This window comes from Amycolatopsis taiwanensis DSM 45107 (assembly GCF_000519205.1).
Lineage (GTDB): Bacteria > Actinomycetota > Actinomycetes > Mycobacteriales > Pseudonocardiaceae > Amycolatopsis_E > Amycolatopsis_E taiwanensis.
In genome coordinates this window covers 1-56115 of record NZ_JAFB01000046.1, presented here as the reverse complement: position 1 = coordinate 56115, position 56115 = coordinate 1, and the positions used below count along the sequence as shown (strand labels likewise).

Sequence of the window (56115 nt, the reverse complement as noted above, 5' to 3'; positions counted from 1 at the left end):
CGCTCCAGCGCGCCGCTCACCGCGGTGGACACCGCGGGCAAGGTGGTGATCGCCGACGACACGACGAGCGTGCTCCTCGGCGTCCCGGCTTCGACGCCGGCGGTCGATCCCACGGTGCGCTGGAACCCGGGGCTGCCGCAGTTGATCGGCGCCGCCCGGTATGCCAGCAAGCAGGCGGCCCGCAATCCTGACTGGGTCGGCTCGACGCAGATTTTCACGCACCTCGCCGACGAGCCGACTTCGATCAGCATTCGACCCGTTTTCCTGTGCGGTCACCTGGTCGGGCACCTGGTCTCGTTCGGTACCTCCGAGGGAGAGCAGTTGCCGCAGGCTGAGCGACCCGCGCAACCTCGAGTTCAGCCGCGCCGGGTGGTCGCGACGCGCGACAATCGGATGGTGCTGCTGCGGCTGTCGGAGGTCTCCTTCGCTGAATCGGAGGGCAACGATGTGTGGCTGGCCACCGATCAGGGTTCATTGCGAGCCGCCTCTCCGGGCCTGGACAAGCTCGACAGTGAGCTCGCGGGTGCCGGCTTTCTGCGGGTGCACCGCCGGTACGTGGTCAACCTCAGCCGCATCCGTGAGGTCGAGCGCCGGGCCAAGGGCGAGCTGTTCCTGATCATGGATGACCAGATGAACAAGGTGGTGCCGGTTTCCCGCCGGAACGCGCCGGCCGTGCGCCGTGCACTGGACATCTGAGGCCCGACCGATAAGGAGCCCCGTGCCGGAGAGCCCTGACGCCGTCGTCGGCAAGACATACGACCAGAGCGCGGGCGCGCGCCGGGTGATCCGGCGCCGCAACCATCCGGCCGCGGGCGGGTCCAATCGCGACTGGTGGCCCGGCCGGCTCAACCTCGAAATCCTGCGGAAGCAGCAGGCCATGGCCAACCCCTTGGGAGAGGATTTCGACTACGCCGCGGAATTCCGGACCATCGACCTCGACGCGCTGGCGAACGACGTCGACGAGGTGCTGACGACTTCGCAGGACTGGTGGCCTGCCGACTTCGGCCACTACGGGCCGCTCGTGATCCGGATGGCGTGGCACTGCGCCGGGACGTACCGCATCGGCGACGGGCGGGGCGGTCCGAGCGCGGGTATGCAGCGCTTCGCGCCACAGAACAGCTGGCCGGACAATCGCAACCTCGACAAGGCGCGCCGACTGCTGTGGCCGGTGAAACGGAAGTATGGCCGCAAGATCTCCTGGGCCGATTTGATGGTCTTCGCGGGCAACCGCGCCCTGGAGACGATGGGCCTGGAAACCTTCGGCTTCGCCGGAGGCCGCGAGGACGCCTGGGGACCCGATGAGGACGCCTACTGGGGGCCGGAGCGCACCTGGCTCGGCGACGAGCGCCACACCGGCGTCCGTGAGTTGGAGAAACCGTTGGCGGCCGCCGAGATGGGGCTCATCTACGTCGACCCGCAGGGCCCGAGCACCGTGCCGGACCCGCTCGCCGCGGCCCGGGACATCCGCGAGACGTTCCGGCGCATGGCGATGAACGACGAGGAAACCGTCGCACTGATCGCCGGTGGGCACACGTTCGGCAAGACCCATGGCGCGGCCAAAGTGGACCAGAATCTCGGCCCCGAGCCCGAGGGCGCTCCGCTGCAGGAGCAAGGCCTTGGCTGGAAGAACGGCTACCGCACCGGCAAGGGCGAAGACGCCATCACCAGCGGGCTCGAGGGAATCTGGACACCGACCCCGATCAGGTGGGACAACAGCTTTCTCGAGACCCTGTTCGGCTATGAGTGGGACGTGGTGCTCAGTCCCGCCGGCCTATGGCAGTGGATTCCGAGCGAGGGCGCCGGGGCCGGCAGCGTGCCGGACCCCCACCACCCGTCGAAGAGACGCACTCCGACGATGCTCACGACGGACCTTGCGCTGCAGGCCGACCCGGTCTATGAGTCGATCTCGCGGCACTTCCTGGAAAACCCGGACCGGTTGGCGGACACGTTCGCCAGGGCCTGGTTCAAGCTGACGCACCTCGATATGGGGCCGATCCAGCGTTACCTCGGGCCGCTGGTCCCCGCCGAGGCGCTGATCTGGCAGGATCCGGTCCCCGCCGTGGATCACGAGCTGGTCGGCGTGGCGGACCTCGCCGCGCTCAAGAGCCGGATTCTCGCCTCAGGGCTGTCGGTTTCCCAACTCGTGTCGACCGCGTGGGCTTCGGCATCGACGTTCCGCAACAGCGATAAGCGCGGCGGGGCGAACGGGGCGCGTATCCGCCTGGAGCCCCAGCGGAACTGGGAGGTCAACGACCCCGGCACGCTGGCGAAGGTACTGAGCACCATGGAGCGGATTCAGGCGTGGTTCAACGACTCACAATGTCAAGGCAAGAGGATCTCGTTCGCCGACCTCGTCGTGCTCGGCGGGTGCGCCGCCGTCGAACAGGCCGCCAAGAATGCCGGCCACGATATAGCGGTCCCCTTCACCCCGGGACGCACGGACGCGTCGCAGGAGTGGACCGACGTGGAATCCTTCGCCGCGCTCGAGCCGACCGCCGACGGGTTCCGCAACTATCGCGGAAAGGGTAACCGGCTGCCGTCGGAGTACCTTCTCGTTGACCGCGCGAGCCTGCTGACCCTGAGCCCACCCGAGATGACCGTCCTCGTGGGTGGGCTGCGGGTGCTGGGTGCCAACCACAAGCGGTCTCCGCTGGGCGCGTTCACTTCGAGGCCGGGTTCGTTGACCAACGACTTCTTCGTGAACCTGCTCGACATGGGCACGGAATGGGCTGCGACGGCACGTAACGGCAGAAACAGTGCTGTCCCGGAGGTTTTCGAGGGCCGCGATCGGATCAGCGGCGAGGTCAGGTGGATCGGTAGTCGCGTCGACCTCGTTTTCGGCTCGAACTCTGAGCTGCGCGCACTCGCGGAGGTTTACGCGAGCGCCGACGCCGGGGAGAAGTTCGTACGTGATTTCGTGGCCGCGTGGGACAAGGTCATGAACCTCGACCGGTACGACCTCGCCTGATCGTCCGGCGGGAGCTCGAGGCCCGGGAGCCATGCCTTGGCCGGTATCGGCGCCGTGCCTGGTACGAACGGTAGCTCGTGGCCCACGAACGGCACGGCCGCCCCGGGATCGCGATCGTCCTTGTCGGTGCGGATTCATGCGACGTAGAATACTGCTTCGTTACGTGTCGACTCGAAAATCTCGCTCTCAATTAGAATAATTAATGAGCAGATACAGCTTCGCTGCGGCGAAGTTGAACTCGTAGCCGTCTTGCGGATTGACGCATTCGATTTTTCCACTGGAGCCATGGCGAATCGGGATCCGATGACAACCAGATGCGTCTAGTAGCCGAGTGCCGCGAGCCGAGCGATGCGACAAGTTGAGACAGGGATCGATGATGAGGAGGTGAAGTCCGGTGACGACAAGCGCGCAGGAGCGAGCCGACCTGTTGAGTGAGCTCGGGCTGGACGGGCAGAACAAGGCGGCGATCGGTCGAATGCTGGGGACCGGGAGCATTGGCCGGGCCACGGAGCGGGCCGATGGCCGGATGGCGGCGACGATCCGGATCCGGCCCGATGAAATCGGCTGGGATCCCGGGATCCTGGTCCTGCCGCACGGCGGTGACCTCGAACTCGAACTCATTAATGACGATCTGAACACGCACTGCGCGCTGCTGCCGAGCAATGGCGACCGGAAATTCATCTGGCTGGTGAACCATTCCCGGGGAAGGGCGACCCTCAACCTGGACGGGCCGGGCTGCTACTGGTATTCCTCGCCCACCGGAAACGACGAAGGACGCGGGCTGACCGGAGCCATCGTCGTGCTGGGCGACGTTCCGCCGGAGGCCCGCCTCGATCGCCCCGACCAGCCACGGCCGTAGACTCGCGCGACTGGCGCCGCGTTTGAAGTGATCAGAGGTACTGAGCGCGGTTCGAGCCCGTCGGCGTGTGAGACATCAGAAGGGAGCAGTCAATGACCGTCGAATACGTCGATGCCGGCGAGGCCATCGACCAGGGAACACTGAGCCGCAAGGTCGGGACAGCGCCGGCGGTGGTGTCGAACGTCACCTACGAGCGGATTCTCGATGCCCGATCGGAACCGCAGAACTGGCTCACCTACTACGGCACCTACAACGGTCACCGGTACAGCCCGCTGGACCAGATCAATACAGAGAACGTCAAGCGCATCGGGCCCGCTTGGATGTTCCAGGCCGGTACCAGCGGCATGATCGCGGGCGCGTCGACGTACGCGTTCGAGGCCACCCCGATCGTCGTCGACGGGGTCATGTACGTCTCCGGGTGGGACGGCTGGCTCTGGGCACTCGACGCGACCAACGGTCAGGAATTCTGGCGGTACAAGCACGCGGTTCCCTACGACGTGTCGTTGTGCTGCGGAAACGTGAACCGTGGCGTCGCCGTGGCCAAGGGCAAGGTCTTCATGGTCACCGCGAACGCCCACCTGCTCGCGCTCGACGCCACCACCGGCAAGCGCGTGTGGGACAAGACCACCGGAGATGTCCGGGCCGGGGAGAGCGCTACGCAAGCCCCGCTGGTCATCAAGAACCTGGTCATCGTCGGGAGCGCCGGCGGAGAGTTCGGCGTGCGTGGTCACCTGGACGCGTTCGAAATCGACTCCGGAGAGCACGTCTGGCGCTGCTACATGGTGCCCAAGCCGGGGGAGCCCGGCTCCGAGACCTGGCCCGCCGACGGCGACGCCTGGGCGCGGGGTGGTGCGAACCCATGGCTCACCGGCACCTTCGACCCGGAGACCAACCTGCTGTACGTGGGCACCGGCAACCCGGCGCCCGACTTCGACGGAGGAGTCCGCGAGGGCGACAATCTCTTCACCGACAGCATCGTCGCGGTGGACGTCGACACCGGCCGGATTCGCTGGCACTACCAGTGCACACCGCACGACGTCTGGGACTACGACAGCATTTCGGAGTGCATTCTGTTCGAGTCGGACGGCCGCAAGTTGCTCGGGCACTTCGACAAGAACGGCTACTTCTTCGTCGTGGATCGCACGAACGGCGAGCTGGTGCAGGTCACCCCGTTCGTGGACCGGATCGACTGGGGTGCGATCACGAGGGACGGCAAGGTGACACCCAGGAAGTATCCCGACAAGGAGGGAGAACCGGTCCACTTCTACCCGGGGCCGGCCGGCGCCAAGGAATGGACACACGCCGCGTACAGCCCGGCGACCGAGCTGTTCTACGTGCCGGTGCAGGATACCGGCGCCACCGCCACCCGGAGGCGCCGTGAATTCAAGGAAAGCATTCCGTACTGGGGCGCGGGCGTTCAGGTCGATGCCGACGACATGACCGGATGCATCAGCGCATTCGATGCCAATGGCGAGGAGAAGTGGCGGTGGCGCGCCGACCTGCCGATGTGCGCGTCGGTGCTGGCCACGGGCGGCGACCTGGTGTTCGCCGGTGAGCCGTCCGGGGAGTTCAACGCGCTCGACGCCCGCACCGGGGAGCATCTCTGGAAGTTCCAGTGCGGAAGCGGTCACCACAGCAGCCCGATTACCTACCAGGTCGATGGCAAGCAGTACATCGCCGTGCCGGTCGGCTGGGGCGGCTGGATCGAGGGATTCCTCCCCGGCATGCTCGGGGCCGGCCACGGGAGCGCGCTGATCGTCTTCGCCCTCCCGGACTAGAGTGCGTTCAAAGTCCGTGTTCAGTGGTTGGCCGGGTTGGAACCCGGCCAACCACTCACGATGTGCACCAGCGGCAGCGCCACTCCCGCGAACCGTTGATGCGGTCCGGAACGGCTTTTCGACGAAGGTGCGTGACCTTAACCCCGGTGCGGCCGAAGATCCAGTAGGGCTTCGCCGGCACACGTTGTCTCGTTGGCCGCCCGCACGGCGTCGGTGACGATATGGTGGTCCGGCGAGAGGTGGCAGACCGGATCCGCGCGGGACGCGTCGCCGGTGAGCTGGAATGCCTGGCACCGGCAGCCGCCGAAGTCGATGTCGCGGCGGTCACAGTTCCGGCAGAGATCCGGCATCCAGCCGTTCCCTCGAAAACGTTGGAACACCGGTGAGCCGGCCCAGATCGACGCCAGCGACTCCTCGTGCACGCTCGCGCGGGGAAGCCCGAGTGAGTGGGCGGCGAGGCAGGGCAGGACATCGCCGTTGGGCGTCACGATGAGCTGACGCTTTCCCCAACCGCCCATACAGGGCTTCGGGTATTGGCTGTAATAGTCGGGAAGTACGTAGAGGACGTCCATCCTGCCGGCCAGGCGGGCGCGGGTGGCGCGTACCACCTCCTCGGCACGTTCCAATTGCGCCCTGTTCGGCAGCAACGCGGCGCGATTGCGCCAGGCCCAGCCGTAGTACTGGGTGTTGGCCAACTCGAGGCGGTCGGCACCCAGCAGCTCGGCACAACGCACAACCTCGGCGATGCGGTCGATGTTCCGCCGGTGCAGTACGACGTTCAGGGTGAGCGGCCAACCCAGCTCTTTCACGATCCGAGCCGCCTCGATCTTCCGCTGGAACGACGGCGTACCCGCGATCTGGTCAGATAACGCGGCCTCGTGGGCTTGGATGCTGATCTGGACGTGATCGAGGCCGGCGGCACGCAACTGTTCCGCCCGGGGCCGGGACAGGCCAATCGCGCTGGTGACAAGATTCGTGTAGAGGCCAAGGTCGTTCGCACTCGCCACGAGGTCAGCGAGGTCGCGGCGGAGAAGGGGTTCGCCCCCGGACAGATGGCATTGCAGGACACCGAGTTCGTGGGCTTCGGCCAGCACCCGCCGCCATTGAGCCGTATTCAGCTCATCCGTGTAGTCGGACAGGTTGACCGGGTTGGAGCAGTAGGCGCAGGCGAGCGGACACCGGTAGGTGAGCTCCGCCACGAAGCCGAAGGGGCTATCCATTACTGAGCTCCAGACAGCGTCGAGCGGCCAGACGCGCCAGGAACCGCAGCACATCCTCGTCGACGACCTGGTGGTAGCGACCACGTAGTTCGGCGACGATCTCGGCCGCCGTACGAGCACCGTCGCACAAGCCGACGATGTCCGCCCCTGTCCCGTTGAGCACCACGACGGTCTCCGGCCCCAACAGCACGTGCCGGTCGCGCGTGCGGTCGAACCGGAATCGCACATGCCTGCTGAGCTTGGGCCGGCTGGTTGCGTCGACCGCGGTGATCGCCGTCCCCATCGTCACTCCACGTAGGCTCGATCGATCGCGTCCATCATGCTCCACAGCACGTCGCATTTGAACGACAGCGCCGCAACCGCCCGGGCCTGGTCCTCGGCGGACCGACAGTGCTCGGTCACCACCTGAAGGGCGTGTTCGGAGTCACGGGGCGCCTGCTGCAGCCGGGCACGGAAGTACGCCAGTCCGCCGCGGTCGATCCAGGTGTAGTACCGCTCGAACGCGGCGAGCCGCTCGGCCATCAGGTCCGGCGCGAAGAGCTCGGTCAGCGACGAGGCCACCGCTTCGACCCACGGCCGGGTCCGTGCGAAAGTCACATAGGCATCGACGGCGAACCGTACCCCGGGCACCACATGCCGGCCGTCTTCCACTTCCTCGCGGGTCAGGCCGACCGCCTCGCTCAGGCGCAGCCACGCTTCGATGCCGCCCTCACCGCCGGCGGTGCCGTCGTGGTCGATGATGCGCTGGATCCACCGGCGCCGTACCGCACGGTCAGGACAGTTGGCCAGGATCGCGGCGTCCTTTCGGGGGATGTTCTGCTGGTAGTAGAAGCGGTTCGCCACCCAGCCCCGAATCTGCCGCGCACTGAGCCGTCCCGCGTTCATCGCGACGTGGAAAGGATGATGGTCGTGGTACTGCCGTGCGTGCGAGCGCAGCGTATCGATCAAGCCGTCCGTCGCCGGGATTGCGGCGGTCATAATCGCACCTCTCAGACCTCGATTGACGAAGGCCGGCGGGGCGCCGAATCTCGGTCCTGCGCCCCCGCCAACTCGCTAATCCTCCAGACTGCCGAGGTACATCGTCACTTCAGGCGCGACCGCGACCTCGTCGAACTCCGGGGCCTCCCACATCGGGGAGGGAGCGGCAACAGACTCCATAGCTCTCACCTCCTCTCTGCCGTTCGTGGGAAGGGGCTACCTCAGCCGGCCGGTACCTGTCGAAAGCGACGAATCCTCGGGGAAGCCGCAGAACACGGGAGCACCGGCGACGGCCAGGCACAACAGCCTTTCGCTCGCCCGGGCTGCGTCGCCACGTTACCTGCGAGTGGACATCCTGGACCGGGACATAGCGGGTTTTCGCTCGAGGATTGCTGGCCGCCGCGGCATTCCTCGGCTTGACACCGTGTCCGCTTTCAGCCTGGCGGAGTCGTTGTTCTGTCTTATTGGTCCGGTCGTTGGTCTGAACGGAATCCGTGATCCGAGCTAGAGCGTATGAGGCGCTTCAGTGGCTGGCAAGAGACGGCCAGCCAGGCGGAACCGGGCAGCCGCTCGTTCGCCGCGAGGTACCGCTCGTACCTCGGGTAAAGCCGTCTGTAACGGACGCCTGGCACTGACTGCGTGTCCTTCCCGTCGCGACGCAGCCGGGTGGGCGGACAGGACTGTGATGGGACATGCTGCGATCAGGCTCCTATGAGGTCACTGGCCACTCGGAATAGGGGAGTGTTGGTCCGGGTTTTGCAGTAACTCACTGGCGGCAGAGCGGAAGTCAGCGAAGCGCTGGACATCCTGAACCGGCCGTCACGGCCCGCCATCGGCGAAGTGTCGATCCAGGTGCCAAAGCGCATCACGTCACGGAAGGCGCAGGTCGGTGCCGTGTACGAGGTTGGGGATTTGGTTCAGCTCGGTCCTCGGACACAGAGCCTGCCCCGGACCAACCCCTTGACCTGGGTTTTTGGTGCGGAAGTAGTCGACCACCCAACACTTCAGTTCTCTGGCCTGCGCCTTTACCCGTGGGGGTGCAAATCCCTTTCGGATACGCACCTCCCCGCTGGTCGTCTCGGCCGTACGTGTCTCACGACCCACCTTCGCCTGCCGCAATAACCACAGCGCCATCAACTTGACCGGTAGCCCTTGCGAACGCGGGCCATTTGCGCGACCGATGCGGTCGGCTGCCTCTTCGGGATCTTCGTGCTCCCACACCCGAACGACGAGCCAGCCGGCCGTCGTCAGCTCAAGATCGGTATCCCCGATCCCTCCGCACGATGCCCTCCAACTTGCGCCGCCACCACTCGTGGTTACTCCTCGGCAGGTCGGCGTGCTCCGGGCACAAGTGCCAGTAGCAGCCATCCATGAACACGGCGATCCGCGCCCTTCGAAGCAGGACATCGTCACGTTGACGCCTGTTCGTGTCCGGCGGCGAGGAGTCCACGAGGAACTTCAACTCGCGTCCCCTTTATGATCTTGGACCTGTCGATACCGACGGAGGTGGAAAACGGCTGGTGGAAGGAGCTCTCACAAGACCGCCTGAACCTCAACGCCCCGTCGCACGGGCCGGCCTGCGCCACATCACCGTGGACTAACCGAGATCCTCGACCCACATCACTCGTTTCGCGGAAGCGCGCGTGTGATTGAAAACGTAACGTTGTACGTCGGTGTCGATCACGAAGTACCGAATGCAGTCCGCGTAGTGGGCCCGTAGGGGGAATGGTGCTGAAGCCGGCAGAAAAGGTGCTGGAGGAGCTCGCCCAATGCTCGAACATCTCGCTTCGCTCGGATTCCGGGCTGGTTGGCGCGGTGGCCGACGCCGCGGCAGCGGCGGACAACGAGAAGCGTAAGAAGCAGGCCGAGGAGAAAAAATCGAAGGACGAGGACTACGTCCTACGGCGGAAGCCCGGACTCCAGCCCATACCCGGGCCCGGGTGGGGAGAGCGATCTGTTCAGCTGACGCCGTGGGACGTGCTGCATGTACTCGGCCGAGCCATCGCGTTGTCGAGAAGAGGAGCCGCGCGCGGATTCGCCGAGCACTGGGGCGCGCTGAAGTACAGTCAGGCGCTGACCGGCGACGCCGGTTCCTTCATGAAGCTGTCCGCTGAGGGCAAGGTGACGGCTGACCACTACAAGGCCCTCCAGTCGAGCGAGCTCGGCATTGGCTTCGCGCTGGCGCTGGCCCGGCGGGTTCTGGCGCGGCGCCATCCGGACCGGGTCGTCTCGATCGTGCCCGCGGACACGGCGTTGCGCGCCGGCTGGGCTCTGACCAGCAGAGATAAGGGCCCACGAAATAGCTACGGCTACCGCCCGCAGTTCTTTGCCGAGCTGTGGAAGCCGGGAGAGCCTTCCCTGGCACTTCCGATTGCCTGCAAGGGCAACCACAGCAACGCCAGCAACGCCACGTATTCCCACACCCAACTCGCCTCGGCATCGGCTCACGTGGAAGGGGTGCACATCGGGACCTGGAACGAGACCCCTGCGCTGATCTTCAGCACCGAGCTGCCCCTGGAAGGCTATGTCACCGTGCACGCCCTTCGCGCCGAAGGAAGTGGTGGCTGGCTGGGCCGGACCTACGCCGAGGGTGGTGGTCTGGACGTCGAGCTCAAGGACGAGAACCACTTCCCGCAAATCCAACTGCCCGCCGAGGGCAACGACACCCCTGCCTCGGTTCCCGGCTTTCACGTCACGCCGGAGCTGTATGGCTGGTTTGCAAAGGTGCTCGCGCGCACGGCTGCCGCTGGAGTGACGGCCTTCGCCGGCGACGGCGGAGCGACCGCTCAGTACTTGACCGAGCGTCAAGGGAAGAAGCACTTCACCGGCTTCGCGCACGCGGCCGTCGATAGCGTGCAGGATGCCGCCCACACCATCCTCGGCACTTGTTTCACGGGCACCGACCACGTCTTCCGGCTGAACGGGACCCGCGTTGAGGCCTTCTCCGGCGTAGAGAAGGACCTGTTCGACCTTTTGGCTGAAGGACAAGTGGAGCAGTACCGCCGCGAGATCTACGAGCGCCGCTCCGCTTGGCCCAGCAAGTCCTGGGACGGCCCGTGGGGCGGCCCGGTGTCGGTTCACCAGGATGGAACCGTGCTCGCCATGCGCCTCCTCCGCCAACGGGACGATTCGATCTGAAGCCGCATACCTAAACCGCTGACCTGCAAGCACAGCAATCTTCCCCTCCAGAAAATCTGTAACCAGCATGTTGCAATCAGTAACTGGAGGGCTGTGGTCGCACCGGGGGAGTTCCGCACGTTGGTCGCGCTCCGCGCGAAGCAAGGCGAATTCATGGCGATTAACGCCGTTGATGACGTGGAGCACGGGACCCTTCAGCCGCTGTTCGAACTGAAGGCAGCGGGTATGGTCCAGGCGAAGCAGTTCGATGAGATCGAGGCAGTCGTGCGAAAGCTCTACAAACTTGGTCGCCACGTCATCGTCGATGCCTCCAACGTTGGTCATCTGGTTGTTACATACATTTATGCTTCGGCTCACGCCCTTGGTCGGTGTCGGGTCTCCGATAGATCTAATTCCCCATCTTTACCTCGATACTGTGCTACCCGACGTTATGTCGGGCCGCCAGCGGAGTGTTGGGACGGTTCGGGCACCGGCTCATGTTTCCGGCAGGCCGTGCAGTACCACGACCACGCGGTTGACCGGCCGCTCGCGCGCCTGACCTCGCATGGTTTCCCGCATCGCTCACATAAGTGCAGCGTGCCGAGGTCGCGTACCCGTAGCTCTTCGAGCAATCGGTGGGCGAATTCGCTGCCTTCCAGCGTGAGCATACTTTCTCGGGTAACGTTCTTCGTACTGCTTGACAAAGCATTCAGGCTTCCGAACAGTACGACCTCTTCATCGATGACCACGATTTTCCGGTGTTCGTGGTGCGATCGGATGACCGTTGCCCCGGAAGCGTGCAACGCGGGTAGTTCATCTTGGGCCCAGCCCTTGGCCATGTTGCGGTCCTCGTCCGGCCGGATGAACACACGCACGTCCACGCCCCTCGCGACGGTGCCGGCTATTAGGGGAACAACCTGTTTGGCGCGGGTGGAGATCCACGGCGACCACATCCATACTTGGCGGGTCGCCGACCGAAGCCGCCCTTCCAGTTCGATGTAGAAGGTCTTTTCGTCGCTGATGTCGCTCGCCGTGACCAGCTGCCGAAGCATCTCACTGACCTCGGTGAACGCGTTGTCCACGAACTGCGGTAGCGGTTCCTCCATGCCGAGCAGCGCAGCGGCGCTCCACAGCCGCACCCGTCCTCGGCGTCGCGCAGCGGTCAGGGCGGCAAGCGGCCCATGGGCCGCCCGTTGTACTGCGCCAAGGTCGGCGATCAGGTAGAGGCGGTGTTGTGCTCTGGTGATCCCGACACCGAAAAGCCGGACGCCGTCATCCTCCCAGGTACCCGCATCTCGCCGTGACTTGGCCACCCAGCCGTTGCCGTCCTCAACCAGGTCGAACACGACGGTGGGAAACTCCCGACCTTGGAATGCATGCACGGTGCCGACCGAAACACCGGCGACGAGGCCGCGATCTCTCAGGCCGGCCAGGGTCGCGTCCCGTTGGAGGGTGTACGGCGTGACGATGCCGACCTCGTTGTCCTCGGGCAGATGATGCTCGGCCAACGCCCTGGACAGTACCAGTCCCGCTGGCCACCAGCCGCGTTTTCCGCCTGGTCGGCGAACCTCACCCATCTCACCGAGGCTGCTCGTATCGACAAACACGATCTCGGTGTCCTGCCGGGCGGGTACCCCGGGCAGATCGCTTGCGTCACGAAGGACCTCGTAGATCACGTCATTAGCCAGCTGCCGCAGACCTGGGCCGAAGCGGAACTGGTGTAGCAGGGTCACGCATCCCGGATGTTGCAGCGCATCGTTCGGCGTGCGGATGCCCGCATGCGTGAACGGGTTCGGCAACACCCAGCGCCGCAGCTGTTCATGGGTGCTGTTTGCGAGATTCCTGTCCTGCACCGGGGGAAGCTGGAGGAAATCGCCGAACAGGACGGCGGTTTTCGTCGCCCGGCACAGGGCAAGCAGCACCTCGGCGAGGACGGCCGCGCCAGCCTCGTCGACCAGTACGACATCGAAATCCGCCTTGGCCAGGGCTGGGTGCATCCGCGAGCGGGCGAGGGTAGTAGCCACCAAGCCGGCTTCCTCGACCAACAGCTTCTCTGCATCCCGGCGTAGTTTGCGGGACCTGTTCACCAGCAGGCGATGCGCTTCTTCCAGCTTGCCGCGCTGGGAAGCGGCATTTCGCTGCTGTCCCCTGACCCGCTCCAGCCGCTCGAACTTGCCGGGCAGATCGGCCGAGCGAGCTTGGCGCACATACTCGTGGTCGACATCGGTGGGCAGGCCGCGGTCCTGTCTGGCCTGGCGAAGGTCGCGCAATTCCCGCAGTCGTGACAGCGCGGCGGCTTCGGATTGATCGGCTTGGTCGACAGCCTTGCGCGCCTTCCCGAGATCGGTGTCCACCTTGGCCACGTAGTCCCCGGTGATCGGCTGAGCGCTCGCACGGTGCGCGCCAATCAATTCGGACAATTGGCGATGTCGCACCGCGGCAAGCTGCTCAAACGCGTGTAGCTCCTCGGCGGCCTTGTCGCGAGCACGCTTGGCTTTTCTGGTCGCCAGCCAACCGTCTGCCGCTGTCAACCGGAGTTCAGCCGCGGTCACCTCCGCTTGCTTACTCTTGTGCTGGACGACGAGACGGTTGAGTTGAGCGGTCAGCTCCTGAGCGTTGTTCAGCGCCTCGCGTGCGCCTGCAATACGATTCCATTCGTTCTGGGCCTGCTGTGCGGCGGCTCGCTTGGCAGTGGCTTTTCTGTCGGCTGCTTCCCATAGCGCTTCGGCATCACGAATCAGCAGGGCGAGTTTGTCAAATTCTCGTCCATTCTCGATCCGCTCTAACGCCGCCCGGTAGGTGGTGGGGGCGAAATCACCGACCTGCTCGGACAATGTGGCGATTTCGGTATCCAGGCCGTCAAGCTCGGCGAGTTGCCGTTCAATCGTGCGCAGTTCGCGGTCGACCTCGTTGGAGGCAGCAGCGGCGAGTTGCTGCAGATGTACATCCGGATTGTTCGCCACCTCAGCCAGCTGTGCCGGGCCGACCCGAATCGCGGCCCCTCGTTTGGGTCGCATGGCCTTGACCACGGCGTGCAGGGCGTTGTCCACAGCCACGTTTGCGGTGGACACCAGCAGCACACGCTTGCTGCCGTTGACCAGATCCTCGATCGCGCGGGCGAGTACCCTCGTTTTGCCGGCCCCCGGCGGTCCCCACACCAGCCGAACGCCTTCGCTCAAACACGCGCGATAGGCATCGGCCTGCGCCCCGACCAAGCCGGGAGGCGCCGGAATTCCGCGCATTGGGTGGGGCGCCAGACGGTCGGTCGCGAACGCATCCGCTATGTGTGCATTGCCGGATTCGCGCAATCCGCTGATCAATTTCTCGGTGAGCAACCGGACGGACATGCTCCTGCTCCACACTGTCCGGCTCCGCTTGGGCAAGGCGGCCGGCTCCTTGAGTAGCAGCACCCCGTCGACCTGCCGAAATGTTTCGATTGGATACGCCGTATCCACGTCCGGGCCACCGTTCCCGGCGAAACACAGGTCATTGAGCGTGTCGAGCTTGACCGGGTCGCCCCGTTTGTCCAGTAGAAGCCAGCCAGGTTCGTTGCCTTCTTTGGCACTACCGATGGGTTTCCACCGTTGCTGCGCCGATGGCCCGGGTTGCAGAGTGAGCCAATGCTCTACCGCACTGATGGCCTCGGATTTCCACTCGGCTAGCGACACCGATCTGTCCCCCCGTGATGATCGATCACCTCTGGGTTACCGAGTAAACCAGGGATCGGTGCGCTACCACAGAGAGATAACAAGGATGGAGCAAGATCCGATGAAGGCATGACCTCGCGGTCCAGACGAACTTCATCCTGCCTGAGGCCAGTCGGTGGTGGAGCGTTCACTTGGATGACTTCCAGCACAGTGACAGCGCTGTCAACCAACCAACTGTAGGCGGGTGGTTAGTGTGCAACTCCGTCCACGGACACGGGATGCGCCGGTGCCGCTACCGGGGACAGCCGAAGGCCCACCTGCAACATGTCTTCACGGCTATCGCCGTGAGTATCGAGCGCCTCAGCGGTATGCCGCCGACCGGCGAAGCAGTCCCTCCCTGGCTACCGACCGCCTTCCAGGATGGACCAGCACGGGATCCCTCGACTGAAGTCCTTACGGCCCGTCAGCAGCTGACCCCGACGCTTCCAAGATCACCGACAAGGTCAAGCTAGGGCTCGACGACCCAGCCGGGCGCCGATCGCCCCGTCCAGCGCGCCACCCGATCCCAGCACCGATCCACGCTGGCGCAGGAGCGACGCACCGTGATGGTTCGACAAAACGAACATATTTTGCGGTCGCCTATACCCACTGAGCAGGCGGTTCGTAAGGTTCGTGGAGGTCGCCCTCGAGTACGAACGCTGCCCGGACTGGGCGCGCATGCATCTGCGCCTTGCCGAGGCAATCACCGCCGGAGCGGGGCTGGTCGCCGCCCACCGCCAGCTGCTCGCCCATGACGTGCGGCTGCACGACAGCTACCTCAGCTACGAAACCCGCCAGTGGACCGAGTTTCTCCAGATCCACCACGACCACCCCGGGAGGACGGCATGACGACCCACTCGTCGGAAACCGACACCGGGCCGCTGCAGCGGCGCTGCCCGGATTGCGGGGTCGGGACCGGCCAAGCCCACCTCGACGGCTGCGACGTGGCCCGCTGTCCAGCCACTGGGCTTCAGCGCCTCGGCCACTCGCCCTCGTGCCGCTGCCCGCAGGACGTGGGGACCGGACGCTGGCCCGGGGAGGCCGAATGCATCGAGTTCGGCTGGATGCTCGGCCCCGGCATGCCCGACCTCAACCGCCTCCTCACCACAGCCACGTGGGACCCGGCCACGTACCGCTGGACTCACCCCGGCACCCCGACACCGAACACCGAAGGAGAACAGCGATGAGCACGCTCACCACCGACACGACCTTGTCCACAGGCACCGACCTCACCGCCGGCGAGTACTGGATCGACCTCGTGCCCGCCGAGGCCGCCGAGCCGCACCAGGTCAGCGTTCCCGCCGTGATCGAACCCCGCCGCCACCACGGGCTGTGGGTGCGGCCCCGCCTGCGGCGGGAGGTCGCCGAGGCCCTGTGCGACTGGCTCAACCTGTTCTACCCGCACGATCCGGACTGGTACCCGCTGGCCCGCTTCGAGGAGGAACTGCTGGTGATTTTCACCAAGAAAGCCGCTCATCAGCGCCACGAGATCGCTCTCGGCGAGGACGGACGCTACCCGCTCGGGGACCTCGGCCGCTGGTTTCTCTCCGCCCCGACCCGCATCCCCGCCCGGTCCGACCACCACCTCAGCGTGCTGCGCGACGCCGAACGCCACCACCTGCGCCCAGGTGAAGCCCTGGTGACCTGCGACCCCGCAAACCTGCCCATGAGCGGCTTCCCCACTCGGGTCGAAACCCGCCCCGGCATCCACCCGTGCATCCCAGTGTTCCGGCCCGAGATCGCCGAAGCCGTGGCGGTCTGGTCCACCACGCGCCACGAGCGCGTTCCCGACAACCACCCGCAGGTGTACTTCGATGGCGACACCCTGGTCCATGGCCACCAGCATCTGCGGGCCCTCGACGGCTACCTGCCGTGGCGCATCGACCCCGATGCGGACGGGAATACCGGATCGATGGCGACGAGTGGACCTTCCAGACGGTGCCGGCGAAATCCGAGGGAACCGGGCACGGGTAGCCGAGTCGACTGGGGAGCCCAGGGTGAACGCGGTCCGTTGCGTCAACAAGCGGGTCACCGCCAACCAACGGCGAGCACCACTTTCCACAATCACATTTGCCATCACAGCGCCAGGCTGACCGCAAATGTGTGGTGGCCCGTCAGGGCTTGTGGGCGATTCCTGCGACGATCTGCGACTGGTAGGCGTCGATGTCGCCAACGATGGTGTCGTTCTCGATGCCGTCGACGGTCCATTCTGGGGTCCATACGATTCCCGGCGGTTCCAGCAGCGGCCACTCGCCGAAGAACTCCCGGATCTCGGGGCGGGTGCGCGACAACGCGCGCGCCGTGGTCCGGTCGTAGTCGTTCAGAACCGCCAGCAGCGCGTCGATTGCCTCTTGTGGCATGCCATCGACGCTGGCGTGTGAGATGGCGAGGTGAGAGCCGGCGGGCACCTGGTCGCGGTAGAACGCGACCGCCTGGTGCGGGTTGAGGTCGTTGGGGAGGAAATGCAGGACCGCGACCAGAAGCAGTCCGACTGGTTCGGTGGGGTCGATCAGACCGGTGTCGTTGATGGTTTCCCACAACTGCTCGTACCGAAGGAGGTCGCCGTTGATCGGCCGATTCCGGTCGAGTTGGTCGGCACCTTCGAGCAGGAGGTAGCTGTGCGCGCTGGCGACGGGGTCGTGATCGACGTAGACCACACGGCATTCGCCGGGGGCGAAGCGCTGCGCGACCTGGTGCACGTTGCCCTCGGTGGGCAGCCCCGAGCCGATGTCGATGAACTGCCGGATGCCCTGGTTGATCATGTGCTGGACCGCGCGTCCGAGAAACCGGCGGTTTTGCCGCGCGGCCCATGGCAGGTCGGGCACCCGCGCGATTTGTTCCTTGGCGAACTCGCGGTCGGCGGCGTAATTAGAGGTTCCGCTGAGGTAGAAGTCGTAGACCCTGCCTTCATGCGCCTTGTTCATCGACTCGCTCAGCAGCCGCTCGGCAACGTCCTTCGACATCGCCCGCACGGGACCATCAACCGGGATCATCACTTACCCCATCTCGCTCAGCGGAGTGATCATGGACAGTTGCTACCAGTGTGCCCTGTCGGCCCCGCAGATGATCGCGACGGTGTCCATCGGACACACGCGACCCCTTTTACCGGTTCGCCCGGGTCCGCTCGGGCTTCTATGGCGCCCGCTTGCGTTCACCGGCGACGCGCATGATCCGGCAGGCGTGGCTGACCCACCAGATCACCGCCACTCACCAAGGCGCCTGGACTGAACCGGTGGACTACATGGGGTTGTGCTGCGGTTGGGTGGATAGCGTGGCGATGCGGGCTTGGACGTCGGTGACCCGGGGGTCGTCGAGTTCGGCGAGGATGTTCGCGGCTTCGCGGTAGTTGGCGCGGGCGGCGGTGGGCTGGCCAAGGGCGGTGAGGGTTTCCGCACGGGCGATGAGAGTTTCGGCTTCCCCCCAGCGTTCTCGGCTGCCGCGGCGGAGTGTGAGAGCGGTGTCGAGATGGTCCAGGGCTGCCCGGGGCTGCTGCTGGGACAGCAGCATCAGCCCGTACTGGTGGTGCGTGCGGCTCAGCAGCGGGGGCGAGGGGATCGGGCGGGCGAAGTCCAGCGCGTCGCTGGCGGCTCGGCGGGCGGCGGCGGGGTCGCCCTCAGCTTGGTGGAAGTGGGCGAGAGCAGAGCGTGTGAACGCGAGGCCGAAGGCGAATCCGAGGCCCGTGAAGATCGCGTCGGCCTCGTCGATGCAGACGTCGCCGCGGTCGAACGGCCGACCCGGCCGCTATTGCCAGCTCGGCGGTGGTGGAACCAGGTTTGCCAGCCAGCGCGGCGCGTACCTTGTCCTCGGCGGTCGGTTCGTCCTGCGGGACAGGCGCGGCCGCGGTGTGGTTCTTGCGGTTACTACGGGACATGACGAACTCCGTCTGTGTTGGTGCGGAATGGGATGGTCATGCCCCGGCCGGGGCGTGGCCCGCCGGTGCGCATCCGGTAGTGCGGGCTATAAGACTATGGACGCTTCGTCGCCGCCTCCATGTCAAGCGATTCGTCAAACAAGACACACGTGTCTGGTGTGGACACGCTGTGACTGTCAGCGATATTTGGCCGTTGTCATTGGTATTTGGCAGTTGTCCGCGATCGGTGCGTCGATCGATGCGACTCCCAGCTATAGACGGCGGCTGCGGGCGGGCCGACCGGCGGGGTAGCCCGGTTTCCCAGGTTCCATCTCAGGCGGCGGGGATTCCCAGGTCTTCTTGGCGGCTCCGTGACATCCGGCCACGGAGCCGCCGCGAAAACTCGACTGCGGCCACTGCTACTTTGCCGGAGGCCGTGCGAGAGAACGAGGAGGTGGTAGCCGTGAACGTATCGACATGGGTGCTCCCCTCGAGGGTCACGGTCGGACGATAGGTCGTCCGGGAGCGCCGTTCACGAGCACTCCCGAAAGGCACGACCATGCGATTCACTGCCTCCTTTCGCTGGCCCGAGGTCGGCGGCCCGGTCGGCTACGCGGGAGGGGTGATCGCCATCGGCCTCCGGCTGGCGGTGGTCGAGCCGCGCATCTCGGCCGCTCTTCTGTTCGCCGGGAGTTTCGTGCCCCGCGCCCTGTTCGAGGAGGCCCGGCAGGTCACCATTCCGCTGCAGGTCCTGCTGCAGTGGGACGACGAAGGAAACGACCGGCAACTGGCCATGGGCCTGTTCGACGCCTTCGGCTCCAAGGAGAAGACGCTGCACGCCAATATGGGCGGGCATACCGGCGTCCCGCAGTTCGAGGGGGACGACGGGAGCCGGTTCTTCGCCCGGCACCTGAAGTGAAACCGGGCCGACAGGCCGGCAGCAGACGATAGGAGCTGCCGGTCAGGATGCCGCTCATCGAGGACAGGTCCCGGCCTTCCTCTATGGCGGTGGCCAGTTTCTCGCCGCAGTAGCCGTGTCTAGATGGGCCTGTGTCCTGGTAGAGGGATGCGCTGCAGGTTTGCATCTGATCCGAAATGGACGATCACGTGTCTCGGTTCCTACTGCTCGCTTATGGCGTGGATCATACCGAGCTTGAGCGTCGCGTTAACCGGGAGCGAGAGGGCCGACAGGCCATCCGCGGTGGAGGGGACGTCGCTAGCTTCCGTTTCCCACCATCAGATGATTGATGCGGTGAAGTTGGTATCCAGTGATCGAACGCGATCATCGACCGTTTCACCTGGTACAACACCGAGCGCTACCACTCCGGCATCGGCTACCACCACCCCATCGACGTCCACTATGGACACGCACAGAGCGTCTGCGGTGTGGGGGTGTTGTGGCTGTGGCGGAGCGCCGCTGAGTCGGGGCGGGGCGGCGGCAGACATTGCCCGCCGCCCTGCCATCGACTCAAGAGGCCCTCTGTTCAAGCCGGTTCAAGTTCCCTACGCGATCACCCGGCGGCGATCGTCTCGGCGGCCTCGGCCTCGTCCACCGCCGCGGGGGCGGGGTTCTTCGGGCCGCGCAGGGCGATGTAGAGAAACAGCGCGCCCATGACGGCGACGCCTGCCCACATGGCCTGCTGCCAGCCGTCGATGAAGGACTGCTGGGCGGCATGGACGATCTGCTGGGTGTGCGAGCCGGTGCTGCCCGAGACCTCGACGGCGTTGGCGATGCCTTCGCGGGCGGTGTCCGCGGCCCCCTGGGGGACGCCGTGCAGCCGGTTGTCAATCGCGCTGCGGTAGCCGGCGGACAGGAGCGCACCCAACATGGCGACGCCCAGCGCGGTGCCGAACTCGCGGGTGATGTCGTTGAGTGCGGAGGCCACGCCCTGCTTGTCACGCGGCAGCGAGCTGGTGATGGCCTCGGTGGAAGGCGTCATGGACAGGCCCATGCCGATGCCCATGGCGAGCATGCCCGGCAGGATGGTCAGGTAGCCGCCTTCCAGGGAAACGAACAGCGCCATCAGCGCCAGGCCCACACCGGCCAGGGCGATGCCCACGGCCATGGTCGAGCGGGAGCCGATGCGGGCGGCCATCTTGGGGGCCAGCCCGGAGGTCGTCATCATCATGACGGCCATCGGCATCATGGCCACCGTCGACAGCAGTCCAGACCAGCCGAGCACCGCCTGGAAGAATGGAAACAGGACCACGGCGATGCCTGCCTGGACACCGAAGACCACCAGTAGCGTGAGCGAACCGCCGGCCAGGCCGCGCTCCCGGAACAGGCGTACTTCCAGCAGTGATGCGTCTCGGCGGTGCAGCTCCCAGGCCACGAAGCCGATGCCGGCGATGAGGCCGACGGCGAGGCTGATCAGCGTCGCGGGGGCGGCCCAGCCGCGTTCGGGCCCTTCCTGCAGGACGAAGATGAGGCCGATGACGGCGACGGTGGAGACCAGCGCGCCCATGGTGTCGAAGGAATGGGCCGAGCGCTCACGGGAGTTGGGCACCGACTTCAGTGTCATGCCCAGGGCCACGATGACCAGGGCCACCGGCAGCACGAACAGCCAGCGCCAGTCCGCGACATCGACCAGCAGGGCGGAGAGGAACATGCCCAGGACGCCGCCGCCTCCGGCGACGCCGGTCCACACGCCGATCGCCTTGCCGCGCTGCTCCTCGGGGAAGGTGGAGGTGATGACGGCAAGGGTGATCGGCATGATCATCGCGGCGCCGATACCGCTGGCCACACGGGCCGCGATCATGACCTCGGTGGTCGGGGCCAGGCCCGCCACGACGTTTGCGACACCGAAGATGCCAAGCCCGGCGATCAGCATGGGCTTGCGGCCCAGGCGATCACCGATCGCGCCGAGCGGCAGCAGTAGCGCGGCCAGAGCCAGGGTGTAGACGTTGATGATCCACAGAACCGTGCTCTGTGAGGCCCCGAACTCGACGGCCATGTGGGTCTGGGCGACGTTCAGCCCGGACACCGACGCGATGACGGCCATCAGCGCCATGGAGACGGCGATCAGGATGGTGCGCAGCTGACGCGCGTCCGGCGCGCCGCCCTCGCCGCTGGCTACGGCGGCGGGCTCCTGTGCGGGCTGGTTCGTACTCATGGATTCCTCTCCAAAAGGGCATGGGGGAGCTCGGCGTCGGACCCTGCCCGGACGCAGGATTGCGGATGGAAGGAGCGGCAGTGCGCGCCGCGGATGTCAGGCGGTGGTGGTACCGCTCTGGGCTGCGGCGAGGGCCGCGTCGGCCTCGGCCGTGGCCAGCAGGGCGTTGATGTGGGCTGCGGCCAGGGCGCCGGCCGCAGCGGAGGCGCCGACCTGGGCGGTCAGGTCGGTGGCGTTGCCGGCCACCCACACCCCGGGCACCTCGGTGGTGCCGGCCATGCCGGAGGCGAAGCGGCGGCCCATGTCATCGGGCAGGTCCTCCATCGGCAGCTTCAGCCCCTCCAGGCCCTCGGTGCGGGCCTGCATCCGGGTGGCGACCGCGAGAACGCGGCGGGCCATGAACGCGCCGTCGGCCAGGCGCACGCCCGCGACACCGCCGTCGTCGGCCTTCACGACCTCTTCCACGGGGGTGTCGACGATACGGATGCCCCTGGCGGCGAAGCGCGCGCGGGTGTTCTCGTCGAGTGTGGTGTCGCGGGTGAAGTAGACGAGGTCGTCGGTCAACTGGCGGAACAGCAGGGCGTGGTGGATGGATGCGGCACTGGTGGCGAGGACGCCGATGGGCTCGTCGCGTACCTCCCAGCCGTGGCAGTACGGGCAGTGCACGACGCTGTGTCCCCAGTGCTCCGCGAGCCCGGGAATATCGGGTAGCACGTCTCGCAGGCCGGTGGCCACCAGCACACGGCGTGCCGTGATGGTCCGGCCGTTGGCCAGGGTGATGGTGAAACGCAGATCCCCGTCGGCCGACGAGGCGGCAGGTTCAGCCGAGGCCACCTCGCCGGAGACGACCCGGCCGCCGTACTGGCGCACCTGCTCCCGGCCGCGCTTCAGGATCTCGGTGGGCGGCGTACCGTCCAGCACGATGAAGCCGTGCACGGCCTCGGCCGGCGCGTTGCGGGGCGTGCCGTTGTCGATCACGACAACGGAGCGGCGGGAGCGGGCGAGCATCAGCGCACCGTTCAGGCCCGCGGCGCCGCCGCCGATCACCACGGCGTCCACGGTCTCACCGGGCAGTGCGTCGCTGTCGTACGCGGAAGTCGGCACGGACATCTCCTCGCGCCCTTTCTGTAGTGTGCGGCCCCAGCCGATCCGGGCTGTCTGCGTTCGAGTTAACCCCGAATTGCATCTAAGGCATAGAATGTTGCCTATGACGCAAGAAGATGACTCGCTGGACAGCCTCGTACGCAAACGCATCCGCGCCCTGCGGGTCGCGCAGGGCTTGTCCCTGGAGGAGTTGGCCACCCGCGCCCACCTCAGCCAGTCCTCGCTGAGCCGCATCGAGAGCGGCCAGCGCCGCCTGGCGCTGGACCAGCTCGTCACCCTGGCCCGTGCCCTGGACACCACCCTCGATCAGCTCGTCGAGAACGCCGCCGACGACGTGGTCATCAGCCCCATGATCCACGGTGCCCACGGTTTGAGCTGGCCGATGAAGGGCGACCCGGCCATGAGCATCATGCGTCGGCGGCTGACCGAGCCGCCGCCCGACAATCCCGCCACGATGCGCGCCCACCCGGGCCGGGAATGGCTCGTCGTGCTATCAGGCACCGCGATCCTGATGCTGGGCCACCGCCGCTTCCGCATCGAGACCAACCAGGCCGCCGAGTTCCCGACCATGATGCCGCACGCCATCGGCGCCGAGGGCCGCCCTTGCGAGGTCATGTTCATCTTCGACCGCGACGCCCGCCGCGGACATCGCGAGACCGACGATCAGCGCGAGAACGGCGACAGCGACGCGCAAAGCGCCAGCCCGTAACCACACCGGCCGACCCGCCCTCGTACGGGTGCACCGTGCGCGCCCGGCAGCACACAGCGCCATCGTCTTGCGTAATCCGCAAGAGGATGTGCCGAAAGCGCATGGCGCGCTTAATGTGGCGGTATGACGCAAACACACGCCGCTCACGAGGGCCACCACGAACACGGCCACCACCAGCAATGCGGCGCCGACAGCGGGCAGGCGGAGATCCTCGACCTGGACGCGGAAGTCCTCGCCGAGCACATCGCCGCCATCATCAAGTGGCTGCCCCTGAAGAGCGACCCGCGCCAGATCGTGGATCTGGCCTCCGGTACGGGAGCGGGCACCTTCGCGCTCCTCGAGCGCTTCCCCGAGGCGCACGTCCTAGCCGTCGACGCCTCGCCCGGGCACCTGCAACGGCTGCGGGAGAAGGCGTGCGCCCGCGGGGTGGACGAGCACGTGCGCACCGTGCTGGCCGACCTCGACGACGCCACCTGGCCCGACCTCGGAACACCCGACCTCGTGTGGGCGTCGGGCTCCATGCACCACATGGCCGACCCCGACCACACCCTGCGCACCGTCCGCGACCTGCTCGCGCCCAACGGCCTGTTCGCCATCGTCGAAATGGCCGGCCTCCCCCGCTTCCTGCCCGAGAACGCCCCCGCCGACCGGCCCGGCCTGGAAGACCGCGTCCACGCCGCGACCGACCGCTTCCACGCCCAGCGCCTGCCCCACCGCGGCGCCGACTGGGGACCCATGCTGAACACCGCCGGATTCGCTGTCGCAGGCGAACTCACCGTCGCCATCGACATCGACGGGTCCCACAACGCGGCGATCGGCCGCTACGCCCTGGGCGCGCTGCAGCGCATCCGCGCCGCCGCCACGGAGCTTGCGACGGAAGACCTCACCGCACTCGACCGACTGCTCGACACCAGCAGCCCGCACAGCATCCTGCGCCGTGACGACCTCGCGGTACGCACCGAGCACACCGTCTGGGCCGCGCGCCGCAACTGACGCCCCATCCCGGCGCGGGGATTGCCCGCGCGACAGCCCCAGCACCCAATGTATTGGCCCCGGAGTCCTATCTCTGACCCACGGTGCAAAGTAGCAGCGGGCGGCTACTTGCTCCCTTCCAACTGCCGTGAGACTCGCGAGTTCCGCAGCCCCTCGAGGTCCGGGATGCAGTTGTACAGCGTGCCGACGGAGACGCTCTGGATCTTGGCGATTGCTGGCCAGCTCCCGGACCCGGGCACGCTGGCACAAGTCCTCGGCCAGGACTGCGGCAGACCTGATGAGCACACCAGCAACCACGATCGGTGCCGAAGCCCCACTTCGTGCCGCCGTGCGCAGCCTCGCCAGCGCCCAGCTCCGTCAACTGTGCGTCGGGGATCGCATCCACCGGCTAGTCGGCGTACTCGCCCTCCTCGACGCCCTGCGTCTGTTCCTGCACGGCGACGCCGCCTTCGAGAGGACACCGAGGAACTCGTCGTCGGCACCCACCCCGGAGCCGCCGAGGTAACCGTCCAGGTCAGTGCTGGAAACGTCACCCTCAACGGCGCCCTCAGACCAATCCGGACACGGCAGCAAAGCAGTCAGAAGCCAGCAGATGCACAACCGCCCCGACCACGGCGGTACCGGCCATCGGCCGTACCGGCCATCGGCGGTACCGGCCGGTCGGGGCGGCGCTTGGCCACCAGCGCCTCCATCAACTGGATCGCGGTCACCGACGCCACCACAACCACCCTGACCGCGCCAGCTTCGCCATCGCCCTGAACACCGCCCGAAACCAACTCATCCGAGCCGCCGCCGTCCTGGCCGAGGAGGCCATTGACCTGATCGGCAGCATCGGCCGTGGACCGTTCCCGGTCTGGTGGACAGGGGCCGCGGCATCGTGCGGGTGGCGGCACGGCACGGGCACCGCGCGACGCCCGAAAGAAGCTGGCTGTCGACCGGTGCCCAAGACCGGGCAGTTCGCTGCGACCAACCCGCGGGACGCATCCGTTTGGCCGTGTCCCGAACATTCCGGGTGCGCGACGATATCGAGTGTGTACGGCCCGCTATCCACGCCAGGTCCGCTAGCCCAGATAACCATCGCGAAGGGGAGGGAAGAAGACCGAACCAGGCTGGTCAATACCCGTGGCTGTACCCCACGATGTTCGGCGCGATGACGGGTTCGCTCACCTGGATCTTCACTCACACCGAATTTGGTGTCGTCGATATGGACGAGGTACGCGGCGAGGCCGAACGGGCCTTGCGGAGCTGGCAGACCGCGGTGCTGGACGAGGGCGTCCTTCCGTTCCTGCGTTGGTTGATCAACGAGGGGCTGGACGAGGACCGGCTGACCTCCGAGCGGCCGACGGTCGAGCGGCAGGCAGAGATCTCTGAACCGCCGTGGAATACGGTCACTCTGGCGGATGCGCCCGGACTGAACTGGACACGCATGTACGCGTTCGTTCCAACCAGTTCCACGGAGCGGTTCGACGAGATTGTGCGGCAGATCCCGGTCGGCGCGATATTGGGCTGCGGTGGCGGCGGGTGGCGCGAAGTTCGCTTATATGAAGGCGAGTGAGGGCACGGCGTATCTGAACCCGATGTTTGACACGAACTATGCGGGTTCGGCGAACGCGGGGCTTGTGCGGGGTGGTTATCATTTTGCGTTGCCCGATGAGTCTTCGGGCGCGGCGCAGGCGATGTTCTTCCTCTCCCATGGGGCGGGTTGGGTGGCGGATGGGCGTACGTTGCCGCCGGTGTTGGATATCGAGTACAACCCGTATGGTTCGACAGACTGGACCGGCTGGTGCTATGGGTTGAGCCCGGCGCGGATGACGGCGTGGATTGCTGATTTCGCGGGTACGGTTCATGATCGGACGAATCGGTGGCCGGTGATTTATACGACCAACGGCTGGTGGAGCAACTGCACGGGCAACGACGCCGGCTTCGGTGACGATCCGCTGTGGATCGCCCCGTCCAATTCGGACACGGGTGGTGCGCCGACTATCCCGCCCAGTTGGAGCGTGTACACGTTCTTCCAGTACGCGAGCTCGGGCCCGTTCCCGGGGGATCAGGATGTGTTCAACGGGACGCCTGACCAGTTGCTCGCCTTCGCCGTGGGGGATACGCCGGACAAGATCGTCGAGCATTACACGGCGATGGGCGGAAGCTCTTCCCACCTCGGGAATCCCTCCGGTGGTGAGTACCCCATCGCGGCAGGGTGGGCACAGGATTACGAGCACGGCACCATCTACCACCACGGGCGCGTGGGCGTTGCGGGGCCTGGTGTTGGCCCACTACCGCGACCTGGGCGGCCCCGGTGGCCTTCTCGGATTCCCAACCAGCGACGAAACCTGGACTGCGGATGGCGAGGGCAGCTACAACGATTTCGCCGGCTCGGGTGGGGCCTCGATCTACTGGTCCCAGGCGAGTGGTGCCTGGTCGCTGCATGGGGAGATCCGCGCCAAGTATCTTGCCGTGGGTGGGGAGCCGGTGCTGGGGTTCCCGACCACGGACGAGAACGGCCCTCCGGATAGTGTGGGGCGTTACAACCAGTTTAGCGGGGCGGGTGGCGCGTCGATCTACTGGACCGCAGGGACGGGTGCGCACGAGGTGCAGGGGGCTATCCGATCGCGCTGGGCGCAGCTGGGGTGGGAGACCGGCCCGGGCTACCCGGTCACCGATGAGATCGGCACCCCGGACGGAGTGGGCCGCTACAACCATGACCAATCCTGGTCGAGCGACCTGGCGTTTCCGCGTGATGTGATCAGCAGGGAAGGGACTGGCTTCCGCGCTACTTGACAGTGAGTCGTCCTTAGCCGGGTGTGACGACGCGCCGCACGCTGTCGCGGAGCAGGGTGCGGCGTTGTTCATGGACGTGTGCGGGTTCCTGGTCGGTGGCGGCGTAGACGTTGCTCACCGGTGACCACGCCATGGACATCGCGATGACCATGGCCATCAGGTCGAACGGGTCTCCGGACCGGACAAGGCCCATGGCCTGCGCGTCGGCGATGGCACCCAGTTTGGCAGCATCGAGGCGGTCGGCGTCGTCGACGAGATGACCGGCCGGGCGTCGTTCCAGACGCGCCCAGGTGGCCAGCCGGATCAGATCGGGGCGACGGAGGTACTCGTCGTAGAGGCGTACGGCCCAGTCCGCCAGGTCAGTCGCGTCGATCGGCACGACGGTCATGATCCGTTCCAGGGAGCCGAAGAAGATCGCGTCGAACAACCCTTCCTTGCTGCCGAAATAGCCGTAGAGCTGGGCCTTGTTGGTACGCGCCGCGGCCACGATGCGTTCGACGCGTGCCCCGGCGATGCCGTGCTCGGCGAACTCCTGGGTGGCCACGTCCAGGATGCGCTGCCTGGTGGCGGCGCCACGCGAGGTCAGGGGCTTGTCGGCCATACCGGACAGGATAACAACAGACCAGTCGGTTTGCTCCATGGTAGGGGCTTCGCTAACCTCCCAGCAGACCGAACAGTCTGTTTATCGTGAGGAGTGAGGATGCGAACCACCGTGGGCTGGCAGGCCGACCGGCCCGGGACCGCGCTGCGCCGGGTGTCGTTCGAACGTCGGGATCTGCGGGCCGACGACGTCGCGGTGCGCGTGGACTACTGCGGCGTCTGCCACACCGACCTGCACGCCATCCACGCCCTGCCCCAGACCGGGGACGCACGGTTGGTGCCGGGCCATGAATTCACCGGGGTGGTGACCGCGATCGGGCCTGACGTCACCCGGTTCACGGTCGGGGACGCGGCCGCGGTCGGCAACATCGTCGACTCGTGCGGGCTGTGCGCGATGTGCCGGGCGGGACAAGAGAACTTCTGCACCGAGTTCCCAACCCTGACCTACGGCGGCACCGACCGCCACGACGGATCGACCACGCTGGGGGCCTATTCCCGCGAGTACATCCTCCGCGACCGGTTCGCCTACCCACTGCCCTCAGACCTCGACCCCGCCGCCGCCGCTCCATTGCTGTGCGCCGGAATCACCGTCTGGGAGCCGCTGCGGGCCCTCGGCGTCAGCCCGGACACCCGCGTCGCGGTGGCCGGACTTGGCGGCCTCGGGCACCTCGCGGTCAAACTCGCCGTCGCCCTCGGCGCCGACACCACAGTCATCAGCCGGTCACCAGACAAGGCTGACGACGCGCGCCGGCTGGGCGCCCACGACCTGATCCTGTCCACCGACCAACGACAGATGACCGCCGCCCGAAACCGGTTCGACGTCCTCATCGATACCATCGCTGTCCCCCATGAGCTCGGTCCCCTCCTTGGGCTCGTCGCCCTGGATGGCACGCTCAGCCAGCTCGGACACCTCGGTCCGGTCACCCTGCAGACCATGGACCTGCTCATCGGACGCAAGAAACTCAGCTCGGCGGGCAGCGGCGGCCGGCCTGCCACCGCCGCGATGCTGGAGTTCTGCGCCCAGCACAACGTCACCGCCGACATCGAGCTCATGCCCTCCGCTCGGGTAAACGACGCTCTCGACCGCCTGGGGCAGGGCGATGTCCGCTACCGCTTCGTACTGGACCTGTCCGACCTGTCGTAGGCAACCACAGCCCAGCACTTACCGGACCCGTGTGATCCCAAGGCTTCGGGGTGCGATCGGTCATCGCACGACCGCCTGGAAAGGCGACGTGAGTGCCGGATGCGCGGGCACGAGAGATCGACAGGGACACACCTTACCGAGCACGACCCTTCGATTACGGAACGGACAAGACGGCCACTCCAGCGAACCGACGGTGCGGTCTTTCCGACCGGGCGACCCTCACCCCGTGTCCACCGAACCGGGAACGGTTTAGCCGCGACTCCGGGACGGCTTGTGGACAACGCCGCCGAGTTCCACAGCGAGGCCCTGCGCGGGGGTTGCGACCAGCTCGCATTTTGGTGTCATAGGAAGCGGCAGAACCGGGTGTCTGAGATTTCAAGGGTCATCGCGCCGTCATGGTGAGCGATGCGGAGAGAGACTTGTGTCAAGGTCTCGATGAGGTAGTCGGCGTTGAGCTCGGATGCTTCGACTGTGCCGAGTACGCCAAGTGTCTGGCATCCGAGCGATCGGCCGGCCGCGAGTCCTACGGGTGTGTCTTCGACGACGAGGCATGTGTCTGCGTTGAAACCTAGCGCCCGTGCGGCAGCCCGGTAGCCTTCGGGGCTGGGTTTGCCGTTGACGACATCATCGGCCGTGATCATGACGGTGGGCTCGTTCAGGCCGGCGGCTTGCAGGCGGATGCGTGCGAGCTTGGCCGTGCAGGAGGTGACGATGGCCCATCGTTCGGCAGGCAGTTCGGCCAGAAGTTCTCGGGCGCCGTCCTTGACTTCTATGCCTTCGGTTTCCTGCTCCTCGAACTGCTCCGCGAGCCGTAATGCCTCCGCCCGCTGGTTCACTGCGACGTGCCGTGCGACGGTGTCTCTGGCCGGGAGTCCGTGTCCGCGGTGGACGTAGCCGGTGATGCCCAACGTGTCTGCCCATTTGTGCCAGGCGCGCTCGGTGGCCCCGGTCGAATCGATCAGCGTCCCGTCGAGATCGAACAGAATGGCCTGTGCTTCGGCTCCTATTACGTGGCCGGGTTCGCCGTCCTTAGATGCCATACAGGAGCTCCTTGGCTCGCGCGAACCTGCCGCGGACTTCCGTGGCCCATTCGGGATGTGTCGGTTCGGACGATGTCGAGATGCGGCGCTCCCACTGTGGTGGTTCCGGGTCGCCGGACAGTGCCCAGGCCGCCTGTCTCGCGGCCCCGAGGGCGACGTATTCCTCGGGCTCTGGAACGAGAATCTCCGCTGCCAGGATGTCGGCCGCGGCGTTGCGCACGCTGGCTGCCTTGGACCCGCCGCCGATGAGCAGTACACGGTTGGCCGCGATGCCCTGCGATCTGAGGGAGTCGAGGGCGTCCGCGAGCATGCACAGCAGCCCGAGGACGGCCGTTCGGGCCAGGTTTTCGGGAGTGAGGTTGGCCCTGGACATCCCGAGGAGTGTGCCGTGGGCATCGGGGAGGTTCGGCGTGCGTTCGCCGTCGAAGTAGGGCACGAGGGTGAGGCCGCCCGCGTCGAGGGGGCCGGCGCCGGCAAGGCGGTCGAACTCCGGAAGGTCGACGCCCAGGAGTTGGGCGGTGCCGGACAGGATGCGTGCGGCGTTGATGGTGGCAAGCAGGGGAAGGTTCTGGCCGGTGGCGTCGGCGAAGCCGGCAACCGCACCGGAGGCGTCTGCGACGGGTTGGGGTGTGGAGGTGAAGACGGTCCCGCTCGTGCCAATGCTGACGGCCACCTCGCCGGGTTGGAGTCCGAGGCCCAGGGCGGCTCCGGCGTTGTCGCCGCATCCGGCGGCGAGAAGGGCCCCGGTGGCTGTCCTGCCCGCGGTTTCGTTGGCCGCTAGGACTTTCGGCAGCTTCGGGACTTTGCCGAAGACTTCCTGGACCAGGTCGGTTCGATAGCGGTTCTCCGGTACGGAGAAGTAGCCGGTTCCGGAGGCGTCACTGCGGTCGGTCGTCGGAGACTCCGGCATTCCGGCGAGCTTCCAGGTCAGCCAGTCGTGCGGCAGCAGAATCGTGGCTGTCCGGTCCGCTGTGGCTGGTTCGTGCTGTGCCAGCCACGCGAGCTTGGTGATCGTGAATGAGGGCACCGGGACCACACCGATCTGTTCGGCCCACCATTCGGCCCCGAATTGCTCGCGCAGGTGCGCCGCTTGGGGGGCCGAGCGCGTGTCGTTCCACAGGAGCGCGTCGTATACGGGCTTGCCGTCAGCGCCGAGGGCAACCAGGCCGTGCTGTTGGGCGCTGACGGACACGGCGGCCGAGGCGGAGAATCCGTCGGGCGAGCAGTCCTGCAGGGCCTGCCACCAGTGCCGGACGTCGACGGCGGTGCCGTCGGGGTGCGCCGCGGATGCCCGTGCGAGGATTTCGCCGGTCTCGGCATCAACGGTGAGGGCCTTGCAGCTTTGCGTCGAGGAGTCGATTCCCGAGACGACCACCCGAGGGTTCATGCTGTCTCCTCGAGGAGCCGGGCCGCGAGTGTTGAGTCGGTGACAAGTGACGAGATGAGGCCCGAGGCGAGGGCGGAGGCAACCGCCTCAGTCTTCTTCGGCCCACCGGCCACCCCGATCACCTCTGGTATGCGACGCAGTTCGTCCTCGCCGATCGCCACGCTGCGGCCGGGGAGGAGATCAAGCACGGTGCCGCTGCGGTCGATGAGGAGGGCCCCGATCTCGGCCTTGACTCCGGCCTTCAGCACAGCCTCACGCTCCTTGGCCGAGAGCGCCGGGTTGTCGTAGAGCTGCGAGTCGGGCGGGGACCAGCTGCCGATGGCGACCAGGGCGATCGTGACCCGGGCGAACTGCCGGCGGGTCTCGCGGACTTCGTGTTGGCGCGCGATGGCTTCGGCCGCGGCGGCGTCCGAGGTGATGATGGGCGCGTAGATGGTCCACGCATGGCCGTGGGTAACGGCGCTGACGCGTCGGATGACCTCGACGCCGGTGGCCTGGACGGGGCCGGCGATCCCGGCCAGCTGCACCACTTCGCAGCGCGGGAGGTCGTGAAGCTGCTGGGACATGCTGCTGAGGGTCCGGCCCGCGGTCATGCCGATGACGTCCTCGGCGGTTGCGATCTCGCTGAGCAGGTCCGCGGCGGCGCGGCCGAGCTCGCGCTGGATGTGCTCGGGCGAATCGGTGGGAGTGTGCAGCACGATCGAGTGCTTCAGGTGGTACTTCTTCTGCATTGCCAGGGATCGTTCGACGTCCAGGCTGTCCGGGGCCGCGATGGTGAAGGTGACGATCCCGGAGGCGATGGCGTCGTCGAGTAGACGCCCCACCTTGATCCGGCTCAGGTTCAGCTCCTCGGCGATCTCGATGCGAGTCCGTCCCTCCAGGAAATGCCGTCGGGCGATGTAGGCCAGGCGTACGAGCTTGTCTGGTCCGGCAGCGGGTTTTGCCACCGCTTCCCCCTTCCGTGCGGGTCAGCTCATCTTACGCAGATCGCGCCGTGGTTGAACATATGAACACGGTACTTGCACATCTGTTGCGTCCTGGCTTATTGTCGGCCCGCCAGCGACCCGAGGCTCGGCCCCTTCGACGAGTGCTGCGGCTCAACCATCGATCTGACGGGAAAGAGATGTCCGAAACAGTCCCGGATACCATGCGTGCCAGTGTCCTGATCGAGCCGGGCACGCTCGTCGTGGAGGAACGGCCCGTGCCGCGCCCGGACCGCGACGAGGTCCTCGTGAAAGTCTCTTCTGTGGGCGTGTGCGGCTCCGATGTCCACTACTTCCAGGAGGGTCGCATCGGCGACTTCGTCGTCGATGCGCCGCTGGTCCTCGGGCACGAGGCGGCCGGCAGGATCGTCGCAGTGGGTGCCGACGTGCCCGAGTCCCGCATTGGGCGCCGTGTCTCCGTCGAGCCGCAGCACCCGTCGGCGACCTCGCCCCAGACTCTCAGCGGCCGCTACAACCTCTGCCCCCACATGCGGTTCTTCGCCACGCCCCCGGTTGACGGCGCGTTCGCCGAGTACGTGACGATCCAGTCGCACTTCGCCTTCGACGTCCCCGATTCCATCAGCGACGACGCCGCGGCGCTCATGGAGCCCCTCTCAGTGGGCATCGCGGCGGCTCGCAAAGCCGGCATCACGGCCGGATCGCGCGTGCTCATCGCCGGCGCCGGTCCGATCGGCATCCTGGCCGCGCAGGCCGCGCGCGCCTTCGGCGCAACCGAAATCCTCGTGAGCGACCTCGACGAGAACAGGCGGGCGCAATCCCGAGAGTACGGGGCAACGAGCATCCTCGACCCGAGAACCGACGACATCGCCGGACTCGGGCTCGATGTCGATGTCTTTCTCGAATGCTCCGGGGCCACGCCGGCGGTGCTGTCCGGGCTGGCAGCACTGGGTCCGGGCGGCCGCATGGTGCTGATCGGCATGGGCGCCGACGAAGTGTCCCTGCCGATCCCCGTGATCCAGAACCGCGAACTCGTCGTGACAGGCGTATTCCGTTACGCCAACACCTGGCCGACGGCCATCGACCTGGTCCGCACCGGTCGCGTCGACCTCGACTCCATGGTCACCGGGCACCACGACCTGGACCACGTCGCCGAGGCCCTGATCGAGTCCACCCGGCCGGCCGTCCTGAAGACGATCGTTTCTCCGGGGCTGTGACCCGTGACGAACCAACTCGCCGCCCTTCGCTGCACCGGGATCGCCAAGGGCTTCGCCGGGATCCCCGTACTCAAGAGCATCTCTTTGACGTTGGAGCCGGGAACCGTTACCGCCTTGGCCGGCGAGAACGGTGCCGGCAAGTCGACCCTTATGAAGATCGCCTCTGGGCAGTACAGCCCAGACGAAGGCGAAATCCTTGTCGGCGAACACCGGCTGCCCGCCGGCAACCCGCAGGCAGCAAACCATCTCGGGGTGGCCATCGTTCCTCAGGAGCTGGCCTCGATCCAGGACATGCTGGTCTACGAGAACCTTTTCATCGGCCGAGAACTGCGCCGGGGACCGTTCCTGAACCGCCGCGGCATGATCGCCGAGGCAGGCCGGCTCCTCGCCCCATTCGGGGTGGCCATCGATCCCGAGGCCCGGATGGGAACCCTGCCGGTCGGCGTGCGGCAGCTCATCGAGATCGCCAAGGCGACCAGCCGTGGCGCACGGGTCCTGCTCCTGGACGAACCCACGAGCGCCATCGCCGAACACGAGGTGGCCCAGCTGGAACACGTCGTGAGCACTCTCAAAGCCCAGGGAGTCGCCCTGCTCTTCACCACGCACAAGATGGAGGAGATCCGGGCGATGGCCGACCGCGTCGTCGTCCTCCGGGACGGGGCGCTGGTCGAAGATTCCCCGATCGACGCCATTACCGACGACAACATCGTCCAGGCGATGATCGGTCGAGAACTCGATGACCTGTTCCCCGAGCGTCCTGCGTGCGGGACCGAGGTACTGCTCGACGTGCGCGGGCTGGTGGTCGGCGACCGTCCACCTGTCTCCTTGCAGGTCCGTCGGGGCGAGATCGTCGGACTCGCCGGTCTTGTCGGGGCCGGCCGGACGGAGCTGCTCGAGACGATTTTCGGGCTCCGCCGTGCCCACAGCGGGACTGTCCATGTTGCTGGAAAGAAGATCAGGCCGGGCGAGCCGGCCTCCGCGATCGCGGCCGAAATGGTCCTGGTTCCCGAGGACCGCAAGGGCGCCGGGGCGGTCTTGGGCATGTCGATCCTGGACAACGCCACACTTCCTCGAACCGGGGCATTCTCGTTGGTCGGTTGGCTTCGAAATCGCCAGCGCACGGACGCAATATCGTCGGTGATGGACTCGCTGTTGCTGCGGCGACGCAACCTCGACCAGCCCGTCGAAACACTCTCCGGAGGAAATCAGCAGAAGGTTGTCATCGGCCGCTGGCTGACCGGCCCCGTCAAAGTGCTGCTGCTCGATGAACCCACCCGAGGCGTCGATGTGGGCGCTCGCAACGAGATTTACCGCATCATTGTCAGCCTGGCCGCCCAAGGCATGGCGGTGGTCATGGCGTCCTCCGACATGCCCGAGATCCTCTCCCTCTCGCACCGTGCCCTCGTCATGCGCGAAGGCACCTTCGCGGCCTCTTTCTCCCAGGAGCAACTCGCCTCATCCGACATTCAGGACCGAATCTTCCGCCACGCTTCCGGCCAGGAAGCCGCTCCCGCAAAGGAACTTCGACATGCTGGGAACTGACAAGGACGCGCCAGTGCGGGAGGCCGCCGGAGCCTCATCGCTCCGGACCAAGCGGATGCCGAACATCAGCGGCGCATCGGTACGCAAGCTGCTGATCAACAACGCGATGATCGTCGTCATGCTGCTGGTGATCGCGTTCTTCCTCTACCGCAGCGCACGATTCGGCACGGTGGATAATCTCTCCACCATTCTCATCGCGGCCGCCCCCTTCGCGTTGATCGCCCTTGGTCAGACCCTGGTGATCCTCACCGGAGGCATCGATCTGTCCGTTGGAAGTGTCATCGCGCTCAGCGCGATGGCCGCTGCCCTGGTCGCCAAGAACAACCCGAACCAGCTCTGGCTCGCCCTGGTTACCGCGATGCTGGTCGGACTCGCCGCGGGAGCGATCAATGGGCTTGTCGTCGCACGGCTGAACGTTCCGCCGTTCATCGCCACACTCGGAATGCTGACACTGGCTTCTGGGCTGGCCTACGTGGTCGGCGACGGCGCCCCGATCAACGGGCTTCCCGCAACGTTCGGTGCCTTCGCCAACACCGAAGTGCTCGGGTTGAAGATCCCCGTCATCCTCATGATCGTCTTCGTCGTCGGACTGGCCCTCGTCATGAAGCGCACCGTCTACGGGATGCGGGTCTACGCCGTCGGCGGCAACCGCCACGCCGCCGAGATCGCCGGCGTGAAGAGCCGGAGCATCCTCTTCAGCGTCTACATGATCAGCGGCGTCCTGGCCGGCCTCTCCGGCCTCATGCTCGCGTCCCGCGTCGTGTCCGGCGCACCGAACCTCGGCGCCGGATACGAACTCGATGCCATCGCCGCCGTCGTCATCGGCGGCGCCTCCCTGATGGGTGGACGTGGCAGCATCTGGGGAACCGCACTGGGACTCCTGCTCATTCAGACCTTGAACAACGGACTCGACCTCCTCATCGTCCCGGCCTACTGGCAAGACGTCATCAAGGGCATCTTGATCGTTGCCGCTGTCGGCGTCGACGTCTGGGCGAACGCCCGCCGGGCCAGCTAACCGCCCCCAATGGGCAGTGACTATCGCAAAGGAGCGACATTGAAATTCCGATTCCTATCCAGGTTCACCGCGTCCGCCGCTGTGGTGGCGGTCGGCGGTTTGCTTCTCACTGGCTGCGGCGCTGGTGACCCGGATGTCGGCAAGACCACTATCGGGGTAAGCGTCTACGACATGTCGTCGTTCGTGACCCAGGGCAAGGAAGGCATCGATGCCTACGCCAAGGCCCGCGACATCAACGTCCTGTGGAATTCGGCAAACCTGGACGTGAGCACCCAGGCGAGCCAGATCGACCAGTTCATCAACCAGAAAGTGAACGCGATCCTGGTCGACCCCGTACAGGCCGGCTCGCTCCAGCCGCAGGTGGCGGCGGCCAAGGCCGCGGGCATTCCCATTGTCGACGTGAACGCCTCGTTGCAGAATGACGCGCTCAGCGGCTCGGTACAGCCGGACGACGTCGCCGCAGGACAGCAGGAGGCCGAGATGATGGCCAAAGCACTCAACGGCAACGGCAACGTCGTCATCCTCCAAGGACCGCTTGGCGGATCAGGGGAGATCGATCGCGGCAAAGGCATCGACAAGGTTCTGGCCGCGAACCCCGGAATGAAGGTGCTCGCCAAGGACACGGCCAACTGGAAGCGTGATGAGGCCGTGAACAAGATGAAGAACTGGATCTCAGCGTTCGGCGGCCAGATCAATGGCGTCATCGCGGAGAACGACGACATGGGACTGGGCGCCCTTCAGGCCCTGCGGGAAGCGGGAATCAGCGGTGTTCCCATCGTCGGCATCGACGGCATCGAGGACGGACTCAAGGCCGTCAAGTCCGGAGATTTCATCGGAACCTCCTTCCAACACGGAACCGTCGAAATGGCTGAAGGACTCGCCGTGGCAGCGAAACTCGCCAAGGGCGAGAAAGTGAACGACAAGCCGGTCTACACGATGCCAGCCATCACCAGGGACAACGTCGACCAGGCCCTCAAGAACGTCGTCACCGAAAAGGACGCGTTCATCGCCAAGCTCCCGCAGCTCGTCGACGACAACCTCACCAGCGGCAACCTCGCCTACGAGGGCCTGCCCGGCCAGCAAAAATAGACATCCCGGCCCGGCACGCACCGGACCCGGACCCGGTCCCGGGTCCGGTGCGCGCCGGGCCTCACCAGACGCTGCAAGGGTTGACAACCGGGGAGATTTCCGCGCATTTCTCCGATATTTACGGGGCGTCGATCTCGAAAGACGTGATCTCCCTCGACCTCCTGATCGGTCCTGGCCACCAGGAACGGGACTGTAAAGCGAACGGCTCTGTCCAAAGTTCAGTGATCAAGGGGTGGCTTGGGTGATTGTGGGTGGTTCATTCGACGAGCAGGATTCTCTTGCGTAGCAGGGGGAAGCTGGCCCTGCCGTAGGTCTGACGCTTGAGCATTTTGATACTTTCGTGTTGACACCCTCGGCGGGGCCGTTGCTGTAGGGCAGGGTCAGGCCGGCGATGGTGGCGTCGTGGTCCTTTTCCAGGCCGTTGAGGCTCATGATCCAGGAGACGAGGCGGCGTGGCGAGGGTGGTGTGCGCTCGGGGTCGGCCCGCCCCTGATTGGTGTAGCGCACCAGCAGTCACATCGCCGCGTCTCCCGTCTCTGATGCCCCTGGTGGTGCGGAAAGCGTTGGCACGATAACCGTCCGGTGATCAGCTTGGCTACACCCCGTCTTGACCTGTTTCCAGTCAGGACGAGAACAGGCACGGTTTCTGTGTCGGTCACCGCAGATGGCATGCGGTTTTGTCTTTTGTTACATGATGTTTCGCACGTTCCACCCGTGCGGTGTGTTTCGTTCCCGCTGCCTCTTGCATGCGGAGCGTTCTATGGAGCCTTGGCCGAGCAACGTTTGAGTCCCGGCACCCGCAGCATGCTGTCGACGCCGTCGTGCGGGCCACGGCTACCGAGCAGGCGTGGCTCATCGGAGAGCCTGCGTGCGCTGGTCCGGTCGTGGGCGCGGGCGATCGCTCTGGTTTTGGTGCTGGCGGTGGGTTTCTCGCTGGTGGAGGCGGTTTCTTCGCCGGCGCGGGGCTGGTCGTGGTGGGCTTCTGGTTGGTGACCAAGCCGTCGGGGCCGCAGTCGCTGGCGACCAGCGCGGTCGATCCGGATCGGCGGTTGTCGGTTTTCACCGCGGTGGTCGGGGGATTGTGGTCGGCGGACCAGCCGGTGGTGGCGGTGATCGCCGGGGGTGTCACGGTCGCGGTACTCGTGGTGTTGGCCTGCTCGGTGCTTCCTCGGCCGGGGCGCGAGGCGGTGTCGGGGTGGTTGGGGCTGGGCGCTTACGGGCTGATGCTGGCGGCGCTGGTGGCGTTGGGCCGGACCACGACGGTGGCGGTGGCGGGTGGAAACGTGGGGCTGCTGGGCCGGTATGGCTTGGCGGCGGCGTTGGTGATGTGTGCGGTGGTGGCGCTGGTCGCGGTGTTTCGGCCGGGTTTGCCGGTGCGGTATCTGGCGGTCGGAGTCGTCACGGTCGGGCTGGTCACGCATGCGATCGGTGGAGGGAAACAAGATTCGGCGCGGGCCGCGTATGCGCCGTTGGGGGTTGCGGCGGTGGCGTTGCGGGTGGAGGCGACGAATGCGTTGGCCGCATTACAGATCGAGCCGTCGGTGATTCCCGCCGCCCGCGCGCTGGGGGATTATCCGTTCACTTCGGATTTCACGCTGGGCTGCGGGGGACCGGAGTTGGGGCAGCGAATGGACGTGGCGTCGGCGCGGCCGTTGCCCGGGCCGGACTCGACCGAGTCGTCCAAAGGAGTAGTCGATACCGCGCCGGTGGCCGCGGACAGCCTGCTGTCCGGTTGGGCCGTGGTCGACAACCGGCCGCCGCGCTGTGTCCTGGTGGTGGACGGGACGGGAACGATCGCCGGTGGCGGGGTGACGGGCCTGGCCCGGCCGGACACGCCGCAACCGGGCTGGCGGGCGGTCGCGGCTCCCGGCACCACTGACCTGACGGTGCTCGTTCTCGCCGACGGTGTCTTCTACCGTGTTGATACCGACAACGAGCGGTAGCAAAGCTTCCCAGGGCAATTTTTCGGAAGTGCTCGGGACTAGTGTGATCGGGCTCGGATCAGGCACGCAGTGCGCACGGAGATGAGGCTGTAGAACGTGGACATCGCGGATGAATGGCTGTTGGCCGACTCGGCCTGGTGGGGCTCCGGCCGCTGGTTCGGCCGGTGCGCACTGCGCCTCCACCAGGGTGTTCCGGCCGGTTCCGGGCCGGTCGCGCCCGAGGCCGTTCCGGCCGGCGCCCGGATCAGGAAACTCGACGGATTCGTACTTCCTGGACTGCGTGACGCACACGTCCACTGTGGACTCGTGGATCTCCGCTCGGTTCGCGCGGGCGGGATCGCCGAGGTACACGATCTCGGAAGCGCTCCCGGTGCGCTCGAGGCACACTTGCCTGCCGACGACCCGGCCCTGCCGAGGATGCAGGTGGTTGGTGCCTTCCTGACGGCCCCACGCGGCTATCCCAGTGATCGGTCCTGGGCCGATGCCGGGAGCTTCCGCGAAGTGCGTTCACCACTCGATGCCGCGGCCGCCGTGGGTGAGCAGCAGCAGGTCGGCGCGCGTGCCATCAAGGTCGCGCTGAACTCCGCCGCCGGCCCGGTGCTGCCGGCCTCCGTGCTCGCGGCGATCGTCACCGCTGCGCATGACGCCGGTCTCGGCGTCATCGCCCACGTCGAAGGCGAAGGCATGACGCGGTTCGCTTGCGACAACGGCATCGAACGGCTGGCACACACCCCGTGGACCGAACGCGTCGATGACCGGCTCCTGGCCGATGTGGCGCAGGGAATGAGCTGGGTGAGCACTCTGGACATTCACGGATTCGGCGCTGACACCCCGCAGCTGCGTACCGCGACGGACAACCTGCGGCGCTTCGTCGAGCATGGGGGCGTTGTCCACTATGGAACAGATCTGGGCAACGGACCGCTACCGCTGGGTGTCAACCCGCGCGAGGTCAACGCTCTGCTGGCCGTCGGGCTCACGCCCGAGGACGTGCTCACCGCCATGACCGACGTGCGCAGTCCGTGCCCACCGTGCTGGGTTCCGGGCGCGCTCGACCTTACGCCCGCACGCTTCGCCGACTCACTCAGCCGCGTACAGGTCGCGTAAGAACACCCGGAACCGTCCTGTCGCCGCGAGGAGTTACATGCGGTCGGGTGCGGTGATGCCGAGGAGTCCGAGCCCGTGCTCGAGTGTGCGGCCGGTGAGTTGACACAGCGCGAGGCGGTTGCCGCGGACGGGTTCGCCGGCCTTCAGGACTGGGCAGGCTTCGTAGAAGGTGGTGAAGTCACGGGCGAGGTCGTAGAGGTAGCCGCAGAGCCGGTGAGGTTCGAGGCTGGCGCCGACCTCGGCGAGGGTGGTGCTGTAGGCGTCCAGTTCGAGGGCGAGGGCGCGTTCGGCGGGTTCGAGCGGAACGCTGGGGTCGATGGTGATCTCGGGGTCGCCGGCGTTGCGGAGTATGGAGCGGACGCGGGTGTGGGCGTATTGGAGGTAGACGCCGGTGTTGCCGGTGAGGGAGACCATACGGTCGACGTCGAAGGCGTAGTCCTTCGTCCGGGAGGTGGACAGGTCGGCGTATTTGACCGCACCGATGCCGGCTTGTTCGGCGATCCGGTCGAGCTCGGCCGGGTCAAGGCCGGAGTCTTTCTCCTGGACGACCGCGCGGGCGCGGTTCACCGCGTCGTCGAGCAGGTCCATCAGGCGCACGGTGCCGCCCGCGCGCGTCTTGAACGGGCGCCCGTCGGGGCCGAGGACGGTGCCGTAGGGCACGTGTGCGGCCTCGATGTCGTCGGTGAGCCAGCCGACGCGCCGGGCGGCTTCGAAGATCAGGCGGAAGTGCAGGGCTTGCCGAGAGTCGGTGACATAGAGCAGCCGGTCGGCCTTGAGGTCGTGGATGCGGTAGCGGATGGTGGCCAGATCGGTGGTGTCGTAGCCGTAGCCGCCGTCGCTCTTGCGCACCATCAGCGGCACGGGGTTGCCCTCGGGGCCGGTGACCTCCTCGGAGAAGATCACCAGCGCGCCTTCGCTGTCGACGGCGATTCCGGCGTCGACGAGTTCGGCGATCGTGTCGGCGAGCACGGGGTTGTAGAACGACTCGCCGACGGAGTCTTCGGGGGCGAGCAGCACGCCGAGCCGGTGGTAGATGTCGTGGAAGGCTTTTTCGGATTCGGCGACGATTTCCTTCCACCGCGCCAGCGTGGCGGGCTCGCCGGATTGCAGGGCGACGACCCGTTGACGGGAGCGGTCGGCGAAGGCGGGATCGGCGTCGAACACCTTGCGAGCGGTCTTGTACAGCTCGTCGAGGGCGGACACGGCCGAGGTGTTGCCGGATAGTTCGTCGTGACGCCAGGTGGCGTCGGGGTGCTCGTCGAGGTACTGGATGAGCATGCCGAACTGGGTGCCCCAGTCCCCGAGGTGGTTCTGCCGGATCACCTCGGCGCCGAGGAAGCCGAGCACGCGGGCGAGGCTGTCCCCGATGATGGTGGTGCGCAGGTGCCCGACGTGCATCTCCTTGGCGATGTTGGGTGCGGAGTAGTCGATGACCGTGCGCCGCCCCTCCTCCGGGGCGCCGACACCCAGCCGCGGGCTGGCCAGCCGTGCGGACACCTGGCCCCAGACGGCGTGGTCGGGCACGGTGATGTTGAGGAATCCGGGCCCGGACAGTTCGACCGAACCGATCACTTCCGCGTAGTCGAGCGCGGTGGTCAGCTCGCCGGCGAGGTCGGCGGGCCTGGTGCGGGTGCGTTTGGCCAGCGCGAGCGCGGCATTGGACTGGAAGTCGGCGTGCTCGGAGCGACGTACCACGGGGTCCGCTCCCGCCAGTTCGGGACGTGCCCGGTTGATCGCCGCGGACACGATGGTGGCGACCTGGCCGAGCAGTGGCTGTACCTCGTGGTTGCTCACTGAGATTTCTCCTTCGTTTTCACGTTATTGTCCCAGGCGCTTCGGCCGGGTCACGTTCGGCTGAATTCCGCGGTCCGAACTGGACGATCACGGCCCTGCGGGCATTGGGGTCGTGGTCGAAGCGGGTGCCGTCGACGGCATGGAATCTCGGACCTGCCTCGTTCCCGGCGAGCGGGAGCAAACCGTCTATAAAGGATCTAGAGATCGCTTCCGGGCTGCTGGTCCACCTTGCCGGCTCGGGGATTTCGGATCTGCTCCGGCGACAGCCGGTGACGCCACCAGCCGAGAGTCGATTGCGTGGGTCAGCAACCAGCACGCGAACGCCCTCCGTTTTGGGTGGCGTGGGGGCGGGTCGTGCGTGGTCTCGACCCGGGTGTGTTCGCGTTCGTCATGGCCACCGGCGTCGTGGCCACCGCCCTGCACAGCGATGGCTTTCCGGCCGTGTCCAGCGCGCTTTTGCTGGTCGGGCTGGTCGGTTATGTCGGGTTGGTGGTGATGTCCGGGTGGCGCCTGTGGCGGTGGCCGCGGCAGGTGCTGGCCGATGTGGTCAGCCCGCAGGGATTCGCGTTCATCACCTTCGTTGCCGCGTCGAACGTGCTGGCCGCGCAGCTGGCCGTGGACGGCTGGTGGTGGCCGGCGACCGTGTTGCTCGTCGTCGGTGTGCTGGGCTGGCTGGTCCTCGACTACGGCGTGCCGTTGGGCCTGATCGCCGATCCGCGCCGTCGTCCGATGCTTGAGCAGGTCAACGGCACCTGGTTCAACTGGGTCGTGGGCACCCAGTCGGTGGCCGTCGCAGTCACCACGTTCTCCCGGGTGGGCCCGTCCACGGTACTGGCGGCGGGAGCCTCGGTGTGCTGGGCGATCGGGTTGGTGCTGTACCTGCTGCTGGCCGGGCTGGCGTTGGCTCGGCTGCTGGTGCGGCCGGTGCGGGCACGGGAATTGGTTCCACCCTATTGGGTGTTCATGGGGGCCGCGGCGATCACGGTCCTGGCCGGTGCCCGGTTGCTCGCCGTCCCCGGCACCGCGCGCCTGCTGCCGCGTGACATCCTGGCAGGCGCTTCGATGGTGTTGTGGTCGTTCTGTACCTGGCTGATCCCGCTGCTTTTGGCCCTGGGCGTGTGGCGGCACCTCGTCCGCCGGGTGCGGCCGCGCTATGGCAGTGACCTGTGGAGCATGGTGTTCCCGGTGGGCATGTACGGCGTGGCCAGCGCCCAGCTCGGACACGCCATCGGCACGCCATGGCTGGTCGTGTTGGGCGAGAACGAAGCGTGGGCGGCGCTGGCGGTGTGGGCGGTGACGTTCGTGGCCATGCTCGTCGCGTGCTGTCGCTGGCTACGGGGGAGCCGGTGATGCGCCGTCGCGGGCACGAACAACTCAGTCATGAAAATGGCCCAGCGGTCTGGCGAGGCCCGGTTTGGGGCTGCCGCTGTCGAGCCAGTGAACGGTGGCTGGACGGCGCCCAGACTGCCACCACCCCAGAGCACGAATGCGGTTGTCACTGGTCATCACTCCTCCGTGGGCCCCAGCGCGCCAGGACGGTCGACCGGCACGGGGCAGCGGACGGGATGGTTTGCTGGTGGCCAGCGTAGGCCCGCACTCTGGTTGCCGCGGGGTTCGGACACATCACTCCGCCTCAGCTCCGTCACATGGTCCGCGTTGGTCAACGCCGATGTCCAACTCCATGCGATGACGACGCCGCGCGGCCACGCTGAACCGGGAATTCGGCTGCCTGGACCGGGAATTCGGCTGCCTGGACCGGGAATTCGGCTGCCTGGACCGGGAATTCGGCTGCCTGGACCGGGAATTCGGCTGCCCGAACCCGGAATTTGGGTGTCTGAACCCGGAATTCGGGTGTTTGGACCGGGAACTCGGGTGTCTGGGCCGGGGACTCGCCGGGGACGGTGTTCCGGGGTTCGCACGGATGTGCTGGTGGTGACGGTATCCCCCAGGCCTGGCGGTACGCCGCGGCCTGACAGGCGCGTGTCAGTTCGTTGTCCAAGGGCGGAGTTTCTCGGGGTTGAGTACCGACCAGATGTGCTTGATCCGGCCGCCTGCGACGTCGAACGCCGTCACAGCCACGATGACGCCATCCTCCTGAGCAACCACGCCGGGCTGTCCGTTGACCGTACGCTCCAGGAGCGTCAGCTCGGGTCTGTTGCTGGCGAAACCGAGGAGGCGGCGGGCGATCTCCTCGCCGCCCTCGAGCGGGTGGAGCAGGGCGTTGGCGAAGCCGCCGCCGTCGGCGACCGCCGTGGCGTTGGGGTCCAGGAGGCCGATGAGGGCGTCGATGTCCCTGGCTTCCCATGCCTGCTTGAAATCCCTGACGACGTCGGCCTGCTGGGCGGTCGGGGTCGCCGGAGCCTGCGCCGCACGAATGCGGCGCCGGGCCGACGAGGCCAGCTGGCGGCAGGCCGCCGGCGTCCGGCCGACGATCTCGGCCACGTCCGCGAAGGGGTAGCGGAAGACGTCGTGCAGGATGAACGCGACGCGTTCGGCCGGGGTCATGGATTCGAGCACGACGAGGAATGCCATGTTGATCGACTCGTCGAGGGTGATGCGGTCGGCCGGGTCGACGGTGGCGCTGTTGATCAACTCCGTACGTTCGGGTAGCGGCTCGGGGATCCATTCGCCCACATAGGTCTCTCGCCGGGCACGTGCCGAGCCGAGCAGGTTGAGACAGATGCGACTGGCGACCGTCGTCAGCCAGGCGCCAGGGGATTCGACGGCCTCCTGCTGTTGCCGGGGCATGGCGTACCAGCGGGCGTAGGTCTCTTGTACGACGTCCTCGGCATCGGCCAGGGAGCCGAGGAGCCGGTACGCGAGATTGATCAGCTGACGCCGCTCGCTCATGATCGCGCTCAGACCCGGATCGGGGCGACGGTGTCCCGGCTCGAATTCGGTTGTCATGGTGTCGCCGGCTCCCTTGGTCGTTGCTGCCCTCATCAGTTCGACAAGACAGCGCACTGAATTGTGAGGTGGGGCACGCCGCCTGACATTCCGGGGTGCTCCGGTGTCGTACTGCTGAGACGAACAAATCATCCACGGAGCGGGAGATTCGGTGACATCAGACTTTCAGGCGATCGCTGACCGTGTCGAGATCGAGGCGTTGCGCGGCGAGTTCACCGACGCGGCGATGATGCGCGACCGCGCCCGCCTCGCGTCGCTGTTCACCCCGGACGGTGTGCTGCGGATGCCCAACGTCCCCACCGAGGCGGTCGGCCGGGAGGAGATCCGCACCGGGGGCGAGCGGCTACAGAGCATGTGGGACTTCTTCGTGCAGAACACGCACCCGGGCTCGATCCAGCTGGACGGCGACACCGCGACCGGCCGCGCGTACATGCACGAGGTCGTACGCCTTCGTGACGGCAGTTCGCACCTGAACTACGCCATTTACCACGACCGCTACCAGCGCACCGACGAAGGCTGGAAGTTCGCCGAGCGGGTCTACGAAGTCCGGTACGTCGACAACACCCCGCTGCCGGGCTCGGCGCCAAGCGCAGCCGGACCGACCACAGCATGACCAACCCAGGAGGCACCATGACTACTCAGATCCCAGCAACACCGTTCGCCGAACCGGCATCCGCGGAGCGTCTGGAGCGGGCGGCCGCCGCGCTGAAAGAAAGCGGGTTCACCGTCGAGATCCTCGACGACGTCGCGGCCGCGCGTACCCGCGTCAAGGAGCTGATCCCCGAGGGCGCCACCGTGTTCACCGCGGCCAGCGAGACCCTCCGCCTGTCCGGCATCGATGACGACATCAACGCCAGCGGGCGATACGACGCCTTGAGGCCACGCGGCCTGGCCATGGACCGCGCCACCCAGGGCGACGAGATCCGGCGGATGTTCGCCAGCCCCGACGTCGTCCTGGGTAGCGTCCACGCGATCACCGAAACCGGCTCCATCGTGGTCGCTTCGGGCAGCGGAAGCCAGATACCCGCCTACTCCGGGGGCGCCGCGCGCGCGATCTGGATCGCCGGGGCGCAGAAGGTGGTGCCCGACCTGAGCACCGCGCTGCGTCGCGTCGAAGACCACTGCCTCCCGCTGGAAAGCGAACGCGCCATGAAGGTCTACGGGTCTCCCAGCGCCGTCAACCGCCTTCTCATCATGAACGCGGAAACCTACCCCGGGCGCGGCACCGTCCTGTTGCTCCGCGAAGCCATCGGATTCTGACACCGGGTGTGTCCCCGCCGAACGCACCCGGCGGGGACGCCGCTAATCGGTCAGCCAGCTGCCGTGGAAGCCCAGCGGGACCCGGCCGGGCAGGTGGATGCGCGCAAGCGGGTCGCCGGAAACGTCTTGTGCGGACAGGATGACCAGGTCGGCCGCGCCGCGTTCCGGACTGTGCACAAAGGACATCAGGTACCCGTCGTCCTCGGCCGTGGCGCCGGCGGAGGGCACGAAGACGGCCTCGCCGGCAGCGGCATCGTGAGCGAACTGGTGGGCCTCGGAGCGGCCGGTGGCGAAGTCGTGCTTGATCAGCGCGTTGGTGAAGGTGGCGCGGGGCTCGTGTGCCGCGTACAGCGAACTCGCCGCCGTGTATCCATAGCGGTGCGGCCGGGAGACGAGAGACTCGTTGACGCGGGGAAAGTCCTGCGGACGGTCGTCGATGCGTCGCTCGTCAACCTTGCCGGTGTCCAGGTCGATCGTCCAGCGGTCCACCATCGGGCGGTTGCCGCCGATGTCAGCCGGTTCGAAGCCGGGTCCGAACCGGATCACGTCGATCACGATCGAGGCACCGTCGTCGTAGGCGTTGAGGGTGTGCCCGACGAAGCAGGGCGACACGTCGAACCATCGGATGGGACCGCCGGACCTCGGTAGTACGCCGATTCGAGGAGGGTGCTCGGGATTCCACACGTACGGGATCCATCGGCCGGACGCCGGAGCGGCCGCGCCGAACGTGACCGGCAAGTCGTAGACGACGACGAACCGCTCGGTGAGCGCGAAGTCGTGCATGTATGGCCGGCCGGGGACCGGAATGTCGGTGGCCTGGATCGTCGAGCCGTCCGGGTCGACGACGATGTGCTTGACGTAGTCCAGACCCGAATAGAACGCGACCGCGTGCAGCTCACCGGTGTGCGGGTCGTGCTTCGCGTGGGCGTTCACGCTGAACCCGTCCTCGGTCCGGCCGAGATCGCACGGCCCGACCGTGTCCAGCTCGTATCCCAGTTCGTAGGGCCGAAGCAGATCCTCGACCAGTGCGAACGTGCGGCCGGCGTGCCCGATCACGTGCACGTTGGGACCGAAGTCCGGCCCGGTGATCGCCCGTCCGTGGCCAGGTTCGCCGAGCTGGTCCGAGATCGAGGACGAGCGGACCCAGCGATTGCGGTACCACTCCGCGCGGCCGTCACGGATCCGCACTCCGTGTACCATTCCCTCGCCGAAGTTCCACAGGTGCGCGACGGGGTCTTCCACCGAGGGGATTGGGACCATTGCGGAGGTAGCGGCCGGACAACTCGGCCGGAATCCGCCCGGTGACCGGAAGGCCGAACGCGGTCACCTCCTCGGTGACCGGGGCGAAAGGCCCAGACAGGTACTTGTTCATCGTCATGCCGGGAAGCTTCGTAGGTATCGGACACCCGGACCATGCGGAGCACACCTCGATCCGTGGTGGGGGTAGCCGGAAATCGGTGGTGGGGTAGCCGGAAACTGGTCCAGACCGGCACGGCCACGTCCGGCCTACGTTGCGCCGCGAGGCCGTCGATTCCGAAACCGGGACCTCAACGCGAGGTTGTTCGCGGCGGGCCCGCCGGCCGGGGCGGGAGGTCCCGTACGACCTCTTCGAGCGGGCGGCGGGGGGTCGCGGGCAGGGGATCGGCGTTCACCGGCGCCCAGCCCAGGCGCAGCACCATCTGCGGGAAGTTGCCGCCGGTGACCTGGCTGCGGATGAGGTCGCGGGTGTCGTGGATCTCCAGCGCCTCGGTCAACGGGCAACTGGCCAGTCCCACGCTGGTGGCCAGCAGCGCCACGGCGCTGGTCGCCTCACCGGCGCGCAACTGGGACATCGGGTCGTCGGAGGCGGTCGCGATCACGGCCAGCACGTCTTCGTATTCCTCTTCGGCGGTGGCTGCGCTCGGCTGCGCGAGACGTGGCTCGGCGAAGCCCCGTCCCGGTAGGGCGCCGGGGGTCTCGTCCGGTGCCGGCACGTTCGCCGCGGGCACCCCTTCGGGCGACTCGTAACGTCCGCTCCACGCCGCGAGTTCGGCCTGGTAATCCGGGTCACTGGCGTGGGCACGCGCGGCCTCGCGGATCGCCGCCGCGATGTGGTCGCGGGCGGGGCCGTCCGCGGTGCGGAACACGGTGCCCTCATCGGCCGCCTGCACGGCCATGTCCTCTAGATACCCCGTTGGTACCGGCCACGAGGTGTACCGGCGCCGGTCGGTCCGCCGGCGCGGGATCGCCGCGGCGAGCGCGATCTCGGTCTGGCTGGGCTCATGGGGATGGAACTCGATCGCCGCCAGGCGGTCGGGCTCGGCCGGGTCGGGCAGCCGATGCACCTCCGTCCGCCAGCCAAGGGCGGCGAACCCGGCCCGGAGATGGTGGAGTGCCGCGCCACAGCTGAGCAGCAGGTCGCGGCCTTCCGGGTCGGTTTCGGGCAGCAGCCGTTCCCGGTCGGCGTAGAGCTGCACGGTCCGAGCGCCGACCTGCCAGATCCACGGCTGCGAGTTGTGCAGCGATGGTGCGCGCACGGCCAGCGCCAGGGCGGAGTACACGGTGTAGTCGTCGGGAAGCCCAGGGTCCATCGCAGTTGCCTTCTCTTACCCGTCCACTGTCCTCAACCTGGCAAAGGAACGCCGGCGCGCTGCAGAGCAGGAAGGCCTTAGCTCGAGGGACCTTCGTGCCACAAGCCGCGGTGGCGGTCGGAGTGGTCACCCCAGCTGTTGTGCGGCCTCGTTCGTGATGACCAGGACCGGGCAGTGCGCGTGCCGGACGCACCAGACGGCCACGCTGCCGATCAGCACGTCGCGCAGCCGCGCCCCGTGCGAACCGATCACGAGCAGGTCGGCGTGCGCGGACTCCTTGACCAGTTCGGCGGCCGGGTCGCCGTTCAGCACGGCTTCGATGACCGGCGGAGGGTTGTCCAGGGTTTCCCGGACCTTCTGCACCGTGGTCCGCAGCCGGTCGGAGTACTCCTCGTCTTCCCCGACCGGCCGGCGTCCGTAGGGCTGAATCGCGTACGACGTACCGGGGAGCAGTTCGGCCCTCGCGCGAACGAGCACCGCGCGAACCTGGTCACTGTGCGCCGTGGCCTCCTCCAGCGCCCAACGGAGGGCGGCTTCACTCTGGTTCGAGCCGTCGACACCGACGACGATCTTGCGTTGGCCTGTCATCGATCCCTCCGTGTCCACCCCCTACGGCCGAAAGATTGCTCGCCACTTTCCGGGCCGGCCAGGGCACAAAGTCACGGGGAGAAGGGGAGTTCGTTCACGCCGGATCGACCACCCGGCCGACGATCCACGCATGCTTGCCGACCTGCCGGTCGCGGGTGAAGCCGAACTGCTCGAAGAGTTCGACGGTCGCGCTGAACAGGAACCGGCCTGGTGCCTGACGGCCGGTGGTCACCTCGGAGATGGCTTCGACGAGACCACCGCCGGCCTGCGAGATCTGGTCCAGCGCGCCCTTGAGCGCCGCGCGGGCGATGCCCTGGCCGCGGTGTTTCGGGTCGACGTAGAAGCAGGAGATCCGCCAGTCCGGACGCGGTGGCGCATCCTTGTGGTACTCGCGTTTGTGTTTGATGGCAGGCAGTTCCTCGGGGCTGCCGTACTGGCACCACCCCTGTGCGAGGCCGGTTTCGTCGAGTACGAGTGCGGTATGGGCTCGATCGGTCCGGACCCGATCCTCCTTGACCGCACGGCGGCCGATCCCTTTCCGGCCGTGCTCCGGGTGGAAGCCGATGCACCAGCAGCCGCCGAAGATCCCGTTGTTGCGCTCGACAAGCTCCGCGAAAGCGTCCCAGGTCGAGGAGTCGAGAGGCCGGATCCTGTACGACACGCTTGACTCCTTTCGCGGCTTCTCTTTCGGCTGCGGCGTCTGGTCAGGCCGGTTCGGCTGCCGCGGCGAGGAGCCGGGCGAGTTCGGCCGGCTTGGTGTGCATGGGCCAGTGGCCGGAGTCGATGTCGATGAAGTCGAGGTGCTTGACCTTCCCGAGTTCGGCCACGTCGCCGGCGTTGATCCACTCCTTGGCCTCGGCCGGGGTGAACTCGGGACACACGATGGCGACCGGGACCTCGAAGCGTCGCTCATCGGTCAGCCGCACGATGCCCGTGGCCACGCCCTCAGGCACCGGGAGCGCGGCGTCTGCGAAGGCGCGCCGGGCCTCCTCGTCGAGGTCAGCCGAGTCGGGGCCCTCGAACGGGGCCCAGCCGGGGAAGGGCATGACGCCGTCCCGCAGCTCGAAGAAGTCGGCGTAGGCCTTCCCGTCCGCGGCCGGGAAGCCGCCGATGAGGACCGCCTTGGAGATCTTCTCCGGTCGCGCGTCGGCGGCCAGCCAGGCCAGGGTGCAGGCGGCCGAGTGCCCGACCACCATGACCTTGCCGGAGGCCGAGTCCACGGCGGTGAGCACGGCCGCCACCTGGTCGTCGAGCGTGGCGGAGGCCGATCCATCGCCCTGGCCGGGCAGGGTCAGCGGCACCGGGCGATGGCCGAGCGACCGGAGTTCGGACGCGACGTCGTCCCAGGCGGATCCGTCGAGCCACAGGCCGGCGATGAGCAGCATCTCCATGATCAGTTCTCTTCCTCCAGCACGGTCGGGATGACGCGTGATGCTAGAGCCAATTCCGGACAATCTGCTTCCGGTTTGGAGGTAGTCTGGCCGCGTGCCGAGTGACCTGAGTCCCACCGCACGGGCGCTGCGCACCCTCGAGATCCTCCAGGCCCGCCCCGGCACGACGGCCGACCAACTCGCCGAGAGGCTGGGCGTCACGGAGCGGGCCGCCCGCCGCTATGTCGGGATCCTCCGGGAGGCCGGCATCCAGGTCGAGTCGGCCCGGGGCCCGCATGGCGGGTACCGGCTCCGGCGCGGCACGAGGCTGCCGCCGATCGTGTTCACCCAGGCCGAGGCGCTGGGCCTGGTGATGGCGGTGCTCGACGGTCAGCCGGCCGCCACCGACGCCGGCGACCCCGTCGGCGCCGCTCTCGGCAAGGTCATCCAGGCGCTGCCCGAGAACGTCGGCCGGCAGGCGGCCGTGCTGCGCGAGCACGCCGCGGCCGCGCCCGACCGGGACTCGGCCCACCCCGACCCCGCCACCACCAGCGCACTCGTCGCCGCCGTCGCCGCCAGGCGCCGGGTGTCGATCACGTACCGGAGCGAGACCGGCAACGAGTGGACGGCCGAGGTGGACCCCTGGGCGGTCGTGGTCCGCCACGGCCGCTGGTACCTGCTGTGCCATTCCCATCGTGCGGACGCGATCCGCACCTATCGGGTCGACCGGGTTGGTGCGGTCGGACAGACCCCGCACGAGTTCGAACCACCCGACGACCTCGACCCGGTCGCGGCGCTGGAGGAGAACCTGGGCACGGGGTGGGCGTTCCCCACCCGCGTCGTGTTCGACGCTCCGCTAACCGAAGTGGCGCCCTGGATCCGGCCTCCCATGGGACGGCTTGAACCACTGGGGGACGGGTGCGTGCTCGTCGGCAGCACCAACAACCCGGCGATGTATGCGCAGGAATGGTTGGCGACCGTGCCGCTCGCCTTCCGGGTCGACGGCGGAGACGAACTGCGTGCCGCCGTCGCCGCAGTCGCTACGCGCTTCGCTGCAGCCCTGGCACCCAAGGAGGTCTAGAAGACGCTGTTCAGCTGTCGGGTAACGGCGGCGGAGATGACGGCGCGGTTGTTGGTCGAGCCGGATGAAATCCGGACGATGGGGAGTCGGTGGCCCGACCCGCCCAGGCCATGGGCTCACCAGTGGGCGGTGTACTGCCGGGAACCGGGATTGCAGGTCGCCGAGCAGATCGCCTGTGTGATGAACCGTCTGCTTCCACGCAGGATGAGTACGGCTGAGGCAGCGCCCCCACCACGCGTGCAGGCGGTGGTGGGGGCACTCCGGTAATGGGACCGGGCAGGCGCTGTTACGCCTGTTCGGCTCGCCGGATCGGCATGAAAACGGCGGCGGGCTCGGCAGTGAGGAACTGCTCGGCGAGCCGCGCGCAAAGCGCGGGTTTCTCATGCAGGAGGACGTGCGAGGTGCGGGGGACGACGGCCAGTTCGCCGGCTGGAAGCGCCCGGTAGAGGGCGAGTGTGTGTTCCAGCGTGACGATGTCGTCGTCTGCCGCCATGACCAGGGTGGGGCAGCCGATGGCGCGCAGATCGGCCTCGGTGAGCGACGGCTCGCCGGTGGCGGCCGCGGCGATCTTGGCGGCCACCACCGGTAGGTGGTCGCGGCCGTCGGGGGAGACCTCGGCGTACCGGGCGACGATCGGCTCTGGTATCTCGCCCCCTGCCGCGGGGCTGAACAGCATGCCGCTGTGGTGGAAGGCGGCGCTGACCAGCACCAGCCGGCGGACCAGGTCCTGGCGGCGGAGGGCGACCAGCAGCGCGACGATCCCGCCGGCGCTGTAACCGGCCAGGTGGACGGGCTCGCCGACGACCTTGTCGATGAAGGCGATCATGTCGTCGGCCATGAGGTCGAGGGTGATCGGACCCTCGACGTCCGGGGTGTGCCCGTGGCCGCGACGTTCCGGGGTGTAGATCCGGAAGGGGAGCGTGCCGAGGTTGCCGGCGAAGTCACGGGCGTCGCTGAAACCGCCGTGCAGCAGCACCAGCGGCTCGCCCTCGCCGGTCGCCTCGTACCAGGTCCGGACCTCGTTCACCGTTTCGTAGTCACCCATGATGTTCCTCTCTCTGAAGTGGGTCTAGAGGGAGTACGACCCGGCCACCGCAAACTCATCGGTGACCGCACATCTCATGGGCAACCAGTTCAGTCGCCGAGCGGGTCCCGGTGATCGGCGTAACGCAGCAGTGAGCGCGCCAGGTGATCGTCAACCGGGCAACCGGTGTAGAAGTATGGCCCCTCGGCACTCACGGCGAGGCGAAAGGCACCGGTGGCAAGGCATGGCCGTAAAACACGCGCTCGTTGACGTGGCTCCGCTGCGGTCGTCGCCGGCGTTTCGCCGGTTGTGGATCGGCCGGGTGTTCTCCGGGTTCGGTAGCCAGATGACTCTGGTCGCGGTGATGTACCAGGTCTGGCAAATGACGAACAGCACCGTCTGGACGGGTGCCGTCGGCCTGGCCCAGGCGATTCCGCTCCTGTTGTTCGGGCTGTTCGCCGGGGCGATGATCGACCGCGTCGACGTGCGGCGCTCGCCCTGTTCGGAATCGCATCGAACCCGTGGGTCGGCCTGGCGTTCCTCGTGCTTGCCGGCGCGGCAGACACCGTTTCGGTGGTTTCGCGCGGCACGATCGTCCAGTCGAATACCCCGGACGTGTTGCGCGGCCGGGTGGCGGCCGCCGAGTTGATCGTCGGCCAGGCCGGCCCGGACGTGGGCAACATGCGGGGCGGCCTGATCGCCGGCGCGACCTCGGGATTGGTGGCGCTGGTGAGCGGTGGCCTGCTCTGTGTGGGGGCCGTGGCACTGGTCGGCGCGACCACGCCCGGCCTACGCCGGTTCTCCACGACAGCGTCTGTCGAGGACCGTTAGTCACTGGTGGCTCGGCGATTCAGCCGGCGCTTACGGCGTCCTGCCCTCGCCATCACCGTGAACGGGCTCGTCGTCGCCGCGAACACGCCCCCTGGCGAGCAGGCTCTCGCACTCCTCGATGACCACGCGCCGGGACACGGCTGAGCTTCTCCGCGACAGCGTCCGTCGAGGACGATCAAGCCGAGCGAAAATCAGTTGTGGGGCAACAAAACCGTGAGGCGCTTGTTCCGCCTTCCGTGCCAACCGATCATGCAACCGAAGGTTGCGCGTCATGGTGTCATGGGCTAAATTGCAACCAATGGTTGCGAATCATTGGAGGGAGCCATGGAGTACGGCACCATTGCGCGCGAGATCCACATCGACGCCACTCCCGACGTAGTCTTCGAGGTCATCACGAAGCCTGAGCACATCGCGCAATGGTGGGGCTTTGACGCGTCGTTCCCGGCCGTGCCGGGCGGCGACGGACGGATGACCAAGCGGCGGCGGGACGGGTTCGGCACGCTCGTCGTGCCGATCCATGTCGTCGAGACGGACGCACCCCGGCGATTCGTATTCCGCTGGGTTCACCCAGAGGACGAGCCGGCGACGCCGCAGAACTCGTTACTCGTGACGTTCGAGCTGGCGCCTGCCAACGGCGGGACGCTGTTGCGCCTGACCGAGGCCGGCTTCCGGGAGATCGGCTGGGAGGCCGAGCAGCTCGAGGAGTACTACCACCGCCACTGTGTCGGCTGGGACCAGCACCTCCCGAACCTGGCGGCGTACGCGGCGGGCCTGGTTCGGTCGTGACTTCGACGATCGACGACGAGCTGTGGGCGGCCATCGGCGACCCGACCCGGCGTCGCCTGCTGGACCTGCTGCTCGCCGACGGCTCCGGCACGGCGACGAGCCTGAGTGACCACCTGCCGGTGACGCGCCAGGCGGTCGCGAAGCACCTGGGTGTCCTGGAGCGCGCCGAACTGGTCGTGTCCCGCAAGGACGGCCGCGAGGTGCGTTACGTCGTCAATGAAGCGCAGTTCTCCCGTGCCGTCGAGCAACTGGCCTCGGTCGGTGCGGCGTGGGACGCACGCCTGCGTCGCATCAAGACGATCGCCGAGTCGATCCAGGCGCTGCGGTCGAAAACTGAGTAGGCCCGTTTCCCCACGGGTGAAACGGGCCCGAAGGAAGGGACCAATCCAATGACGAACGCCGAACAACCCCACGCAACGCACGCGAACGGGGACTATCAGAAGACGATCCGTGTGCAGGCACATCCGGACAAGCTGTTCGACGCCCTTACCACCCCCTCTGGCCTGACGGCCTGGTGGACGGATGCCACGGGATCCGGCGACACCGGCGGCGAACTCCGGTTTTCCTTCGATCCTCCTGAACCGTGCGTGATGCATGTCGATCAGGCGACGCGGCCGTTTTCGGTGCAATGGACCGTCACCTCCTGCGACTTTCTCCCCGACTGGGTCGACACGCATCCGACCTTCACCATCACCCCGGTCGGTGGCGACGCGTCCGAACTCCAGTTCCGCCACCACGGTCTGACGCCGGAGCTGGAGTGCATCGAGCAGTGCACGCGCGGCTGGGATCACTTCCTCGAAAGCTTGCGTCAGTACGTCGAGGTCGGCCGCGGTATGCCGCGCGGCAGCAGCGCGGACAAGGCCCGCCGCATCCGGGAGAGTTCGTGATCACGCTTGGCACGACAGCGATATCTCGCGATCTATGTGGCGAGTCTGCGCCGGTAGTGGGCTCGCCGGGCGCTGGCTTGGTGATGTCGGCACCAGTTTGACCAGTGCGGCAGGTGGGACAGGTGGTGGCTGGGTTTGACGATCAGGAGCAGGCGGCGGATCTCCGGCATGGTCAGGACGCGCGCTGGCGTGGCGATGGACCCAGATCGTCCGGCAGGCGGCTGGGCCGACGCCGCCGTCCAGGTACCTCGGATTGGGCTGGAACCGCACTCGATCTCGGTTGGTACAGCACGTGAGGACCTTGTCGAAACGGTTCTGGCGGTTCACACCAGCCCGCCGCAACTGACCGCCAACGCCAAGCATGCCGTTGAGGCCGAGTAGACGCGCACCAACTCCCCAATCGAAGTGTCACTGCCGTATTAGAAGGGCGGCTTCTGTGTGTCGTCGTGTGGGTTGTCCTTTGTGGACTTGTTGGGTTTTTCGACGGTGGGTTTGAGGATCGTTTCTGGTTGGGTTCGGTGCTGTCGTCCGGTTGGGGTCGTCACTGTCAGTTGGCCGGTTTCTTCGTCCAGGTTGAAGCCCCATCCGGTGGCATCGTTGGAGTCGGCACGGGGCGCGGTTCCCGGTTTTCGCCGGGTCGTTTCCCCGTGCCGCTCCGCCGAACCGGACGTGCCAGTTTCCCGGCATCCGGCTCTCCACGAGTCGGTCAGGCGATGGTGTTTCGGAGTGCGTGGGTCCACGGGTTGGCGATCTTGCTCCCGCGCCAGGTGTGGCGTTCGATTTTCATCGATATGGGATCGAAGAGTGTCACTCCGTTCGGTGCTGAACACCACTTGTTGTTT

Annotated in this window: 55 protein-coding genes and 3 pseudogenes (1 of these 58 only partly in view); 32 read left to right on the top strand and 26 right to left on the bottom strand. The window is 67.0% G+C overall.

The annotated features are described in order from the left end of the window. The 4 genes from A3CU_RS0130745 to A3CU_RS0130730 form a co-directional block, all read left to right on the top strand. Window positions 1-696: the 3' end of a DNA-binding protein gene (locus A3CU_RS0130745; protein ID WP_027945502.1), read on the top strand. 699 nt of this gene lie to the left of the window's left edge; the window shows 696 of its 1395 coding nt (coding positions 700-1395); its start codon lies beyond the left edge, outside the window; it ends in the stop codon at window positions 694-696. Window positions 697-718: 22 nt separating this feature from the next. Continuing rightward, the gene (gene katG, locus A3CU_RS0130740; protein ID WP_027945501.1) at window positions 719-2968 is read left to right on the top strand and encodes a catalase/peroxidase HPI; all 2250 of its coding nucleotides are present in this window, start codon (window positions 719-721) and stop codon (window positions 2966-2968) included. A 394-nt stretch (window positions 2969-3362) separates the two neighbouring features. After that, window positions 3363-3827, top strand: a complete 465-nt coding sequence (locus tag A3CU_RS0130735; RefSeq protein WP_027945500.1) for an MSMEG_3727 family PQQ-associated protein — start codon at window positions 3363-3365, stop codon at window positions 3825-3827. 92 nt (window positions 3828-3919) lie between these two features. After that, a complete protein-coding gene (locus tag A3CU_RS0130730; RefSeq protein ID WP_027945499.1) occupies window positions 3920-5605 on the top strand; it encodes a PQQ-dependent dehydrogenase, methanol/ethanol family in 1686 nt (561 codons plus the stop codon). Between the two features lie 137 nt (window positions 5606-5742). Here the strand turns inward: A3CU_RS0130730 and pqqE are convergent, their stop codons facing one another. From pqqE to pqqA, 4 genes are all read right to left on the bottom strand, one after another. Next, window positions 5743-6825, bottom strand: coding sequence for a pyrroloquinoline quinone biosynthesis protein PqqE (gene pqqE, locus A3CU_RS0130725; protein WP_027945498.1), 1083 nt, complete (start codon window positions 6823-6825; stop codon window positions 5743-5745). Further along, the gene (pqqD, locus tag A3CU_RS0130720; RefSeq protein ID WP_043843144.1) at window positions 6818-7108 is read right to left on the bottom strand and encodes a pyrroloquinoline quinone biosynthesis peptide chaperone PqqD; all 291 of its coding nucleotides are present in this window, start codon (window positions 7106-7108) and stop codon (window positions 6818-6820) included. Before pqqD ends, pqqE begins: the two co-directional genes overlap by 8 nt. 2 nt (window positions 7109-7110) lie before the next feature. Then, window positions 7111-7803, bottom strand: a complete 693-nt coding sequence (pqqC, locus tag A3CU_RS0130715) for a pyrroloquinoline-quinone synthase PqqC (RefSeq protein WP_027945496.1) — start codon at window positions 7801-7803, stop codon at window positions 7111-7113. Between the two features lie 75 nt (window positions 7804-7878). After that, window positions 7879-7983 (bottom strand): pyrroloquinoline quinone precursor peptide PqqA, encoded by a 105-nt coding sequence (gene pqqA / locus A3CU_RS0130710; protein ID WP_027945495.1) that lies wholly within the window; start codon window positions 7981-7983, stop codon window positions 7879-7881. 1545 nt (window positions 7984-9528) lie between these two features. Between pqqA and A3CU_RS0130700 the strand changes: the two genes are divergently transcribed. Further along, window positions 9529-10941, top strand: coding sequence for a hypothetical protein (locus A3CU_RS0130700; protein WP_043843141.1), 1413 nt, complete (start codon window positions 9529-9531; stop codon window positions 10939-10941). 428 nt (window positions 10942-11369) lie between these two features. Here A3CU_RS0130700 and A3CU_RS0130695 read toward each other — a convergent pair whose 3' ends face one another. After that, window positions 11370-14588 carry an AAA domain-containing protein gene (locus tag A3CU_RS0130695; RefSeq protein WP_027945493.1) on the bottom strand — a complete coding sequence of 1073 codons (3219 nt, stop codon included), beginning with the start codon at window positions 14586-14588 and terminating at the stop codon, window positions 11370-11372. A 230-nt stretch (window positions 14589-14818) separates the two neighbouring features. Here A3CU_RS0130695 and A3CU_RS55955 point away from each other — a divergent pair, with 230 nt between their 5' ends. From A3CU_RS55955 to A3CU_RS51630, 3 genes are all read left to right on the top strand, one after another. Beyond that, entirely contained in the window at window positions 14819-15079 is a 261-nt protein-coding gene (locus A3CU_RS55955; protein WP_483756961.1) for a transposase, read from the top strand. Between the two features lie 160 nt (window positions 15080-15239). Continuing rightward, a complete protein-coding gene (locus tag A3CU_RS47520; protein WP_052372458.1) occupies window positions 15240-15455 on the top strand; it encodes a hypothetical protein in 216 nt (71 codons plus the stop codon). Next, window positions 15452-15793 (top strand): hypothetical protein, encoded by a 342-nt coding sequence (locus tag A3CU_RS51630; protein WP_084144003.1) that lies wholly within the window; start codon window positions 15452-15454, stop codon window positions 15791-15793. The genes A3CU_RS47520 and A3CU_RS51630 overlap by 4 nt, the downstream gene beginning before the upstream one ends. On the opposite strand, the gene A3CU_RS0130685 is transcribed toward A3CU_RS51630, so the two are convergent. The 3 genes from A3CU_RS0130685 to A3CU_RS52880 form a co-directional block, all read right to left on the bottom strand. Then, window positions 15748-16440 (bottom strand): hypothetical protein, encoded by a 693-nt coding sequence (locus tag A3CU_RS0130685; RefSeq protein ID WP_156960645.1) that lies wholly within the window; start codon window positions 16438-16440, stop codon window positions 15748-15750. The genes A3CU_RS51630 and A3CU_RS0130685 overlap by 46 nt on opposite strands. A 280-nt stretch (window positions 16441-16720) precedes the next feature. After that, window positions 16721-17569, bottom strand: coding sequence for an SAM-dependent methyltransferase (locus A3CU_RS0130680; protein ID WP_027945491.1), 849 nt, complete (start codon window positions 17567-17569; stop codon window positions 16721-16723). A gap of 274 nt (window positions 17570-17843) precedes the next feature. Continuing rightward, on the bottom strand, window positions 17844-18293 hold the full coding sequence (locus A3CU_RS52880; protein ID WP_245617427.1) for a tetratricopeptide repeat protein: 450 nt from the start codon (window positions 18291-18293) through the stop codon (window positions 17844-17846). 749 nt (window positions 18294-19042) lie between these two features. On the opposite strand from A3CU_RS52880, the pseudogene A3CU_RS47515 reads away from it, so the two are divergent. After that, a pseudogene (locus tag A3CU_RS47515) lies at window positions 19043-19375 on the top strand (alpha/beta hydrolase); the annotation flags it as partial. Window positions 19376-19692: 317 nt separating this feature from the next. On the opposite strand, the gene A3CU_RS55250 reads toward A3CU_RS47515, so the two are convergent. The 3 genes from A3CU_RS55250 to A3CU_RS0130660 form a co-directional block, all read right to left on the bottom strand. Then, window positions 19693-19824: a hypothetical protein gene (locus tag A3CU_RS55250; protein WP_281174165.1), complete on the bottom strand. Its 132-nt coding sequence runs from the start codon at window positions 19822-19824 to the stop codon at window positions 19693-19695. A 143-nt stretch (window positions 19825-19967) separates the two neighbouring features. Further along, a complete protein-coding gene (locus tag A3CU_RS0130665) occupies window positions 19968-21569 on the bottom strand; it encodes an MFS transporter (RefSeq protein WP_027945489.1) in 1602 nt (533 codons plus the stop codon). 96 nt (window positions 21570-21665) lie between these two features. Further along, a complete protein-coding gene (locus tag A3CU_RS0130660; RefSeq protein WP_245617423.1) occupies window positions 21666-22673 on the bottom strand; it encodes an NAD(P)/FAD-dependent oxidoreductase in 1008 nt (335 codons plus the stop codon). A gap of 103 nt (window positions 22674-22776) precedes the next feature. Here A3CU_RS0130660 and A3CU_RS0130655 point away from each other — a divergent pair, with 103 nt between their 5' ends. The 3 genes from A3CU_RS0130655 to A3CU_RS52875 all read left to right on the top strand — a co-directional run bounded on the left by A3CU_RS0130655 (window position 22777) and on the right by A3CU_RS52875 (window position 24880). After that, complete coding sequence (locus tag A3CU_RS0130655) at window positions 22777-23382, top strand: helix-turn-helix transcriptional regulator (protein WP_027945487.1); 606 nt, start codon at window positions 22777-22779, stop codon at window positions 23380-23382. 123 nt (window positions 23383-23505) lie between these two features. Next, window positions 23506-24375 carry a class I SAM-dependent methyltransferase gene (locus A3CU_RS0130650; RefSeq protein ID WP_027945486.1) on the top strand — a complete coding sequence of 290 codons (870 nt, stop codon included), beginning with the start codon at window positions 23506-23508 and terminating at the stop codon, window positions 24373-24375. A 277-nt stretch (window positions 24376-24652) separates the two neighbouring features. Continuing rightward, entirely contained in the window at window positions 24653-24880 is a 228-nt protein-coding gene (locus A3CU_RS52875) for a CBS domain-containing protein (RefSeq protein WP_156960643.1), read from the top strand. Window positions 24881-24953: 73 nt separating this feature from the next. On the opposite strand, the gene A3CU_RS52870 is transcribed toward A3CU_RS52875, so the two are convergent. Beyond that, window positions 24954-25268: a hypothetical protein gene (locus A3CU_RS52870; RefSeq protein ID WP_156960642.1), complete on the bottom strand. Its 315-nt coding sequence runs from the start codon at window positions 25266-25268 to the stop codon at window positions 24954-24956. 257 nt (window positions 25269-25525) lie between these two features. Between A3CU_RS52870 and A3CU_RS0130640 the strand changes: the two genes are divergently transcribed. From A3CU_RS0130640 to A3CU_RS54765, 3 genes and pseudogenes are all read left to right on the top strand, one after another. Continuing rightward, window positions 25526-25930 (top strand): hypothetical protein, encoded by a 405-nt coding sequence (locus tag A3CU_RS0130640; RefSeq protein WP_156960641.1) that lies wholly within the window; start codon window positions 25526-25528, stop codon window positions 25928-25930. After that, window positions 25917-26360 (top strand): annotated as a pseudogene (locus A3CU_RS54770) (GH25 family lysozyme); the annotation flags it as partial. The gene A3CU_RS0130640 and the pseudogene A3CU_RS54770, both read left to right, overlap by 14 nt. 190 nt (window positions 26361-26550) lie before the next feature. Next, entirely contained in the window at window positions 26551-27153 is a 603-nt protein-coding gene (locus A3CU_RS54765; RefSeq protein WP_245617422.1) for an LGFP repeat-containing protein, read from the top strand. 13 nt (window positions 27154-27166) lie between these two features. Here A3CU_RS54765 and A3CU_RS0130630 read toward each other — a convergent pair whose 3' ends face one another. Beyond that, window positions 27167-27754: a TetR/AcrR family transcriptional regulator gene (locus A3CU_RS0130630; protein ID WP_027945483.1), complete on the bottom strand. Its 588-nt coding sequence runs from the start codon at window positions 27752-27754 to the stop codon at window positions 27167-27169. A gap of 99 nt (window positions 27755-27853) precedes the next feature. Between A3CU_RS0130630 and A3CU_RS0130625 the strand changes: the two genes are divergently transcribed. Next, a complete protein-coding gene (locus A3CU_RS0130625; protein ID WP_027945482.1) occupies window positions 27854-28897 on the top strand; it encodes an NAD(P)-dependent alcohol dehydrogenase in 1044 nt (347 codons plus the stop codon). A gap of 341 nt (window positions 28898-29238) precedes the next feature. Here the strand turns inward: A3CU_RS0130625 and A3CU_RS0130620 are convergent, their stop codons facing one another. The 3 genes from A3CU_RS0130620 to A3CU_RS0130610 are packed head-to-tail and all read right to left on the bottom strand — an operon-like array spanning window position 29239 to window position 32271. Further along, window positions 29239-29937: an HAD-IA family hydrolase gene (locus tag A3CU_RS0130620; RefSeq protein WP_052372456.1), complete on the bottom strand. Its 699-nt coding sequence runs from the start codon at window positions 29935-29937 to the stop codon at window positions 29239-29241. Then, window positions 29927-31324 carry a xylulokinase gene (gene xylB, locus A3CU_RS0130615; protein WP_043843139.1) on the bottom strand — a complete coding sequence of 466 codons (1398 nt, stop codon included), beginning with the start codon at window positions 31322-31324 and terminating at the stop codon, window positions 29927-29929. The genes A3CU_RS0130620 and xylB overlap by 11 nt, the downstream gene beginning before the upstream one ends. Then, on the bottom strand, window positions 31321-32271 hold the full coding sequence (locus A3CU_RS0130610; RefSeq protein WP_027945479.1) for a sugar-binding transcriptional regulator: 951 nt from the start codon (window positions 32269-32271) through the stop codon (window positions 31321-31323). The genes xylB and A3CU_RS0130610 overlap by 4 nt, the downstream gene beginning before the upstream one ends. Before the next feature lie 140 nt (window positions 32272-32411). Here A3CU_RS0130610 and A3CU_RS0130605 point away from each other — a divergent pair, with 140 nt between their 5' ends. From A3CU_RS0130605 to A3CU_RS0130590, 4 genes are read left to right on the top strand one after another with little or no spacing between them, the layout of a single operon-like run. Then, on the top strand, window positions 32412-33482 hold the full coding sequence (locus tag A3CU_RS0130605; RefSeq protein ID WP_245617421.1) for an NAD(P)-dependent alcohol dehydrogenase: 1071 nt from the start codon (window positions 32412-32414) through the stop codon (window positions 33480-33482). Window positions 33483-33485: 3 nt separating this feature from the next. Next, entirely contained in the window at window positions 33486-35024 is a 1539-nt protein-coding gene (locus A3CU_RS0130600; RefSeq protein ID WP_027945477.1) for a sugar ABC transporter ATP-binding protein, read from the top strand. Next, on the top strand, window positions 35011-36039 hold the full coding sequence (locus tag A3CU_RS0130595) for an ABC transporter permease (protein ID WP_043843136.1): 1029 nt from the start codon (window positions 35011-35013) through the stop codon (window positions 36037-36039). Before A3CU_RS0130600 ends, A3CU_RS0130595 begins: the two co-directional genes overlap by 14 nt. Window positions 36040-36048: 9 nt before the next feature. Next, window positions 36049-37128 carry a substrate-binding domain-containing protein gene (locus A3CU_RS0130590; RefSeq protein WP_052372454.1) on the top strand — a complete coding sequence of 360 codons (1080 nt, stop codon included), beginning with the start codon at window positions 36049-36051 and terminating at the stop codon, window positions 37126-37128. A gap of 256 nt (window positions 37129-37384) precedes the next feature. Here A3CU_RS0130590 and A3CU_RS55815 read toward each other — a convergent pair. Further along, window positions 37385-37548: pseudogene (locus tag A3CU_RS55815) on the bottom strand (transposase); the annotation flags it as partial. A gap of 569 nt (window positions 37549-38117) precedes the next feature. Here A3CU_RS55815 and A3CU_RS55245 point away from each other — a divergent pair. Further along, complete coding sequence (locus A3CU_RS55245) at window positions 38118-39071, top strand: hypothetical protein (protein WP_156960639.1); 954 nt, start codon at window positions 38118-38120, stop codon at window positions 39069-39071. Between the two features lie 96 nt (window positions 39072-39167). Next, entirely contained in the window at window positions 39168-40175 is a 1008-nt protein-coding gene (locus A3CU_RS0130580) for an amidohydrolase family protein (RefSeq protein ID WP_027945474.1), read from the top strand. A gap of 33 nt (window positions 40176-40208) precedes the next feature. Here the strand turns inward: A3CU_RS0130580 and argS are convergent, their stop codons facing one another. Then, window positions 40209-41969: an arginine--tRNA ligase gene (gene argS, locus A3CU_RS0130575; RefSeq protein WP_027945473.1), complete on the bottom strand. Its 1761-nt coding sequence runs from the start codon at window positions 41967-41969 to the stop codon at window positions 40209-40211. Between the two features lie 354 nt (window positions 41970-42323). Between argS and A3CU_RS0130570 the strand changes: the two genes are divergently transcribed. After that, entirely contained in the window at window positions 42324-43319 is a 996-nt protein-coding gene (locus A3CU_RS0130570) for a tellurite resistance/C4-dicarboxylate transporter family protein (protein WP_043843134.1), read from the top strand. Window positions 43320-43952: 633 nt separating this feature from the next. Here A3CU_RS0130570 and sigJ read toward each other — a convergent pair. Then, window positions 43953-44876 carry an RNA polymerase sigma factor SigJ gene (gene sigJ, locus A3CU_RS0130565; protein WP_027945471.1) on the bottom strand — a complete coding sequence of 308 codons (924 nt, stop codon included), beginning with the start codon at window positions 44874-44876 and terminating at the stop codon, window positions 43953-43955. Between the two features lie 151 nt (window positions 44877-45027). Between sigJ and A3CU_RS0130560 the strand changes: the two genes are divergently transcribed. Beyond that, window positions 45028-45489, top strand: a complete 462-nt coding sequence (locus A3CU_RS0130560) for a nuclear transport factor 2 family protein (protein WP_043843132.1) — start codon at window positions 45028-45030, stop codon at window positions 45487-45489. Between the two features lie 17 nt (window positions 45490-45506). Continuing rightward, window positions 45507-46136: an LUD domain-containing protein gene (locus A3CU_RS0130555; RefSeq protein ID WP_027945469.1), complete on the top strand. Its 630-nt coding sequence runs from the start codon at window positions 45507-45509 to the stop codon at window positions 46134-46136. A 42-nt stretch (window positions 46137-46178) separates the two neighbouring features. Here A3CU_RS0130555 and A3CU_RS47500 read toward each other — a convergent pair whose 3' ends face one another. The 6 genes from A3CU_RS47500 to A3CU_RS0130530 form a co-directional block, all read right to left on the bottom strand. Continuing rightward, complete coding sequence (locus tag A3CU_RS47500) at window positions 46179-47378, bottom strand: carotenoid oxygenase family protein (protein WP_342668944.1); 1200 nt, start codon at window positions 47376-47378, stop codon at window positions 46179-46181. Further along, window positions 47311-47508, bottom strand: a complete 198-nt coding sequence (locus A3CU_RS55455; protein WP_342668945.1) for a carotenoid oxygenase family protein — start codon at window positions 47506-47508, stop codon at window positions 47311-47313. The genes A3CU_RS47500 and A3CU_RS55455 overlap by 68 nt, the downstream gene beginning before the upstream one ends. 175 nt (window positions 47509-47683) lie before the next feature. Then, window positions 47684-48706 carry an Acg family FMN-binding oxidoreductase gene (locus A3CU_RS47495; RefSeq protein WP_052372451.1) on the bottom strand — a complete coding sequence of 341 codons (1023 nt, stop codon included), beginning with the start codon at window positions 48704-48706 and terminating at the stop codon, window positions 47684-47686. Window positions 48707-48832: 126 nt separating this feature from the next. Then, window positions 48833-49294, bottom strand: a complete 462-nt coding sequence (locus A3CU_RS0130540; RefSeq protein WP_027945468.1) for a universal stress protein — start codon at window positions 49292-49294, stop codon at window positions 48833-48835. A 94-nt stretch (window positions 49295-49388) separates the two neighbouring features. Beyond that, window positions 49389-49955, bottom strand: a complete 567-nt coding sequence (locus A3CU_RS0130535; protein ID WP_027945467.1) for a GNAT family N-acetyltransferase — start codon at window positions 49953-49955, stop codon at window positions 49389-49391. A 43-nt stretch (window positions 49956-49998) separates the two neighbouring features. Beyond that, window positions 49999-50685 (bottom strand): alpha/beta fold hydrolase, encoded by a 687-nt coding sequence (locus A3CU_RS0130530; RefSeq protein WP_027945466.1) that lies wholly within the window; start codon window positions 50683-50685, stop codon window positions 49999-50001. A gap of 94 nt (window positions 50686-50779) precedes the next feature. Between A3CU_RS0130530 and A3CU_RS0130525 the strand changes: the two genes are divergently transcribed. Both A3CU_RS0130525 and A3CU_RS55810 read left to right on the top strand, forming a co-directional pair. After that, entirely contained in the window at window positions 50780-51745 is a 966-nt protein-coding gene (locus A3CU_RS0130525; RefSeq protein WP_027945465.1) for a helix-turn-helix transcriptional regulator, read from the top strand. A 6-nt stretch (window positions 51746-51751) separates the two neighbouring features. After that, window positions 51752-52012: a DUF4279 domain-containing protein gene (locus A3CU_RS55810; RefSeq protein WP_425388288.1), complete on the top strand. Its 261-nt coding sequence runs from the start codon at window positions 51752-51754 to the stop codon at window positions 52010-52012. 19 nt (window positions 52013-52031) lie between these two features. Here the strand turns inward: A3CU_RS55810 and A3CU_RS0130520 are convergent, their stop codons facing one another. Beyond that, window positions 52032-52790 carry an alpha/beta fold hydrolase gene (locus tag A3CU_RS0130520; RefSeq protein ID WP_027945464.1) on the bottom strand — a complete coding sequence of 253 codons (759 nt, stop codon included), beginning with the start codon at window positions 52788-52790 and terminating at the stop codon, window positions 52032-52034. A 76-nt stretch (window positions 52791-52866) separates the two neighbouring features. On the opposite strand from A3CU_RS0130520, the gene A3CU_RS0130515 reads away from it, so the two are divergent. The 5 genes from A3CU_RS0130515 (at window position 52867) to A3CU_RS0130490 (ending at window position 55273) form a co-directional block, all read left to right on the top strand. Continuing rightward, window positions 52867-53418: an MFS transporter gene (locus A3CU_RS0130515; protein WP_342668943.1), complete on the top strand. Its 552-nt coding sequence runs from the start codon at window positions 52867-52869 to the stop codon at window positions 53416-53418. Continuing rightward, window positions 53343-53600 carry a hypothetical protein gene (locus A3CU_RS54755; protein WP_245617430.1) on the top strand — a complete coding sequence of 86 codons (258 nt, stop codon included), beginning with the start codon at window positions 53343-53345 and terminating at the stop codon, window positions 53598-53600. The genes A3CU_RS0130515 and A3CU_RS54755 overlap by 76 nt, the downstream gene beginning before the upstream one ends. A 324-nt stretch (window positions 53601-53924) precedes the next feature. Continuing rightward, a complete protein-coding gene (locus A3CU_RS0130500) occupies window positions 53925-54386 on the top strand; it encodes an SRPBCC family protein (protein ID WP_027945461.1) in 462 nt (153 codons plus the stop codon). Then, window positions 54383-54727, top strand: a complete 345-nt coding sequence (locus A3CU_RS0130495; protein WP_027945460.1) for an ArsR/SmtB family transcription factor — start codon at window positions 54383-54385, stop codon at window positions 54725-54727. The genes A3CU_RS0130500 and A3CU_RS0130495 overlap by 4 nt, the downstream gene beginning before the upstream one ends. 48 nt (window positions 54728-54775) lie before the next feature. After that, window positions 54776-55273, top strand: coding sequence for an SRPBCC family protein (locus A3CU_RS0130490; protein WP_052372449.1), 498 nt, complete (start codon window positions 54776-54778; stop codon window positions 55271-55273). The last annotated feature ends 842 nt before the right edge of the window (window positions 55274-56115 follow it).

What these genes read in the sequence shown, in the direction of transcription:
- A3CU_RS0130680 (WP_027945491.1), bottom strand. Translation starts at nt 17,569, where the DNA reads ATGTCGAAGGACGTTGCCGAGCGGCTGCTGAGCGAGTCGATGAACAAG.
- pqqD (WP_043843144.1), bottom strand. Translation starts at nt 7,108, where the DNA reads ATGGGGACGGCGATCACCGCGGTCGACGCAACCAGCCGGCCCAAGCTC.
- A3CU_RS0130700 (WP_043843141.1), top strand. Translation starts at nt 9,529, where the DNA reads ATGGTGCTGAAGCCGGCAGAAAAGGTGCTGGAGGAGCTCGCCCAATGC.
- A3CU_RS55455 (WP_342668945.1), bottom strand. Translation starts at nt 47,508, where the DNA reads ATGAACAAGTACCTGTCTGGGCCTTTCGCCCCGGTCACCGAGGAGGTG.
- A3CU_RS0130620 (WP_052372456.1), bottom strand. Translation starts at nt 29,937, where the DNA reads ATGGCATCTAAGGACGGCGAACCCGGCCACGTAATAGGAGCCGAAGCA.
- A3CU_RS0130595 (WP_043843136.1), top strand. Translation starts at nt 35,011, where the DNA reads ATGCTGGGAACTGACAAGGACGCGCCAGTGCGGGAGGCCGCCGGAGCC.
- pqqA (WP_027945495.1), bottom strand. Translation starts at nt 7,983, where the DNA reads ATGGAGTCTGTTGCCGCTCCCTCCCCGATGTGGGAGGCCCCGGAGTTC.
- A3CU_RS0130540 (WP_027945468.1), bottom strand. Translation starts at nt 49,294, where the DNA reads ATGACAGGCCAACGCAAGATCGTCGTCGGTGTCGACGGCTCGAACCAG.
- A3CU_RS47495 (WP_052372451.1), bottom strand. Translation starts at nt 48,706, where the DNA reads ATGGACCCTGGGCTTCCCGACGACTACACCGTGTACTCCGCCCTGGCG.
- A3CU_RS0130650 (WP_027945486.1), top strand. Translation starts at nt 23,506, where the DNA reads ATGACGCAAACACACGCCGCTCACGAGGGCCACCACGAACACGGCCAC.
- A3CU_RS0130665 (WP_027945489.1), bottom strand. Translation starts at nt 21,569, where the DNA reads ATGAGTACGAACCAGCCCGCACAGGAGCCCGCCGCCGTAGCCAGCGGC.
- A3CU_RS0130530 (WP_027945466.1), bottom strand. Translation starts at nt 50,685, where the DNA reads ATGGAGATGCTGCTCATCGCCGGCCTGTGGCTCGACGGATCCGCCTGG.
- A3CU_RS52875 (WP_156960643.1), top strand. Translation starts at nt 24,653, where the DNA reads ATGAGCACACCAGCAACCACGATCGGTGCCGAAGCCCCACTTCGTGCC.
- pqqE (WP_027945498.1), bottom strand. Translation starts at nt 6,825, where the DNA reads ATGGATAGCCCCTTCGGCTTCGTGGCGGAGCTCACCTACCGGTGTCCG.
- A3CU_RS0130685 (WP_156960645.1), bottom strand. Translation starts at nt 16,440, where the DNA reads ATGGACCAGGGTGTCGCCATCGAAGTACACCTGCGGGTGGTTGTCGGG.
- A3CU_RS0130555 (WP_027945469.1), top strand. Translation starts at nt 45,507, where the DNA reads ATGACTACTCAGATCCCAGCAACACCGTTCGCCGAACCGGCATCCGCG.
- A3CU_RS0130515 (WP_342668943.1), top strand. Translation starts at nt 52,867, where the DNA reads ATGGGCAACCAGTTCAGTCGCCGAGCGGGTCCCGGTGATCGGCGTAAC.
- A3CU_RS0130500 (WP_027945461.1), top strand. Translation starts at nt 53,925, where the DNA reads ATGGAGTACGGCACCATTGCGCGCGAGATCCACATCGACGCCACTCCC.
- pqqC (WP_027945496.1), bottom strand. Translation starts at nt 7,803, where the DNA reads ATGACCGCCGCAATCCCGGCGACGGACGGCTTGATCGATACGCTGCGC.
- A3CU_RS0130655 (WP_027945487.1), top strand. Translation starts at nt 22,777, where the DNA reads ATGACGCAAGAAGATGACTCGCTGGACAGCCTCGTACGCAAACGCATC.
- A3CU_RS0130640 (WP_156960641.1), top strand. Translation starts at nt 25,526, where the DNA reads ATGACGGGTTCGCTCACCTGGATCTTCACTCACACCGAATTTGGTGTC.
- A3CU_RS0130625 (WP_027945482.1), top strand. Translation starts at nt 27,854, where the DNA reads ATGCGAACCACCGTGGGCTGGCAGGCCGACCGGCCCGGGACCGCGCTG.
- A3CU_RS0130630 (WP_027945483.1), bottom strand. Translation starts at nt 27,754, where the DNA reads ATGGCCGACAAGCCCCTGACCTCGCGTGGCGCCGCCACCAGGCAGCGC.
- A3CU_RS51630 (WP_084144003.1), top strand. Translation starts at nt 15,452, where the DNA reads ATGACGACCCACTCGTCGGAAACCGACACCGGGCCGCTGCAGCGGCGC.
- A3CU_RS0130490 (WP_052372449.1), top strand. Translation starts at nt 54,776, where the DNA reads ATGACGAACGCCGAACAACCCCACGCAACGCACGCGAACGGGGACTAT.
- A3CU_RS0130520 (WP_027945464.1), bottom strand. Translation starts at nt 52,790, where the DNA reads ATGGGTGACTACGAAACGGTGAACGAGGTCCGGACCTGGTACGAGGCG.
- A3CU_RS0130590 (WP_052372454.1), top strand. Translation starts at nt 36,049, where the DNA reads ATGGGCAGTGACTATCGCAAAGGAGCGACATTGAAATTCCGATTCCTA.
- xylB (WP_043843139.1), bottom strand. Translation starts at nt 31,324, where the DNA reads ATGAACCCTCGGGTGGTCGTCTCGGGAATCGACTCCTCGACGCAAAGC.
- sigJ (WP_027945471.1), bottom strand. Translation starts at nt 44,876, where the DNA reads ATGACAACCGAATTCGAGCCGGGACACCGTCGCCCCGATCCGGGTCTG.
- A3CU_RS0130730 (WP_027945499.1), top strand. Translation starts at nt 3,920, where the DNA reads ATGACCGTCGAATACGTCGATGCCGGCGAGGCCATCGACCAGGGAACA.